Origin of the sequence: Terrabacter sp. GCM10028922 (assembly GCF_042666095.1) — a bacterium.
Taxonomy (GTDB): domain Bacteria; phylum Actinomycetota; class Actinomycetes; order Actinomycetales; family Dermatophilaceae; genus Terrabacter.
This window is the reverse complement of the sequence record NZ_JBHTFG010000016.1, coordinates 61637-118314: the sequence shown is the minus strand read 5'-3', so window position 1 is coordinate 118314 and position 56678 is coordinate 61637. Positions and strand designations below refer to the sequence as shown.

The following is a 56678-nucleotide window of genomic DNA, read 5'->3' as shown; positions in this document are numbered from 1 at the left end:
GCCGGCGCAGGGTCTCGTCCACGTAGCCGACGTGCGTACCCTCGGGGCCGTCGGCGTCGTCCAGCTCGACTCGCCCGTCGACGTGCAGGCGGTGACCCGCGCGGCCCTGCGCCGTGGCGTGTGGGTCCGCCCGTTCCGCGACCTCGTCTACACGATGCCACCGTACGTCTGCACGGACGACGAGGTACGCGTCGTGGCCGAGGCCGTCGTCGCAGCCGTCGCGGAGGTGCACGGATGAGCGGCGTCTGGGACGCGTGGCTGCAGGAGCGGTCGGCCCTGCGCTCGGAGCGCGGCACCGAGCGCTTCGACCCCGTGCTCCGTCTCGGGGGACGACTGCCGGGCCGCCACGACGCGCTCGACCTCGCCTCCAACGACTACCTCGGGCTCTCCCAGGACGAGCGCGTCGTCTCGGCCGCCCGCGAGGCGCTCGAGCGCTACGGCGCGTCGGCCACGGCGAGCCGGCTCGTCACCGGCACCCTCCCGATCCACCGGGACCTCGAGGCCTCGCTCTGCCGACTCACCGGGCAGCCCGCGGCCCTCGCCTTCTCCACCGGGTATGCCGCCAACCTCGGAGCGCTGACCGCGCTGAGCGGCCGCGGGGCCGAGATCCTCCTCGACGCCCACTCGCACGCCTCGCTCCACGACGCGGCACGCATGTCGCGCGTGCCCTACGCGACGTTCGCGCACAACGACCCAGCCGATCTCGACCGCGAGCTCGCTACCAGGGCAGGGCGTCGCGTCGTCGTGGCCGTCGAGTCGATCTACTCGGTGCTCGGCGACGCGGCGCCGCTTCAGGCGTTCGTCCACGTGTGCCGGCGACGCGGGGCCCTGCTCGTCGTGGACGAGGCGCACGGCATCGGTGTCGCCGGCCATGGTCGCGGCCTCGTCCACGAGCTCGGCCTCACCGGCGCCCCCGATCTCGTCGTCACGCTGACGCTGTCGAAGTCGCTCGGGTCGCAAGGCGGCGCGGTGCTCGGCTCGACGGCGGTCCGCGACCACCTCGTCAACACGGCGCGCAGCTTCATCTTCGACACCGGCCTGGCACCCGCGAGCGCCGGCGCGGCGACGGCAGCGGCGGTCCTCGTCGCCGACGACCCGACCCTCGCCGCAGCCGTACGCGCCAATGCGCGCACCATCGCGACCGTGTGCGGGATCGACCAGGCGGCCGGGGCGGTGCAGTCGCTACCCATGCCCTCACCCGCTGCGGCTGTGGCCGCGACCCTCCAGCTGCGCCAGCAGGGGGTCCTCGTGGGCTGTTTCAGGCCGCCGAGCGTTCCAGACGGCGTCTCCCGGTTGCGGGTCACCGCTCGCGCCGACCTGACCGGCGCGGACCTGCTCGCAGCCGCCTCTCTCGTCGCCCGCGCCGTCGAGAGGTCACGGGCGGACGACGCTCCCTCGTCCGTCCGTGGCCTCCCGACGGTCGCGGCCGGCCAGGGTGTCGACCCGGCCCGGGCCACCTCGCTCCACGCCGCGCCGCCGCGCGACCCCAATGGCTGAGGGGGTGCTGCCGAAGGTGCTCGTCGTCACGGGCACCGACACCGACGTGGGCAAGACCGTCGTCACGGCGGCGGTCGTGGCGACGCTCCGCGCGGCGGGTCGCGGCGTGGTGGCCTACAAGCCGACGCAGACGGGCGTCTCGCCCGACGAACCGGGCGACATGGCCGAGGTCGGCCGTCTCACCGGGGCGCCCACGTCGGAGGGCGTGCGCCTGCGAGCTGCGATGGCGCCGCGTCCAGCCGCCGCGCTCGAGGGCGCGACGCTCCCGACCCTCGACGACCACCTCGCGGCCGTCCATCGACTGGGCCGACACCACGACCACGTGGTCATCGAAGGTGCCGGTGGGTTGCTCGTCGAGCTCACCGAGGCGGGCGAGACCGTGGCCGACCTGGCGCGCGCCCTCGTCGACGCCGGCACCGTGCTCGTGGCCCGAAGCGCGCTCGGCACGCTCAACCACACGATGCTGACCCGAGAAGCCTTCTTGCACAGGCGGGTCCGGCAGCTCGGCGTCGTCATCGGCGGGTGGCCCGACGAGCCGAGCGTCGTCGAGACCACGAACCGCGACTACCTCGAGGGCCTGCCCGAGGGCCTGATCGGCGCCGTCCCCTGGGGGGCGCCGGCGCTCGCACCGGAGGCGTTCCGCGCCGCGGCACCCAGCTGGCTACCGGGACTGCACGACATGGTCACCGCGCCCTGAACGCCACCGGGCCGCACGGCATACCCGACCCGCGGCGCTGCGTGCCCACACGCCTCAGCGGCGCGGCACGCCCTGGCGCAGCAGGCCGTGGACGATGCCGTCGGTCAAGGCTCGCCACGACGCTGCGAGGATCGAGCCCGCGACGCCGATGGTGTCCCACGACGTCTCACCGTCGGAGGTCTCGATGAGCACACGTGTCACGGCGTCGGTGCCGTGCGAGGCATCGAGGATGCGCACCTTGAAGTCGATGAGCTCGATCTTCTCGATCTCGGGGTAGGCGCGGCTCAGCGCCTCGCGAAGGGCGTGGTCGAGGGCGTTGACCGGCCCGTTGCCCTCGCCCGTCGCGATGAGTCGTGAGCCGTCGGCGCGGAGCTTGACGGTCGCCTCGGACGTCGCGTCGCCCTCCCCCGACGAGTCGGTGATGACGCGCCACGACTCGACCTCGAAGTAGTGCGTGCAGCCCGGCTCGAGCGCCTCGCGCACCATCAGCTCGACCGTGGCGTCGGCGGCGTCGAAGGTCCAGCCGCGCAGCTCGAGGTCCTTGACCTCTGCGAGCACCTTCGCGACGACGTCGGGACGGTCGGAGAGGTCGAGCCCGGCCTCACGCGCCTTGAGCTCGATGCTCGCGCGACCCGCCATGTCGGAGACGAGCGTGCGCATGCCGTTGCCGACGAGAGCGGGGTCCATGTGCTGGTAGAGGTCGGGGTCGACCTTGAGGGCACTCGCGTGCAGGCCGGCCTTGTGCGCGAAGGCGCTCGCGCCGACGTAGGGCTGACGGCTGTAGGCGGGGACGTTGGTCACCTCGCTGATCGCGTGCGCGATGTGCATCGCCCGCCGGAACGCGTCGACCTCCATGGCCTCGAGCCCCAGCTTGAACTGGAGGTTGGCCGCGACCGTGAGGAGATCCGCGTTGCCGGTGCGCTCGCCATAGCCGTTGACGGTGCCCTGCACGTGCGTCGCCCCGGCGCGGACAGCGGCGACCGAGTTGGCGGCCGCACAGCCGGTGTCGTTGTGGCAGTGCGCACCGATGCGGGCGCCCGTCTCGGCGATGACGTCGGCGACCACCACCTCGACCTGGTGCGGGAGCATGCCGCCGTTCGTGTCGCACAGCACGACGACCTCGGCGCCGGCCTCGTGCGCGGTGCGCACCACCGACAGGGCGTAGTCGCGATCGAGGTGCCAGCCGTCGAAGAAGTGCTCGCAGTCGAGGAAGACCCGGCGCCCCTCCCGGACAAGGAAGCCCACCGTGTCGCGGACCATCGCGAGGTTCTCCTCGAGCGTGGTCTTGAGGGCGCGCTCGACGTGCCCGGTGTGCGACTTGGCGACGAGGCAGACGACGGACGCGCCCGAGTCGACGAGCGCGCGTACGAGGGGGTCCTCCGCGGCGACGCCGCCGGCCCGTCGGGTGGCCCCGAAGGCGGCGAGCGTCGCGCGGTGGAGGTGCAGCTCGCCCTTGGCGCGCTCGAAGAACTCGGTGTCCTTCGGGTTCGCGCCCGGCCAGCCGCCCTCGATGAAGTCGACCCCGAGATCGTCGAGCAGTCCGGCGATGGCCAGCTTGTCCGACACCGAGAGGTTGAGCCCCTCCTGCTGGGCGCCGTCGCGCAGAGTGGTGTCGTAGACGTGCAGCGCTTCCATGGCCTTCATTGTCCTCGATCTCGGGGATGCGGCCGACCGCGGCATGGCGGTCGGCACGGGGTGAGCTCGCGTCTCGTTCTCTTCTCGGGTGCGGTGGGGCCGGGGTGGTGGCCGCCGCGGGTCTCCCTCAGGGGTGGGTCGGGAAACAAAAAGACCCCCCAAGGGTTGGGAGGTCTGCGCAACGAGGGGTGCTCGTTGCGCTATTCGATAATGAGCGTGCCGGTGGGCACGAGGCGCTTCATCACACGCCAAAGGTAGGGCTCCCGAAACACGGGCGAAACACCACGTCCGCATGGTGGACCCGCTGTCCACGTGGCGGGCGGGGGCTCAGCCCTGCCGCACCGCCACCGCGGCCTCGACGAGCGCGTGGAAGAGGCGCGGGTCGCGCCCGACCTCCGGGTGCCACTGCACGGCAAGGCGGAAGGCCGCGTCGGGGTCCTCCATGGCCTCGAGCGTGCCGTCATCGGCCCACGCGGAGGGTTCGTACCCGGGGTGAGTCAGCACCGACTGGTGGTGGTAGCTCGGCACGTCGGTCTGCTCGCCGAGGATCTCGGCCACCCGCGTACCCGGCACCGTCCGTACGGGGTGGCTGCCGTATGTCGCGGGGCCGGGTGAGTGGTCGTCGTGCCCGACGCGGTCGGGCACGTGCTGCTCGAGCACTCCCCCGGCGGCCACGGCCATGACCTGCATGCCGCGGCAGATGCCGAGGATCGGCAGGTCGAGCGTGGCCGTCGCGCGGGCGATGGCGAGCTCGGTCGTGTCGCGGTCGGGTCGGGACGCCTGGACGGTCGCGTGCCGCTCATCGGCGTAGAGCTCCGGGGCGACGTCGACGCCGCCCGCCAGCACGACGCCGTCGAGGCGCCGGAGGATCTCGAGGGCGACGCCGTCGTCGGTGTCGGGGCGCGGGGGGATGACGACCGCGATGCCCCCGGCGTCCTCGACCATGCGCACGTAGCGGTGCGGGACCAGCGCACCGGGGACGTCGACCCAGTGGCCCCACGAGGCGCGTTCGACGTAGGCCGTGATCCCGATGACCGGCCGCCCGCTCACCTAACGCACCTCATCCCTTCCATGACACCACGCGTAGCTCAGAGAGGTGTGACATACGCGCCGGAGATCCCGCCGTCGACGAGGAAGGTCGAGGCCGTGATGAAGCTCGACTCGTCGGAGGCGAGGAAGAGCACGGCGTTGGCCATCTCCTCCGGCTCGCCGAACCGCCCCATGGGCACGTGGACGAGGCGCCGCGCGGCGCGCTCCTCGTCCTTGGCGAAGAGCTCCTGGAGCAGCGGCGTGTTGACCGGTCCGGGGCACAGGGCGTTGACCCGGACACCTTCCCGGGCGAACTGGACGCCGAGCTCGCGCGACATCGACAGGACGCCCCCCTTGCTCGCGCTGTAGGAGATCTGTGAGGTCGCGGCGCCCATGACGGCGACGAACGACGCGGTGTTGATGATGGAGCCCTTCTTCTGCTCGAGCATGTAGGGCAGGGCGGCCTTGCAGCACAGGTAGACCGAGGTGAGGTTCACCTCCTGGACCTTGCGCCACGCGTCGAGGTCGGTGTCGAGGATCGAGTCGTCCTCGGGCGGGCTGATGCCGGCGTTGTTGAACGCGATGTCGACGGAGCCGTACGTCTCCTTGGCCGTGCGGAACAGCGCGTCGACGTCCTCCTTGCTCACGACGTCGGTGCGCACGAACGTGCCCGCGACCTCGTCGGCCACGCGTGGCCCCTGGGTCTCGTCCAGGTCGCCGATGACGACCTTGGCGCCCTCCTCCGCGAACCGCCGCACGGTCGCGAGCCCGATGCCGGAGCATCCGCCCGTGATAACCGCGACCTTGCCGTCGAGCCTGCCTGCCATGTGGGTTCCTTCCAGCCAGTGGATCTGCGTGATGTGTCGGTCAGTCGGTGGAGATGAAGACGTTCTTAACCTCGGAGAAGGCGTCGAGCGCGTCGGGGCCGAGCTCACGGCCGATGCCGCTCTGCTTGAAGCCCCCGAAGGGCGTCGAGTAGCGCACGCTGCTGTGCGAGTTGACCGAGAGGTTGCCGGCCTCGACTCCGCGCGCGACGCGCAGCCCGCGACCGATGTCGCGTGTCCAGATCGAGCCGGACAGCCCGTATGCCGTGTCGTTGGCCTTCGCGACCGCGTCGGCCTCGTCGTCGAACGGCATGACCGCGACGACCGGTCCGAAGACCTCCTCCTGCCAGACCCGGTCGGTCGTGGACCGCGGGAGCACGACGGTCGCGGGGTACCAGTAGCCGGCACCTTCAGGCGCCTCGCCACGGAAGGCGACGTCGACGTCGTCGGCCGACTCCTCGACGAACGAGCGGACGCGCTCGTGCTGCCCGGCGCTGATGAGCGGGCCCATGTCGGCCGACTCGTTGCGCGGGTCCGTGACGACGACGCCGCGCACCGCCGTCTCGAAGTGCTCCATGAACGTGTCGAAGACGCTGCGCTCGACGAGGATGCGACTGCGCGCGCAGCAGTCCTGGCCCGCGTTGTCGAAGACGCCGTAGGGTGCCCGGGCCGCTGCCAGCTCGAGGTCCGAGTCGGCGAAGACGATGTTGGCGCTCTTGCCTCCGAGCTCCAGGGTGACCCGCTTGACCTGGTCGGCGGCCCCCCGCATGATGCCCTGGCCGACCGCGGTCGAGCCGGTGAAGCAGACCTTGCGGACGTCGGGGTGCGTGACGAACCGCTCCCCCACGACCGACCCCTTGCCCGGCACCACGGTGAGGACCCCCTCTGGCAGGCCCGCCTCGAGAGCGAGCTCGCCGAGCCGCATCGCCGTGAGCGGCGTGAGCTCGGCCGGCTTGAGCACGACGGTGTTGCCCGCCGCCAGGGCCGGCGCGAACCCCCAGCCCGCGATCGGCATGGGGAAGTTCCACGGCACGATGATGCCGACGACGCCGAGCGGTTCGCGGAAGGTGACGTCGATGCCGCCGGCGACCGGGATCTGCCGGCCGAAGTGTCGCTCCGGGGCACCCGCGTAGTAGGCGAGCACGTTACGGACGTTGCCTGCCTCCCAGCGCGCGTTGCCGATGGTGTGCCCGGCGTTCTCGACCTCGAGCAGGGCGAGCTCCTCCTGGTGCTCACCGACGAGGTCGGAGAATCGGCGCAGCATCAGGGCCCGGTCCGCGGGGCTCACGGCCCGCCAGGCCGGGCTCGCTGCCGAGGCCCGGGCGATCGCGGCGTCGGTCTCCTCCACCGAGGCGAGACCAACCGTGCGGACGACCTCCTCGGTGGCCGGGTTGATGACGTCGTGGGTCGTGCTCATGTCGTGCGCTTCACTTTCGTAGTTCTCGGTCCTGCCACCCGGTTCGATGTTTCTGCGTGGCCCAGAGGCCGCGGCAATACATCGAACGGGATGATGTCGGGGGTCAGAGGCGCTCGAAGCCGCGGCGGCGCTCCCAGTCGGTCACGGCGGCGTCGAACGCCGTGATCTCCACGTCGGCGGCGTTGACGTAGTGGTCGACGACCGCGTCGCCGAAGAGCCGTCGGGCGAGAGCGGAGCGGTCGAGCAGGTCACGCGCCTCGCGCAGGGTCGCGGGGACATGCTCCTTGTCGGACCGGTAGGCGTTGCCCTCGAAGGCGGGCTCGAGCTCGAGCTTCTCCTCGATACCGTGCAGCCCCCCGGCCATCATCGCCGCGACGGCGAGGTAGGGGTTGACGTCGCCGCCGGGGACCCGGTTCTCGACGCGCAACGCGGAGCCGTGGCCCACGACGCGCAGCGCGCACGTGCGGTTGTCGTGTCCCCAGGCGATCGCGGTCGGTGCGAAGGTGCCGGGCTGGAACCGCTTGTACGAGTTGATGTTCGGCGCGTAGAAGTAGGTGAGCTCGCGCATGGTGGCGAGGATGCCGGCGATGAAGTGGTCGAACACCTCGCTGTGCCCGTGCTCGCGGGAGTCGTCGGCGAAGGCGAGACCGCCGTCGGCGCGGCGCAGCGAGAGGTGGATGTGGCACGAGCTGCCCTCGCGCTGGTCGTACTTCGCCATGAAGGTGAGCGACTTGCCGTGCCGGGCGGCGATCTCCTTGGCCGCGTTGCGGTAGACGACGTGGTTGTCGCAGGTCTTCACGGCCTCGTCGTAGAGGAAGGAGATCTCGTGCTGGCCGAGGTTGCACTCTCCCTTGGCACCCTCGACGACGATGCCGCCTTTGTACATCTCGTTGCGGATCTCGCGCAGCAGCGGCTCGACGCGGTCGCCGCCGAGGATCGAGTAGTCGACGTTGTAGCGGTTCGCGGGCGTCATGCCGGTGTAGCCGCGGTCCCAGGCAGCGTCGAAGGAGTCCTCGAAGACGATGAACTCCAGCTCGGTCCCACAGAACGCGGTGAGCCCCATCGAGACGGCCTTGTCGACCTGCGCCTTGAGCACCGAGCGGGGCGCCTGTGCGACCATGCCGCTGCCGTCGAGCCAGGTGAGGTCGCACTGGATCGTCGCGGAGTGCGGCGCGCCGGGAGTGCGCCGCAGCGTCGAGAGGTCCATGTCGAAGAACATGTCGCCGTAGCCGCGCTCCCACGACGAGATGGCGTAGCCGTCGACGGTGTTCATGTCCACGTCGACGGCGAGCAGGTAGTTGCAGCCCTCGGTGCCCTGCTCGAGCACGTGGTCGAGGAAGTAGTGGCCGTGCAACCGCTTGCCCTGCAGGCGTCCCTGCATGTCGGTGAAGGCGACGATGACGGTGTCGACGGTCCCCGACCCGATGTCGGCGCGGAGCTGCTCCAGGGTGAGCGTGGGCGCTGGTGCCATGTCGTGCCGTCCTATCCGATGAGTCCGCGCAGCAGGGCGGAGGTGGCGTCGCAGTGCTCCTCCATGACGGCGCGGGCGCGGTCCGCGTCGCCGGCGAGGATCGCCCCGACGATGTGGTGGTGCTGGTCGTTCGAGTGCTCGATGTTGGGCCCGAGCACGGGGATGGCGACGAGCATCTCGTGCACGGCCGCCTGTGCGCGCGTCACGGCGTCGATGAGCATCGGGGAGCCGGAGAGCGTCGCGATGGCCAGGTGGAGGCGTGAGTCGGCCACCCGGTGGGCAGCCGGCCCCTCGGCGTCGTCGACGGCCGCGAGGCTGTCGGTGAGCCAGGCCCGCTGGTCGGCGGCGAGCGCCTGCGAGGCGGCGAGCCACGCCGCCCCCGGCTCCACGACCCGCCGGAACGTGAGCGCGTCGAGCATCGCGGCCCCGCTGCGCACGAACGTGCCGCTCGCCTCGGTTCGGAGCTGCTCGGCATGGGTCACCCACGTGCCTCCGCCCCGACCTCGGCGGGTCGTGACGAGACCCGACTCGCGCAGCGCGGCGATGGCGTCGCGCAGCGTGTTGCGGCTGACCCCGAGCCGCTCGGCCAGGTCGCGCTCGGGTGGCAGCTGCTCGCCGTCCGCGAGCACGCCGAGGCGGATGGCGCGGGCGAGCTGCTCGACCGTGTTCTCGAACGCGTTGCCGGGCGCCGGGCGCAGTACGGCATCCGGCAACGCGTTCCTCGCGAGGTCGCTCGCACCCCCGACTCCGGCCATGTCAGTCGAGCAGCTCCGCCGCCGGCTTCGTGTCGTGGCCCTCGGGCACGTCACGCATGAAGTGCTTGCGGCCGGCGACGAGCCACGACGCGAGCGCGAACAGGGCAACGACCGCGACCGTGATCGGCGCGAAGTTGAACGTGGCGTCGCCGAACGTGCCGGGCGAGTACTGCGGCAGCAGGAACAGCACGACGATGAACCCGACCCAGACCACGGCGACCCAGCCGATCGGGGCGCTCCAGCGGCCGAGGTTCCACCGGCCCTGGCGGAAGTCGGGGTTGAGCCGACGGAGCAGGATCGGCGTCGCGTACGCGATGTAGAGGCCGATGACCGCGACCGAGGTCACGGCGAAGAAGGCCGTGGTGTTCCAGACGGCCGGCACCGTGAGGACGAAGGACAGTGCAGCGCACAGCCAGATGGAGTTGGTCGGCGTGCCGGTGCGCGGGTTGATCCGCGCCCAGATGCGCGAGCCGGGGAGCGCGTTGTCGCGGGAGAACGCATACGACATCCGGGAGTTGGCGGTCACCGAGGCCATGCCGCAGAAGAACTGGGCCACGCCGCAGATGACCACCATGACGAGCCCGAGGCGCTCGCCGAGCGCGTCGAGGAAGATCTGCGCCGGGGGCAGCCCGTTCGCGTCCGCGGCCTCGCGGGCCTTGCCGTAGTCGGTGATGGCCGCCGTCACGGAGACGAGCAGCACCGAACCGGCGATGATCGACACCCAGACGCTGCGCACGATGCCCTTGGGTGCCTCGACGGCGGCGTTACGGGTCTCCTCGGCCACGTGGGCCGACGCGTCGTAGCCGGTCAGCGTGTACTGGGCCATGAGCAGCCCGACGAGGAAGGCGTAGATCGGCAGGCCGAAGATGCCGCCCGATCCGGCGAAGCCCGTCTCGTTGACGTAGTGGGTGAAGGTCCACGAGAGCGACTGGTGCTCGATCGGGGCAGCCCAGAGCGCGACGACGATGACCGCCACCCCACCCACGTGCCACCAGGCGCTCACCGACGACAGGAGCTTGACGAGGTCCACCCCGAACGTGTTGAGCAGGGCGTGCGCCACGAGCAGGACGACGAAGACGAGGAAGACCTGCGGCAGGCCGAGCGAGTTGCCGGTCGCCATCGTGTAGACCGCCGACCACGTCACGGCGGCGCCGTAGTCGATGGAGGCTGTGACGGCCACCTCGCCGAGGAAGTTGAACCAGCCGACGAACCACGCCCACTCGCGCTTGTTCGTGCGGGCGAGCCGGCCGGCCCACCAGTAGAGGCCGCCCGCCGTCGGGTAGACCGAGCAGATCTCGGCCATGGCGAGGGCGACGCAGAGCACGAAGGCGCCGCAGATGAGCCAGCCGATGTTGATGGCCAGCGGGCCGCCGGCGTCCATGGCCAGGTAGTACGTCGTGATGCACCCGGCGAGGATCGAGATGATGGAGAAGGAGACGGCGAAGTTGGCGAAGCCGCTCATGCCGCGGTGAAGCTCTTGCTTGTAACCGAGGTCGGCGAGCATCGACTCGTCGTCGGACACGGCAGCCGTGGCGACCGGGCTGAGGGTGTCGGGTGTGGAAGGAGGAACGCTCATGCACTACCTCGCAAACATCGTGCGGCGGACCTTTGTCCACCACTCCCAGAAGGTTGGTGGCATCCTTCACCCGCACCAGCAGTGCCGTCAATGGTTCTTGTTCAAACCTTTGATGTCGGAGCACTTGCGGCTCACGATGTGAGCAGCTCCTCGAGGGTGCGCGCCACACCGTCGTCGTCGTTCGAGGGGCAGACGCGGTCAGCCGCCGCGCGAGCCTCCGGATGGGCGTTCGCAACCGCCCAGGCGGTGCCGGCCCACTCGAGCATCGGGACGTCGTTGGGCATGTCACCGAAGGCCCACACCTCGGCTGCGTCGATGCCCAGTCGGTCGCACCATCGCACGAGGCCCGCGGCCTTCGTGACGCCCGGCGCCGAGATCTCGGCCAGACCCCCGGTGCCGGAGTGCTGCACGAGCGCTCGATCCCCGATGATCTCTGCGACGCGCGGGATGACGTCGTCGTCGGGCAGGTGCTCCGTGCGGGCCAGCAGCTTGCCCACGACCGCCTCGGCGGGCAGGTCGTCGATCGGCGCGGGGACGAGGCCGGCCGGCACCCACCTGGGGTGCAGCTCGGGGTAGTCCGGCTCCGTGTGGACGCCGTCCGTCAGCTCGGCGCTGAAGCCGATGCCGGGCAGGGCCGCTCGCAGGTCGGCGACGAGCTCGCGCACCAGCGCGCGGTCGAGTGGGTAGGCCGCGGTCACCCGGCGCGACCGTACGTCGTAGTCGAACGCGCCGTTGGCACTGATGACGGTGCCGTCACCGCCGACGGCGTCGGCGAGCGGGTCGAGCCAGCGAGGCGGCCGCGCCGTGACGAAGACGACGCCGACGCCCAGGGCCTCGACGGCACGCAGGACCTCGCCCGTGCGTCGCGAGATCGAGCCGTCGGAGCGCAGCAGCGTCCCGTCGAGGTCGGTCGCGACCAGGCGTGGGCGCCTCAGCCCCGAGACGTCCACGACCACCGGTCCCCCGCCGTTCGCCGGACGAGTCGTCACACGAGCCGCGTCAGCCAGCCGTGCGCATCCTCGATGCGGCCGTACTGGATGTCGAGAAGCCGGTTGCGGATGGCCTCGGCGTAGCGATCCTCGTGGCCGTCGCGGCGGTGGTCGACCGAGCCGCCGGCCCAGCGCAGCTCGCCGACCGGGGTGACGACCGCGGCGGTGCCGCAGGCGAAGATCTCGACGATGTCGCCGTTGGCGGCCCCTTCCTTCCACTCCTCGATCGGGATGCGCCGCTCCTCGGGCTCGAGGTCGAGCTCCTTTGCGATCTCGAGGATCGAGCTGCGGGTGACCCCCTCGAGGATCGTGCCGGTCAGCTCGGGCGTGATGATGCGCCCGTCCTTGGTCACGAGGAAGAGGTTCATGCCGCCGAGCTCCTCGATGTACGTGTGCGTCGAGGAGTCGAGGAAGACCGCCTGGTCGCAGCCGTGCTCGATGCCCTCGAGCTGGCCGGCGAGAGAGCTCGCGTAGTTGCCACCGCACTTGGCGGCACCGGTGCCGCCCTCGCCCGCGCGGGCGTAGTCGGTCGAGATCCACAGCGTGACGGGCTTGAGGCCGCCGGAGAAGTAGGCGCCGGCCGGCGAGGCGATGACGGAGTACGTGACGTGCTGGGCCGGGCGCACCCCGAGGAAGGCCTCGGAGGCGAACATGAACGGGCGCAGGTAGAGGCTCTTCTCCCCCGCGTCACCGGCCGGCACCCACGCCTGGTCGACGGTGACGAGCTGGCGCAGCGACTCGATGAAGTCGGCCTCGGGCAGCTCGGGCAGCGCGAGGCGTCGTGCGGAGCGGGCGAAGCGGGCGGCGTTGGCCTGGGGACGGAAGGTCCAGATCGAGCCGTCGGCGTGACGGTAGGCCTTCATGCCCTCGAAGATCTCCTGGGCGTAGTGGAGCACCGCGGCCGCGGGGTCGAGCTGGAAGGGCCCGTAGGGCTTGACCTGCGCGTCGTCCCAGCCGCCGTCGGCCGTCCACGTCGCGACGACCATGTGGTCGGTGAAGGTCTTGCCGAAGCCGGGGTTCTCGAGGATCTCGGCGATCCGCTCGGGCGGCGTCGCGTCGTCGCGGGGGGTGACCGCGAAGGACAGCCGGGTCGAAGAAGCCTGGGCGGCGTCCGTGGTCATGACAAACCTCCAAAGACAATCAGCAGTGATCGACGTCAGGCTATCGCCCACATCGTGAGATGAGACACCGGCCCTGCTCCGTGCGAGGGGGCCGCTGGGTGATTCGCGCGCGTCGCGTGCGAGCGCGCGAGACGAACGCCGGTCGCGCGCCAAGTGGCGCGCTCGGCATCAGGTCCGCGCGCTCCACGAACGAGCGCGCGAAACGGGTGCGGGTCGTCCGTATGCCGTGGGGTGCGCCCCCCAGGCATACGCGAGGCGGGCGGGGTGGCCCGCCGTGTGGCTCAGAGTCGGGATACGACCGCGTCGCCGACGGCGGTGGTGCTGCGTACGGCTGCGCCGCGCTCGGCCAGGTCGGCCGCGACGGCCGCCTCGACGCGCTCCGCCTCCGTGTCGAGACCGAGGTGCGCGAGCAGCATGCCGACCGAGAGGATCGCCGCGGTCGGGTCGGCCTTGGACTGGCCCGCGATGTCGGGGGCGGAGCCGTGGACGGGCTCGAACATGCTCGGGGTCGTGCGCGCCGGGTTGATGTTGCCCGACGCGGCGAGCCCGATGCCGCCGGCGATGGCGGCGGCGATGTCAGTGAGGATGTCGCCGAAGAGGTTGTCGGTGACGATGACGTCGAAGCGGCCGGGGTCGGTGGCCATGAAGATCGTCGCGGCGTCGACGTGCTGGTAGGCGGTCTCGACGTCGGGGAACTCAGCGCCGACCTCCTCGACCGTGCGGCGCCACAGGTGACCCGCGTGGGTGAGGACGTTGTGCTTGTGAACGAGGGTCAGGTGCCGGCGCGGGCGCGCCTGGGCGCGGGCGAAGGCGTCACGGACGACACGCTCGACTCCGTAGCGGGTGTTGACGCTGACCTCGGTCGCGATCTCGGCGGGCGTGCCGACGCGCAGCGCACCACCGTTGCCGGTGTACGGGCCCTCGGTGCCCTCGCGGACGACGACGAAGTCGATGCCGTCGGGCGCGACGCGGGCGACGTCGAGCGGGCTCGTGACGCCGGGGAAGAGCTTGGCCGGGCGCAGGTTGACGTAGTGGTCGAGGGCGAAGCGGAGCGGCAGCAGGACCCCGCGCTCGAGGACGCCGCTCGGGACGCTCGGGTCGCCGATGGCGCCGAGGAGGATCGCGTCGTGGCCTCGCAGCTCGTCGAGGACCGAGTCCGGCAGGGTCTCGCCGGTCGCGTGCCAGCGGCGGGCGCCGAGGTCGTAGTCGGTCGTCGCGAACTTCGGGCCGCCCGCCCCGGTGACCGCATCGAGGACCTTGAGCCCTTCGGCGACCACCTCGGGACCGATCCCGTCACCACCGATGACGGCAATGGAGTAGGCGTCCCTGACCTGCGTCTGTCCCATGGTCGTCAGCCTAGAACCCGTCTTGTGATGTGGAATGCGTGTCTCAGTTACTGAACGACGGCGAAGGCCCCCACCTGGCGGGTGGGGGCCTTCGCGACGTCATGCTGCTCGGAACCCGGTTCGACTGGGTCCGACTGCGTGCGACTCAGTTGTCGGTGTGGCCCTGGTCGCGCAGGTCCATCGAGTCCTGCAGAGCCTGACGGGCTGCTTTGGCGTCTTCGCTCATGGTGATCACGTCTTTCGATTGCACTGCCATTGGTGGTCTCAGGTGGCTCCAGCCCGGGTGGGCGAACCGGTCAGCAGAAGGGTGCGCGGGATCTCCGCGGCGAGGTGCTGACTACCTGGACTCGCCGCGGCGGGGAATAAGTACGACCTGCCGCGTCATGCAATTCACGGTACGCGCGGCTACCCACGGGTAAAGGGGGTTTCCACTAGATGAGACGTGCAGTCCGGCATTCGTCCACAACATCATGGGACGGGTGAGCGGCGTCACGACGACACGGGCGCTCCCAATGGCTCGGCCGCGCGACGCCGCCGCGTGACCTCCCGCGCATCCCCCGCTCGCGGGCACCCGGACCGTAGGCTCGCCGCGTGAGCGCCGACCAGCCCGACGCGCCAGTCGACCCAGCCGACCCAGCCGACCCGGCGTCCGGCGCCGCTCGTGACCCAGTCGACGGCGAGCGGGAGCACAGCCACGCCGTTCCGGGTGTGCCGTTCGACGACCAGGCCCGCTGGATCGCGATCACCCCCGGCAACGCGCGCCGGGTCACCGCCATCGTGCTCGGCTCCCTGGTGCTGCTCTCGATCGCATCGTGGGCCTTCAACGCCATGGGCAGCTTCCTCTTCCTCCTGCTCCTGGCCTGGCTGCTGTCCATCGCGATGGAGCCGGTCGTGCTCTGGCTCGCAGGGCGCGGCCTGAGGCGTGGCCTCGCCACGGGGCTGACGATGCTCGGCATGCTCCTGCTCTTCGCCGGGATCGCCGAGCTCTTCGGCCAGCTGTTCCTGTCGCAGCTCTCGGAGCTCGGTTCGCAGCTGCCCGGCGCCGTCACGGCGGCCATCGACTGGGTGAACTCCACCCTCGGCACCAGCTTCGACCTCGAGCAGATCCAGAAGGCCCTGAGCCTCACGCCCGACAAGCTCGGCGAGCTCGCGGGCAAGTACGGCGGCGGCATCGTCGGTGTCTTCGGCTCCGTCGTGACGTTTCTCTTCGACAGCCTGACGATCCTGGTCTTCGCCTACTACTTCTCGGCCGACAGCCCGCGGCTGCGCCAGACCATAGGCTCGTGGCTGCCACCGCGCTACCAGCGCGTCTTCGTCACGGTGTGGACGATCTCGGTCGAGAAGACCGGCGGCTACGTCGTCTCGAAGGTCGTCCTCGCCGCGCTCTCGGCGGTGTTCCACGCCGCGTTCTTCTGGTTCATCGATGTGCCGTTCTGGCTGCCGCTCGGGGTCTTCGCCGGCATCGTCGGCCAGTTCATCCCGACGATCGGCACCTACATCGGCGTCGTCCTGCCCGCACTCTTCGCGCTGCTCGACAAGCCGATCAACGCGGTCTGGATCGCGCTCTTCGCGACCGTCTACCAGCAGGTCGAGAACTACGTCTTCACTCCGAAGATCAGCCGTCGCACCATGGACGTCCACCCCGCCGTGGCACTCGGCTCGGTCATCGCGGGCGCTGCGCTCTTCGGGCCCATCGGCGCCCTCATCGGCATCCCGGTCGCGGCGGTTGCCCTCGCGATCGTCGACACGTTCAGGAAGCGCCACGAGCTGCTGCCCGAGCTCGCCGACCTCGAGACGTCGGTCGACGGCTCCGACAGGGACACCGCGAACGACGCCGGCACCGACGAGTCCCAGGACCGGGACGGCGCCGACCGCTCCTGACGGCCCCTGAGCATGCCGCTGGGCGGGCTCCTCCCGGATGGCTCCGTGGGGGACCCGCCCCGGGGCGTACGTCCGTGGCGCGTCGGGCGCCGATGGCTCAGTCCTGGAGGTCGACGGCGGTGAACGTCTTGGCCTCGACGGCCTCGGAGAGCTCGGAGGCGAGGGCGGGCGGCACGGCGGTGTCGACGTTGAGCACACCGATGGCGCGGTCCTCCTGGCGGGAGACCTGCATGCCGCCGATGTTGATGCCGGCGTCTCCGAGGATGCGGCCGACGGACCCGATGACGCCGGGACGGTCGGAGTACTCGAAGACGAGCATGTGCTCGGTGAGCGGCACCTCGAGGTCGTAGCCGTTGACCCCGACGAGCTTCTCGACCATCTTCGGCCCGGTCAGCGTGCCGGAGACCGACACGACCGTGCCGTCCACGAGGGTGCCGCGCAGCGTCGTGACGTTGCGGAAGTCGCCCGAGTCGGGGTCGGTGACGAGGCGCACGACGCAGCCGCGCTGCTCGGCCAGGACCGGCGCGTTGACGTAGGTGACGGCGTCCTCGACGACGTCGGTGAACAGCCCCTTCAGCGCGACGAGCTTCCACACGCTGACGTCGTGCTCGATGATCTCACCGCGGACGTCGACGTCGAGCTGCGCCGGGACGGAGCCGGCGACGGCGGTGAAGATGCGCCCGAGCTTCTCGACGAGCGGGATGCCCGGACGGACCTCCTCGGCGATGAAGCCGCTGCTGACGTTGACCGCGTCGGGGACGAGCTCGCCACCGAGCGCGAGGCGCACCGACCGGGCGACCGCGATGCCGGCCTTCTCCTGGGCCTCGTCCGTCGATGCGCCGAGGTGCGGCGTGACCACGACGGACTCGTGCTCGAAGAGCGGCGACTCGGTGGTGGGCTCGGTCGCGAAGACGTCGATGCCGGCCCCGGCGACGCGGCCGTCGGCGATGGCGCGCGCGAGGGCGGCCTCGTCGACGATCCCGCCGCGGGCCGCGTTGACGATCCGCACCGACGGCTTGACCTTCGAGAGGGCCTCCTCGCCGATGAGGCCGAGGGTCTCGGGCGTCTTGGGCAGGTGGATCGTGATGAAGTCGGACTGCGCGAGCAGCTCGTCGAGCCCGACGAGGTGGGCGCCGAGCTGGCCGGCCTTGGCGGGCGAGGCGTAGGGGTCGTAGGCGAGGATCTTCATGCCGAAGCCCTTGAGTCGCTCGGCGACGAGGGCGCCGATGCGGCCGAGGCCGACGACGCCGACGGTCTTGTCGAGCAGCTCCACGCCGGAGTACTTGCTCCGCTTCCACGCGCCGGCCTTGAGGGCCTGGTTGGCAGGGGCGATGTTGCGGGCGGTCGCGAGGAGCAGGCCGACGGCGAGCTCGGCGGCCGAGGTGATGTTGGAGGTCGGGGCGTTGACGACCATGACGCCCGCCTGGGTGGCCGCCTGCACGTCGACGTTGTCGAGGCCGACGCCCGCGCGGGCGATGACCTTCAGCTGCTTGGCGGCCGCGATCGCCTCGGCGTCCATCTTCGTGGCCGAGCGGATGAGGACGGCGTCGACGTCGGCGAGCGCCGGGAGCAGCTCGTCGCGGTTGGCTCCATCGGCCGAACGGACCTCGAAGTCGGGTCCCAGCGCCTCGATCGTGGCGGGCGACAGCTCTTCGGCGATGAGGACAACGGGCTTGCTCACAGGGGAATCCCTTTCCGAGACGGATGCGTGGCGGGTGCCGTGGAGGGCGCGTGGCCCTGGTCCATCCCGGACGCGGGCCGATGAGGCACCGCGATGTGCCGCAGCCACTCTAGGCGCTCGGCGAGCGGAGTTCACGGGTTGTAACCAACATGTGAACAGCAGTTTCGAGGCACCCGCGCGTCTTGGTCTGTGGACGCGTCGTCCCGTATGCCGGGACTGCCGGCCGGAGATCGGGCTGGCGTGGAGGGGCCCAGAAGGCAGACGGCCGGCCACCCCGCGTTCGGGTGGCCGGCCGTCAGGCGAGCGACGCGGTCAGCGCGCGGCCGAGCCCTCGGTGTAGTCGGAGTCGGTCTGCTTGACCCACGCCATGAGCTTGCGCAGCTCGCGGCCCGTGGCCTCGATCGGGTGCTGGGCACCCTTCTCGCGCAGCTGCTTGAACTCCGGCGCACCGGCGTCCTGGTCGTCGATGAAGCGCTTCGCGAAGGCGCCGTTCTGGATGTCCGTGAGGACGGCCTTCATGTTCTCCTTGACGTGCGGGTCGATGACGCGCGGCCCGGAGACGTAGTCGCCGTACTCCGCGGTGTCGGAGACCGACCAGCGCTGCTTGGCGATGCCACCCTCGATCATGAGGTCGACGATGAGCTTGAGCTCGTGGAGGCACTCGAAGTAGGCGACCTCGGGCTGGTAGCCGGCCTCGACGAGGGTCTCGAAGCCGTACATGACGAGCTGGCTCGCGCCACCGCAGAGGACGGACTGCTCACCGAAGAGGTCGGTCTCGGTCTCCTCGGTGAAGGTCGTCTTGATGCCGCCCGCGCGCAGGCCGCCGATCGCCTTGCCGTACGCCTTGGCGAGGTCCCACGCCGTGCCGGACGCGTCCTGCTCGACGGCGAGGAGCACGGGCACGCCTCGGCCGTCGGCGAACTCGCGTCGGACGATGTGGCCGGGGCCCTTGGGGGCGACCATGAGCACGTCGGCGTCGGCCTCGGGCTTGATGTAGCCGTAGCGGATGTTGAAGCCGTGGCCGAAGAGCAGCGCGGCGCCGTCCTTGAGGTTGGGCTGGATGTCGTTGGCGTAGACGGTCCGCTGCACCTGGTCCGGCGTCAGGATGACGACGAGGTCGGCCTCCCTGACGGCGTCGGCGACGGACGAGACCGCGAGGCCCTCCGCCTCGGCCTTCGGCCGGCTCTTGCTGCCCTCGGCGAGGCCGACGCGCACGTCGACTCCGGAGTCGCGCAGGTTGAGCGCGTGGGCGTGACCCTGGCTGCCGTAGCCGATGACGGCGACCTTCTTGCCCTGGATGACGGACAGGTCGGCGTCGTCGTCGTAGAACATCTCGGCCATGGTGGCCTTCTCCTTCGGTTGCGGTGTGCGGTTGGTCTTGGTGGTTCGGTTCGAGTGGAGGCGCCGGGTCAGGCGCTGCGCAGGCTGCGGTCGGTGATCGAGCGCGACCCACGCCCCACAGCGACCATGCCGGACTGGACGAGCTCCTTGATCCCGAACGGCTCGAGGACGTCGAGCAGGGCGCGGAGCTTGTCGGAGTTGCCGGTCGCCTCGATGACGACGGCATCGGTCGTCACGTCGACGACCTTGGCCTTGAAGAGCTGGATCGTGTCGATGACCTGGCTGCGGGTCGCGGCATCGGCGCGGACCTTGACGAGGAGGATCTCGCGCTGCACGGAGGCGTGCGGGTCGAGCTCGACGACCTTGAGCACCTCGATGAGCTTGTTGAGCTGCTTCGTCACCTGCTCGAGGGCGGCGCCCTCGACCTCGACCACGACCGTGATGCGCGAGATGTCGGGCAGCTCGGTGGGACCGACCGCCAGCGAGTTGATGTTGAAGCCCCGGCGCGAGAAGAGCGCAGCGACGCGGGTCAGGACGCCGGGCTTGTCCTCGACCAGCACTGACAGGGTGTGCTTGCTCATGGTCAGTCCTCCCGCTCCCAGACCGGCGCCTCGTGGCGCGCGGCCTGGATCATGTCGTTGCTGACGCCCGCCGGGACCATGGGCCACACCATGGCGTCGCGGTGCACGATGAAGTCGATGACGACGGGACGGTCGTTCGTCTCGAGCGCCTGCTTGATGACGGCGTCGACCTCCTCCGGCGTCTCTGCGCGCAGGCCGAGGCAGCCGTAGGCGTCGGCGAGCTTGACGAAGTCGGGCACCCGCTGGCTCATCGGCTGCAGGTCGGTGTTGGAGTAGCGCTCGTTGTAGAAGAGCGTCTGCCACTGGCGCACCATGCCGAGCGAGCTGTTGTTGATGATCGCGACCTTGATCGGGATGTTGTTGATGACACAGGTCGCGAGCTCCTGGTTGGTCATCTGGAAGCAGCCGTCACCGTCGATGGCCCAGACGGTGCGCTCGGGCTCGGCGACCTTGGCGCCCATGGCCGCCGGGACGGAGAAGCCCATCGTGCCGAGGCCACCGGAGTTGATCCAGGCGTTGGGGCGTTCGTACTGCACGAACTGCGCGGCCCACATCTGGTGCTGGCCGACGCCCGCGACATAGGTCGCCTCGGGACCCGAGAGGGCGCCGATGCGCTCGATGACGTACTGCGGGGAGAGCGTGCCGTCCTCGCTGTCGGTCCAGCCGAGCGGGAACGTCTGCTTCCAGTCGGCGACGCGAGCGCGCCAGGCTGTGTAGTCCCAGCCGTGCTCGGGCCCGTCGGCCGTGGCGCGATCGAGCGTCACCTGCTCGATCAGGTCTTTGATGACCTCGCCCACGTCACCGACGATCGGCACGTCGGCGACGCGGTTCTTCGAGATCTCGGCGGGGTCGATGTCGGCGTGGATCACCTTGGCGTGCGGTGCGAACGTCGACAGCTGACCGGTGACGCGGTCGTCGAAGCGAGCGCCGAGGGCGATGATGAGGTCCGACTTCTGCAGGCCCGTGACGGCGGCGACGGTGCCGTGCATGCCGGGCATGCCGAGGTTGAGCGGCTCGCTGTCGGGCACGGTGCCGCGAGCCATGAGGGTCGTGACGACCGGGATCTGGGTCAGCTCGACGAGGCGGCGCAGCTGCTCGCTGGCGCGCGCCCGCACGACGCCACCACCGACGTACAGGATCGGCCGTTTCGCCGCTGCCATGAGGCGTGCGGCCTCGCGAATCTGCTTGCCGTGCGGGCGAAGCACGGGTCGGTAGCCGGGCAGGTCGATGGGCGGCGGCCAGGAGAACGTCGTCTTCGCCTGGAGCGCGTCCTTGCTGATGTCGACGAGGACGGGGCCCGGGCGGCCGGTGCTGGCGACGTGGAAGGCCTCGGCGATGGCCTGCGGGATCTTCGCCGCGTCGGTCACGAGGTAGTTGTGCTTCGTGATCGGCATGGTGATGCCGCGGATGTCGGCCTCCTGGAAGGCGTCGGTGCCGATCGCGGCGCTGGCGACCTGGCCCGTGATCGCCACCACCGGCAGCGAGTCCATGTGGGCGTCGGCGATCGGCGTCACGAGGTTCGTCGCGCCCGGACCCGAGGTCGCCATGCAGACCCCGACCTTGCCCGTGGCCGCTGCGTAGCCCTCGGCCGCGTGACCGGCCCCCTGCTCGTGGCGCACGAGGATGTGGCGGACCTTCTTGGAGTCGAGCATCGGGTCGTACGCCGGCAGGATCGCGCCGCCCGGGATGCCGAAGACGGTGTCGCAGCCGATGGCCTCGAGGGAGAGTACGAGCGCCTGCGCCCCGGTGACCTCGCGGGCCGGTGTGACGGCCTCGGCGGGCTTCGCCTCCGCCGTGGGTCGGGGACGGGCCAGGGAGGCCACGTCAGCGGGCGATGGCGCCTGCTTCGTCGTGTCGCTCACGATCATTTCCTTGTCTCGAGCACGTCATGTGTCCTGCCGTGTCTGGCTGACTCCACCCACAAAAAAACCCTTCGGTCCCATGGCGGGACGGAAGGGAGCGCGCTGACCGGTCGGGCTGGTCGGCGCGCTATGGAAGTACGAGGAGTCGGGCCACGGGTCAACCGTCCTACGCGGCCACACCGGTGTCAATCGGCCGTCACTGGCGTCTCAGGATGTGACCTCGTGATCTCACCCACTGACGGCTGACCAACCCTCGCGACGGGCGGGCGAAAGTGGGTTGTCGGCACACCGGCCGCTCGCGACACTGGCGGCAGTGACCGGGCACCGTGGCCGACGGGTGCCGACGAGCATACGAGGAGATCTCATGACCGCCGCCTCCGTCGAGCCCGTAGACCTGCACCTGCCCCACAGCGCCGCAGACCTCACCGAGCGCCCGCTGACGCGCGACGACGCGGCCCCCGTCGCAGAGCTCATGGCGGCGTGCGAGCTGCACGACGTCGGCGAGGTCCTCATCGAGGAGGCCGACATCGTCCGAGACTGGCAGCGACCGGCCTTCGACCTCGCCACGCAGTCCGTGGGCGTCCTCGACGGCGACCGGCTGGTCGCGTACGCCGAGGTCTACAAGGGCCGCTGGGCAGACGCGGCCGTCGACCCGGCATACCGCGGACGGGGGCTGGGGACCGCGCTCTCGCGCTGGACCCGCGCCGTGGGAGCTCGGGACGGCGGGACGATCGTCGGGCAGCCGGTGCCCGGCAGCTCGGCCGGCGAGCGGCTGCTCTCCTCGCTCGGCTACCGCAACCTGTGGACCTCATGGGTCCTCGAGATGCCCGCGGGACGCACGATCACGCCGCAGCCGATCCCGGACGGGTACGCGATCGTGGAGCCACGCGACGACGCCGACCTGCGCGCGGCGTGGACCGTCAACGAGGACGCCTTCCTCGAGTGGTCCGTACGCGAGCGGACGACGTACGACGAGTGGGCGGCCACCATCACGCGGCGGCCCGGCTACGAGCCGTGGCAGCTGCGCCTCATGGTCGACCCCGCGAGTGAGGTCGTCGGCATGGCCTTCGTCATCGTCTCCGGCGGATGCGCGTACGTCGACAAGCTGGCCGTGCGGCGTGACGAGCGGGGCCGCGGGCTCGCCAGGGCGCTGCTCGTCGACGCGTTCGAGGTGGGCCGGTCGCACGGCGGCGACCGCTCGGAGCTGTCGACCGACTCGCGCACCGGTGCCCTCGGTCTCTATGAGAAGGTCGGCATGCAGGTGACCTCGATGTGGCGCCACTGGGCGGCCGACGTCGAGCCCGCACCGGTCGCCGCGCACGGCTGAGGAGGCACCGTGGAGCAGAGCATCACCGTCGACATCGACGCACCCGCCTCCCGAGTGTGGGCCATCCTCAGCGACGCCGAGCGCTGGCCCGAGTGGACCGAGACGGTGCGCAGCGTGACGCTGCACGACGGTGTGCTGCGCCTGGGTGCCACGGCGACGATCGACCAACCACGCCTCCCGACCGTGCGATGGACCGTCACCCGCTTCACCGAAGGACACGAGTTCACGTGGGAGTCGGGTGGGCCGGGAGCCAGGACCGTCGCGCACCACCGTGTCGAGGGCACAGGTCCTGGCCGGTGCCGGCTCCGCCTGTCGGTGAGCCAGTCGGGCGTGGTCGGGTCCCTGGTCGGACGGCTGTACCGCGGCCTGACCGACCGTTACCTCGCGATCGAGGCCGCCGGACTCAAGGCTCGCGCCGAGTCCGCCGGCTAGGTGTAGTCGCAGCACCCTCGCCTGCCCCACCGAGCCGGGCTCTCCCGCAACACACCGAGAAACCGCGAACGCACCGGGAACGGATCCCGGTGCGTTGCGAACTGCTCGGTGTGTTGCGGGTCGGTGTTGCGGATCGGATGGCTCAGTCGCAGACGGCCCCGCGGCTCGCGCTGCCGACGAGCTTGCGGTACTTGGCGAGCACGCCGCGCGTGTACTTGGGCTCAGGATGCGTGACCCCCTCGGCACGGCGCCGGTCGAGCTCCGCGTCGTCGACGAGCAGGTCGAGAGTGCCGCCCGCGACATCGAGCCGGATGCCGTCACCGTCGCGGACGAAGGCGATCGGGCCCTCGTCGACGGCCTCGGGCGCGACGTGCCCGACGCAGAGGCCCGTCGTGCCGCCGGAGAAGCGCCCGTCGGTGAGCAGCAGGACGTCCTTGCCCAGGCCGGCGCCCTTGATGGCGCCGGTGACGGCCAGCATCTCGCGCATGCCGGGGCCGCCCTTGGGGCCCTCGTAGCGGATGACGACGACGTCGTTCTTCTGCAGCGAACCCTGCTCGACGGCGTCCATCGCGGCGCGCTCGCCGTCGAACACGCGGGCCGTGCCCTCGAAGACCGACTCGTCGAAGCCGGCCGACTTCACGACCGCGCCCTCCGGGGCGAGCGATCCCTTGAGGATCGTGAGGCCACCGGTGCTGTGGATCGGCTCGGACAGGGCCCGCAGGACCTTGCCGTCGACGTCCGGCGGGTTGATGTGGGCGAGGTTCTCGGCCATGGTCTTGCCGGTCACGGTGAGGCAGTCACCGTGCAGCAGACCAGCGTCGAGCAGTGCACGCATGACGACGGGGACGCCGCCGACGCGGTCGATGTCGGTCATGACGTACTGCCCGAACGGCTTGACGTCGGCGAGGTGCGGCACCTTCGAACCGATCCGAGCGAAGTCGTCGATGGTCAGGTCGACGTCGGCCTCGTGGGCGATGGCGAGCAGGTGCAGCACGGCGTTCGTCGACCCGCCGAACGCCATGACGACGGCGATGGCGTTCTCGAACGCCTCCTTCGTCATGATGTCTCGGGCGCGAATGCCCTTGCGCAGCAGCTCGACCACGGCCTCACCCGACTTGCGGGCGAAGCCGTCGCGGCGACGGTCGGTGGCAGGCGGGGCGGCGGAGCCCGGCAGCGACATGCCGATGGCCTCGGCGACCGAGGCCATCGTGTTGGCGGTGTACATGCCGCCGCACGCGCCCTCTCCGGGACAGATGGCTCGCTCGATGGCGTCGACGTCCGCGCGGGACATCCGGCCGGCGGCGCAGGCCCCGACGGCCTCGAAGGCGTCGATGATCGTCACCGTCTTCTCGGTGCCGTCGGAGAGCTTGGCGATGCCGGGAAGGATCGAGCCGGCATACAGGAAGACCGACGAGAGGTTGAGGCGCGCGGCCGCCATCAGCATGCCCGGCAGGGACTTGTCGCAGCCGGCGAGCAGCACAGAGCCGTCGAGCCGCTCGGCGTTCATGACCGTCTCGACGGAGTCGGCGATGATCTCGCGCGACACGAGGCTGAAGTGCATGCCCTCATGGCCCATCGAGATGCCGTCGGACACGGAGATGGTGCCGAACTCGAGCGGGTAGCCACCGCCTGCGTGGACCCCGTCCTTGACGGCCTTGGCGAGCCGGTCGAGGGAGAGGTTGCAGGGAGTGATCTCGTTCCACGAGCTCGCGACGCCGATCTGCGGCTTGGCGAAGTCGTCGTCGCCGAGGCCTACCGCCCGGAGCATCCCCCGCGCGGCGGTCTTCTCGAGACCGTCGGTGACGTCGCGGCTGCGGGGCTTGATGTCAGGCGTCTGCGTCATGCTCAGCAGCATAGAACCGTGTCCGCTGGGTGGACACCGCATCTCACGGCCTGATCGGCGCGCGCGCCGCCTCAGTCGTGGTGCCCGCGGCTGACGTGGAAGCGGGTCAGGGCGCACGATCCGGCGTCGATGTCGGCCCACTCCCCCTTGTAGGTGAGCACCGCCAGCCCGCTCGTCACGAAGCCCTCGGCGAGCGCCTCGTGCGCCTCGCGCGACCCCTCGCCGTCGGTGAGCAGGCTCGTCAGCTGCGCGACGGTGGGGTTGTGGCCGACGACCAGGACGGTGGAGGTGTCGCCGGCGTCCTCGCGGAGCGTCTCCAGCGTCTGCTCCGAGCCGCCGAGGTAGACGCTGCGGCGGTACTCGACGAACTCCGCCTTGGCCCCACCGTGGCACGCCTCCTCCCACGTCTGGCGGGTGCGGTGCGCGGTCGAGCAGATGACGAGGTCGGGCACGAGCCCCTGGTCGCGCAGCCACCTCCCGGCCGCCTTGGCGTCACGACGGCCGCGGGGGGCGAGCTCACGGTCGTGGTCGGCCTTGCCGCGGCCCTCCTCGGCCTTGGCGTGGCGCATGAGGATCAGGGTCTTCTCTCTTGCGGCACTGCTCATACGTCAAGAGCATGCTCGGGGGTCGCCGCTTTGTCAGCCCCGGACACGCCCGCTTCGGTGTCACAGGCTCAGCTGGGGCCTGATCCGGGCCGGGGTCCACACCCGCGAGCGTCGCGCGGCCACCGTCGAGACCGTGAGCGCCCCGACGAGGTATGCCGTGAGGACCCCGAGGTCGCCGGCCACCGGCGCGAGGTCGGCCCCGTACATCAGCCGCCGGAGGCCGTCGATGGCGTACGTCATCGGGACGACGTGGTGGATCGCCTGGAGCGGACCCGGCAGCGTCTGCCACGGGAACGTGCCGCCCGCGCTGACCAGCTGCACGACCATGAAGACGAGCCCGAGGAACTTTCCGACCGCGCCGAGGCGGGCCGCGAGGGCGTGCAGGATCGCGACGAACGTCATCGAGACGGCGCCGAGGAACAGCAGCGCGAGCAGGGGGTGCGCGACCCGGATGTCGAGGGCGAGCGACACGACGAGGTAGAGCGCCACGGTCTGGGCGATGCCGACCGTCACCGGCGCGAGCCAGCCACCGAGCGCCGTGCGTAGCGAACGCTGGCTCGTCGCGAGGGCCCGGGTCGATAGCGGGCGCACGAGCACGAACAAGGTGTAGGCGCCGATCCACAGCGCGAGGCTGAGGAAGAGCGGGGCGAGACCGGCGCCGTAGGTCCCCGCCGCGGCCATGCTCGTCGACGTGACGTCGACGGGGTCTCCGATCGTCTCGGCGGTTGCCTTGCGTTGCGCATCGCTGGGGTTGGGCACGGCATCGCGACCCTTGGCGAGCTCGGAGTGCAGCCGGGCAGCTCCCGAGGCGAGACGGTGCACGCCGTCCTCGAGCCCCGCGACACCGGTCGCGAGCGCGTCCCCGCCGGATGCCGCCTTCGTCGCACCCGCTTGGAGCCGAGCCGACCCGGCGACGAGCCGGCCGAGGCCGCTCTCGAGAGCGGCCGAGCCGTCGCGCAGCCGGCGCGCCCCGGAGGCAGCCTTGCCGATGCCGTCCGTCAGGACGGGGGTGGCTTCGGCGAGGGAACGGGCGCCCGTCGCGACCTGGGCTGCGCCGGCCGCGAGACGATCGAGGTCGGCGGACGCCTCCTTGGCTCGGCCGTCGGCGGTGTCGACGAGGCTGTCGACGCGGTCGAGGCGCTGGTCGACGAGGGCGAGCTGTGCGTCGTCGAGACCGGCGGCTCGCAGCTGCGCCAGCAGGGCCTGACGTTGGTCGCCGAGACCGACCTTGAGGTCGCTCGTGACTCCCGCCACCTTCCGCCCGATGCCGGCGATCTCCTCGTTGCCCGCGGCGACCCTGGCCGCGCCGTCGGCGAGCCTGTCGGTCTGGGCCGGGAGCGCCGCGGTGCGCTGCTCGAGGGTGCCGAGGCCGGAGGCGAGCGTCGTCGCGCCGGACTGGAGGCGCTCGGCACCGGACAGGACGGCGGTCGCGCCGTCGTGGAGCCGAGCAGCCCCGCTCGCGAGGTCGTGCAGTCCCGAGGCGAGCGACCGCGCCCCCGACGAGGCCCTCGCCGCGCCGTCCTCGGCCGTGCCGATGCCGTCGCCGAGCCTCCCCGCACCGTCGACGGCCTTGCCGAGGTCGTCGTGGATGTGGTTGAACCCGAGCAGGAGCCGGTCGGCCGCCGTCTGGCTGACCTGCGAGGCGACCGAGGCACTCACCTGCTTGATGACGGTGTTGCCCATGATCGTCGTCATGTAGTTGTTGGCGTCGTTCGTCTCGAGCAGGACCGTGGCCGGGCGCGGCGTGAAGTCGGCGGTCGCCGCGAGGTCGGCCGAGAACGTCGAGGGCAGCAGGACGGCGAAGGAGTACCGGCCGTCGTGGACCCCTTGGAGCGCCTCGGTCCGCGAGACCCTGTGCCAGTCGAAGGACCGTGACTCGACGAGGTGGTCGGCGACCTCGTCACCGACCTCGAGCGTCTCGCCCGTGGGCAGCGTCGCGCCGGTGTCGTCGCTGGCCACGGCCGCGGGGACCTGCGGCAGGGCCGCATACGGGTCGTGGTTGGCGCAGAGGTACAGCCCGCCGTAGAGGGTCGGGATGACGGTGAGCGCGACGACGCCGAGCCGCGCGAGGCGCGAGGAGGTCAGGCGCCGCAGCTCGGCGACGGCCAGTCGGACGGGGTTCATGCGCTCACCCGGTCGGAGGCCAGGGGACGCAGCGTCGTGGCGATGGCCGGCGAGCAGAGGACGATGACCGTCAACCCACCCTCTGCGACGGCACGGGCGGCCTCGAACCACTCGTACGGGTCGCCGCCGTGGCGATCGGGGCCGGCGAGGACGAGGACGCGAACCTGCGGGTGCCATGAACCGAGCTCGAGCAGCAGCCGCGTGCGCAGGCCGGGCGGCAGGCTCTCCCAGCGGCGAGCGGCGAGGGCGGTCAGGTCACGGTCGGCGAGGAAGATGGCTACGTCCTTTCGCGACGACGGCCGCTCGGCGAGCGCGAGCTCCTCGGCGACGACGGCGCGGAGTGGGAGCGAGTCCTCGGGCGCCGTCACGTCGGGCACGTCGACGAGGCGGGTTCGCAGCTGCAGGTGCGACCGGTGGCTCGAGTCGCCGATGCTGATCGACCCGCCGAGCAGGTCGACGCGGCCGCCGATGGCGAGGGCGAGGGCGACCTGCGAGACCCCCGGGTCGACGCCGACGACGGTGACATCCCCCGGAGGGGCTACGAAACCCACTCGGGACACGAACGGCTCGTGGGTGCCCTCGACCGACACGTCGCGCGCGATGACCTGGCGCTCGTTCACGCTTGCACATCCTTCCGGCGAGGCGATCCCGCCTTTCGATACGAGTATGCATCCACTACACCCATGTATCCAATGCGAAGGCGTATCCTGCGCGTATGCCATCCGTCACGTCCCCCAAGCCGACCTCGACCCGCATCACCGCCCGACGCCAAGCCACCCGCGACCGGGTGCTCGACGCCGCGAGCGAGGTCTTCGCCGAGCGCGGGTTCCACGGGGCGACCGTCGAGGACATCTGCGAGCGCGCCGGCTTCACGCGTGGCGCGTTCTACTCGAACTTCTCCTCGAAGGACGACCTCGTGCTCGAGCTGTCCCGACGGCATTCGGAGGCCCTCGTCGACCGGATCCGGAGGGCGAGCAAGCGTGAGAGCGGCAGCGCCGAACAGGTGCTCCGTGATGTCTTCGCGGCGCTAGCGGACGAGACGCGTGGCAAGGAGCAGTGGCTGGTACTCACGACCGAGTTCACCCTCCACGCCATCCGCGATGCCGCAGCCCGCCGTGCGTGGGCCGCGCAGCAGCGGCGCGTGCGTGACGAGCTCGTCGCCGTCGTCGACGAGGCCGTCGCCCGGCAGGGGCTCACGCTGCCCATGTCGACCGAGCTGTTCGTGCGTGCGGCCATCTCCCTCGCCCAGGGCACGATGACGCAGCGTCTGGTCGAGCCGCGGTCGCTCGCGGTCGGCGAGCTCGAGCGGACCGTCCTGCCGATCCTCCTCGGCGTCGACACCTGACCCGTCGTGGCCCGGTGCGGCGCGTCAGCCGCCTGAGACGGCGTTGATGATGTGGACCCTCGCACCCGCCGGGACCGGCGCCCCGATGCCCTCGCCCCGCGTCGCGTCCTCGCCGTTGACGAAGACCTTGACATGGCGGCGGATCTGACCCCGCTCGTCGCGCACCTTGCCGTCGAGGATGCGGTGCTCCGAGAACGCGCGGTCGAGGAGCTCGGCCACCGTCTGGCTCTCGGCCGGCGACTCCACCTCGATCTCCGCCAAACCACCGACGAGGTCGCGCAGCATGCCCGGCAGGATGATGCGGACGGGAGCGGACGGCATACGGGACCCCTTGGTACTCAGGCGAGCTGGGCGGCGCGGACGACGAGCACGTCGGGCAGCTGGGTGGCGATGCGCTGGAACGACTCCCCCTCGTCGGCCGACGCGAACACGTCACCGTTGCGTGTGCCGAGGTAGACGCCGACCGGGTCTGCCGAGTCGAGCGACGCGGCATCGCGCAGCACGCACGTGTAGCTGTGGTCGGGAAGGCCCGTGGCCAGCTGACGCCAGGTCGCGCCCGCGTCGTCGGACCGCTGGACCTGCAGCTGTGCGTCCGGCGGGATGCGCTCGCCACCGTCGGCGACGGGAACGACCCACACGACCCCGGGCTTGCGCGGGTGGGCCAGGATCGTGAAGCCGAAGTCGGTGGGGAGCCCGTCGGCGATGGAGTCCCAGCTCGCGCCGTTGTCGTGGGAGCGATAGACGCCGTTGTGGTTCTGCGCGAAGAACTCTCCCTCACCCTGCCCGCGCGCCACCTTGTGCACGCACTGGCCGTACTCGGGGAACTCGTTGTCGGGCATGAACCCCGCACGGATGCCGGGGTTGCTCGGCGCCCAGGTGTCGCCGCCGTCACCGGATCGGTAGACGCCGCCGGTGCTCATCGCGACGAGCAGCGACTCGGGGTTGCCCGGCTCGGGCAGGATCGTGTGCACCGCTCCCCCGCCGAAGCCGGGCTCCCACGTGGGTCGGTGCGGGTGGTCCCACAGGCCGCGCACGAGCTCGTAGTGCTCACCGCGGTCGGTGCTCTTGAAGAGGGCGTGCGGCTCGACACCGGCCCAGACGACGTCGGAGTCGTTGGGATCGGGCGTGAGCTGCCAGACGCGCTCGAGCGCGGTGTCGGTGTCGGTCGGGAAGGCGAGAGCGCGATCGGCGCTCTCGGTCCACGTGCGACCGCCGTCGGTCGACGCCTGGACCGTCGGTCCCCAGTGCCATGACTTCACGCCGGCGAGGACGGTCGAGCGTCCCTCGCGGGTGTCGACGGCGACCGACGCGACCTCGCTCATGAGGAAGTGCGGGCCTTCGATGCTCCAGTCCTGCCGATCGGTGCTGCGGGCGATCCAGAGCCCCTTGCGCGTGCCGATGGCAACGATGGTCTCGGTCATGTTGACAGTGTCCACTATGCCCGAGAGCGGGACAAGGGTTCGGGCCGTGGCCCAGCGTCCGAACGGCTCGGTCGCGGTGTGGGCGGGCGCTCAGCCTGCCCGGTTGACCGCGTTGACGGGCGGTCGACCTGCGAGCATCGCCTGCACCTGTCGACGCACGAGCGCCTTCGCCCGCGGACGCATGGCCTGGGTCGCTCCGCCGATGTGCGGCGTGACGAGCACACCCGGAGTCGTCCAGAGCGGGTGGTCCGCAGGCAGGGGCTCGGGGGCGGTGACGTCGAGCGCGGCGCGTAGCCGCCCGGACGCGCACTCGGCAACGAGGGCGTCGGTGTCGACGACGGGCCCGCGGGCGACGTTGACGAGGAGGGCGCCGTCCGGCATACGACCGAGGGTCGCGGCGCAGAAGAGCCCGCGCGTCGCGTCGGAGAGCGGCACGATGACCACGACGACGTCGTGATCGGGCAGCAGGTCGGGCAGCTCGTCGATGCCGTGGACGTGCGGCACCACGTCGTCGCCGGCGCGGGCCTGTGACGCGACGGCGGTGAGCGACACCTCGAACGGCGCGAAGCGACGTGCGATCGCCCGCCCGATCTGGCCGTAGCCGACCACGAGCACGCGGCTGTCGGCCAGAGCCGAGCGCAGCACGAGTGGTTCCCACGTCGAACGCGCCTGCGACTCAACGAACTTCGGGATGTCGCGGATCGAGGCAAGCGTCAGAGTCAGGGCCAGCTCGGCCGTGGACGCGTCGTGCACCCCGGCCGCATTGCACAGCGTGACGCCCTTCGGCACATCAGGCAGGAACTCCTCGTATCCCGCGCTCTGGAGCTGGACGACCTCGAGTGCATCGAGCCCGCGCGCGATGTCGGCCAGTCGGAGCCGGGTCATGTACGGCATGACGGCGAGCCGGATGTCGGCACCCCGCTCGTGCGGCTGCGCCATGTCCCAGACGACGACGTCGACCCCGTCCAGGTCGGCGAGCGCCTCGGCGTACTCGCGATCGGGCACGGACACGACGAGCGGGGTGGCAGCCATGCGGCCACGCTAGATGACGACCGCGAGGACCACGGCGGGAGTCCACTGCCACGTGACTAGGCTCGCGCAGGTGATCACCCGCCCGCACGTCCTGTCGCTCAGCTCGGGTCGGCGCACCCCGACCCCCGGCGGTGGCCGACCGACGGCCATCGACAAGAAACCCGTCGACTCCTTCGAGGTGCGCGACCCCGGGCCGAAGCACGGCGGCCTCGGCAGCGGAGTCGTCGGCGACGAGATCGGCAACCCGAAGCACCACGGCGGCGCACTCCAGGCGGTCTACGCGTATCCCCGGGAGGATCAGGAGTACTGGGAGCGACAGATCGGGCGACCCATCGTCCCAGGCGGATTCGGCGAGAACGTCACGACGCTCGGCGTCGACACGACGCATGCGCGTGTCGGCGAGCTGTGGCGGGTCGGCGACGTCGTGCTGCGCGTCGAGGTGCCGCGCATCCCGTGCGCGACGTTCGCCGCGCACATGGGTGAGCCTCGCTGGGTGCGGCGGTTCACGGAGGCCGGCCGGACCGGCGCGTACCTGTCGGTCGTCGCCCCCGGGACCGTGCGGACCGGGGCGGACATCGAGATCGAACGACCCGACCACGACGTCGACCTGCTCGTGCTCTTCCGTGCCCTCACGGGCGACGTCGCCGCGGCTCACCGGGTCGTCGAGGCGGGCGTCGGACACCCAGACGTACGGGCCGAGCTCGTCGAGAGCCTCGAGCGGCGCGGCGCCTAGAGCAAACCGCGACGCACAGGATGTCTGGGACACAATGAGGTATGCCGCATCCTTCCCGATCGATCGGCCGTGCCCTTGCCGTCGTCGTCGCCGTCGCCCTCGTCTCGACCGCGTGCTCGACGGCTAGGCCGACGGACTCGTCCACGAGCCCTGGGGTCAGCGACACGAGCGCGACGGCGTCGACCACGACGACCGGGTCGAGCACGACGACGTCGACGACGTCGGGCACGACGACGAGCGCTCCGGCACGCCAACCCGCCGGCCCGGTCACGTTGCTCGGCGGGATCGACATCGCCTGGTCGGTCGCGGTGCTGCCCGACGGCAGCTCCCTCGTCAGCGAGCGCAACACGGGGGACGTCTACCACCTGCCCAGGCCGGGTTCAGGTGGCAAGGCCGGCGTGGCCGGGCGGCTGCCGATCACGCGCACTGAGGGCGAGGGCGGCCTGCTCGGCCTCGCCGTTAGGGACGACTTCGAGGCCGACCCCGTCGTCTACGCGTACTACTCCACGGAGAGCGACAACCGCATCGCGTCGGTGCCCTGGCGCGACGGCCGGCTCGGTGAGCCCGACGTCATCTTCTCCGGCATCCCACGGGGGCGGAACCACAACGGGGGCCGCATCGCCTTCGGGCCCGACGGCTATCTCTACGTCGGCACCGGAGAGGCCGGTGACACTGCTCTGTCGCAGAACCTCGACTCGCTCGGCGGCAAGATCCTGCGCATCACCTCTGACGGTGAACCGGCACCCGGCAACCCGTTCGGCGGCTCCCCCATCTGGTCCTACGGTCACCGCAACGTCCAGGGTCTCGCCTGGGACCGCCGAAACCGCCTGTGGGCCAGCGAGTTCGGGCAGAACACCTTCGACGAGCTCAACCTCATCGAGCCCGGCAAGAACTATGGCTGGCCCGAGGTCGAGGGCCGCGGCGGCGACCCTGACTTCGTCGACCCGGTCGCGCAGTGGGCGACGTCCGACATGTCGCCCAGCGGCATCGCGGTCGGGCCCGACGGCGCGGTGTACATGGCCGCGCTCCGCGGAGAGTCGGTGTGGCGTGTGCCGGTCAACGCCGACGGCACCGTGGGGCAGTCGACGCGGCTGCTACAGGGCACCTATGGCCGCATCCGCGACATCGCGTTCGTGGCCGGTCGGGCCTGGATCACGACGAGCAACAACGACGGAGCCGACCGGCTCATCTCCCTGCCGCTCGCCGACGTCGGGGCACGCTGACCGGCCTGGGCGGCCACGACCGGACCGGCGCGGGCCACCCGTGACCACTGCCGCGTGACTAGCCTGTCGAACAGGAGGCGGCAGCGGCGCCGCCCGTGACGAGGAGGGCACGATGGCTTCGTACGACGAGATCCTGGACCAGGTACCGATCGACGAGCTGGCGAGCCAGCTCGGGGTCGAGCGCGACGAGGTGCGGCAGGCGGCCGAGAGCGCCCTCCCCGCCCTGCTCGGTGGACTACAGGCCAACGCCTCCGACCCGGCCGGCGCGGACTCCCTGCTCGCCGCACTGTCCGACCACCAGGGCACGATCGGCGGCCTCGACGACGTCGACGAGAGGGACGGCCGGGCCATCGTCGGCAACATCTTCGGCGAGAACACCGACCAGGTCGTGAACCAGCTCGGCGGGCTCGGCGGCTCCTCCGGTGGCCTCGTCCAGAAGCTGCTGCCGATCCTCGCCCCCATCGTCCTGTCGTGGCTCGCCAACCGGATGGGCCAAGGCGGTCTCGGCGGCATGCTCGGCGGCGCCCAGGGCGCGGGCGGCGCATCGGGATCCTCGGGGGCGACCGACGGCGGTGCGCTGTTCCCCGGCGGTGCCGGAGCCGGGAGCGGTCCGGTGCAGGCGCCCGGCAGCGCGACCTCGACAGGGACCGCCTCGAGCGGCTCGAACCCCCTGCAGGACATCCTCGGCCAGGTCCTCGGCGGTGGCGGCGGCGGTTCGTCGTCCGGCGGCGCCGGCGACATCCTCGGCGGTCTTCTCGGGGGACTCCTCGGCGGCGGGAAGCGCTGACCCCGGACCGTCGAGAGGCCAGTTCCTGCCCCCGTCAGGGGGCGTGAACTGGCCTCTCGCCCGACGTGAGGCCACGAGACGTGGCCTCTCGACGGTTACTGGAGCTTGGCGAGGATGAGCTCGCGGGCCCTGCCGGCATCGGCCTGGCCCTTCATCTCCTTCATGACCTGCCCGATGAGGGCGCCGGCCGCCTGCACCTTGCCGTCGCGGATCTTCGCGGCGACGTCGGGGTTGGTCTCGATGACCTTGTCGACGGCGGCCTCGAGGGCGCCGTCGTCCTGGACGAGCTCGAGGCCGCGGGCATCGGCCACGGCCGTCGGCGTGCCCTCCCCCGCGAGCACGCCGTCGAGCACCTGTCGCGCCATGGAGTCGTTGAGCCGACCCGACGTGACGAGTCCGTCGAGCTCTGCGACGTGCGCGGGCGTGAGACCGAGCTCGGCGGCATACGTGACGATGTCCTGGCCCTCGGCGTTCGCGCGGCGCGACGGCTCACCGAGCCACCACTTCTTGGCCGCGCCCGCGCTCGCGCCCGCAGCGACGGTCTCCTCGATGAGCTCGACCGCCCCTGCGTTCATGACGTCGCGCATCTCGAGGTCGCTGTAGCCCCAGTCGGACTGGAGGCGCTTCCGGCGCTGTCCGGGGGGTTCGGGCAGGGTGGCGCGCAGCGCCTCGACGGTCTCGCGGGTCGGCGCGACGGGCACGAGGTCGGGCTCGGGGAAGTAGCGGTAGTCCTCGGCGTCGGACTTGACGCGACCGGACGTCGTGACTCCGGTGTCCTCGTGCCAGTGGCGCGTCTCCTGCAGGATCGAGCCGCCGGTGTCGAGGATCACGGCGTGGCGGGAGATCTCGTAGCGCACGGCCCGCTCGACGGATCGCAGGGAGTTGACGTTCTTCGTCTCGGTGCGCGTGCCGAACGGGACGGCGAGCTGCTCGCTGCTCAGCGGGTCACCGACCTTCGGGCGGAGCGAGACGTTGGCGTCGCAGCGCATCGAGCCCTGCTCCATCTTCACGTCGCTGACGTCGAGCGCCCGCAGCAGGTCACGCAGGGCGGAGACGTACGCCTTGGCCACCTCGGGTGCGCGCTCCCCCGCCCCGACCATCGGCTTCGTGACGATCTCGATGAGCGGGATGCCGGCACGGTTGTAGTCGACGAGCGAGTGGTCGGCGCCGTGGATGCGGCCGGTGGCACCGCCGATGTGCAGCGACTTGCCGGTGTCCTCCTCCATGTGGGCGCGCTCGATCTCGACGCGGTAGATGCTGCCGTCCTCGAGCTCGACGTCGAGGTGACCGCCGTACGCGATGGGCTCGTCGTACTGCGAGGTCTGGAAGTTCTTCGGCATGTCCGGGTAGAAGTAGTTCTTCCGGGCGAAGCGACACCACTCGGCGATCTCGCAGTTGAGCGCGAGACCGATCCGGATGGCCGACTCGACCGCCTTCTCGTTGACGACGGGGAGAGCTCCCGGCAGGCCGAGGCAGACCGGGCACACCTGCGAGTTCGGCTCTGCCCCGAAGCCGGTGGGGCAGCCGCAGAACATCTTGGTCGCCGTGTGCAGCTCGACGTGGACCTCGAGGCCCATGACGGGGTCGAACTTCGTCATGGCCTCGTCGTAGTCCATGACGGCGTCGGTCGCGATGGCGGTCATGTCAGGCTCCCTTCGCAGCAGCGACGCCACCCAGCTCGGGCGCGCGGTCGAGAATCGGTCCGCCCCAGCGGTCGAGCAGCGCGGCCTCGAGGGCGGCGCCCACCGAGTAGAGCCGCTCGTCCTTCGTGGCCGGCGCGAGGATCTGGATGCCGGCGGGCAGGCCGTCCTCGTCGGCGAGACCCGACGGGATCGACATGCCGGGCACGCCGGCAAGGTTGGCCGGGATGGTGGCGATGTCGTTGAGGTACATGGCCATCGGGTCCTCGAGCTTGTCACCGAGCTTGAACGCTGTGGTCGGCGCGGTCGGGCTGACGAGCACGTCGACCTTCTCGTACGCGTTGGCGAAGTCCTCCGCGATGAGCGCGCGGACCTTCTGCGCCGAGCCGTAGTACGCGTCGTAGTAGCCGGAGCTCAGGGCGTAGGTGCCGAGGATGATCCGGCGCTTGACCTCGGGGCCGAAGCCCGCGTCGCGTGTGGCGGCCATGACCTGCTCGGCGCTCGGGTCGTCGACGCCGTCGGGCAGCACGCGCAGGCCGTAGCGCATCGCGTCGAACTTCGCGAGGTTGCTCGAGGCCTCGCTCGGCAGGATGAGGTAGTAGGCCGCCAGGGCGTAGTCGAAGTTGGGGCAGCTGACCTCGACGACCTCGGCCCCGAGCTCCTCCAGAAGCGCCACGGACTCGTCGAAGCGGGCGCGGACGCCGGGCTGGTAGCCCGTGCCACCGAGCTCCTTGACGACGCCGACGCGCATGCCGCGCACGTCGGCGGCGCGCGCTGCCTCGACGACCGGGGGCACGGGTGCGTCGATCGACGTGGAGTCCATCGGGTCGTGGCCGCCCATGACGGCGTGGAGCAGCGCCGTGTCGAGGACGGTGCGACCGCACGGGCCGGCCTGGTCGAGCGAGCTCGCGAGGGCGACGAGGCCGTAGCGCGAGACGCCGCCGTAGGTCGGCTTCGTGCCGACCGTCGCCGTCACGGCTGCGGGCTGGCGGATCGAGCCACCCGTGTCGGTGCCGGTGGCGAGCGGCGCCTGGAACGAGGCGAGCACCGAGCTCGAGCCACCGCCCGAGCCACCCGGGATGCGCTCGAGGTCCCACGGGTTGCGCGATGGCCCGTACGCGGAGTGCTCGGTCGAGGAGCCCATCGCGAACTCGTCCATGTTCGTCTTGCCGAGGATCGGTAGGCCCGCCTCACGCAGCTTCGTGACGACGGTCGCGTCGTACGGCGGGATCCAGCCCTCGAGGATCTTGCTGCCGCACGTCGTGGGCAGGCCCTTCGTCGTCATGACGTCCTTGACGGCGATGGGCACTCCGGCGAGGGTGCTGAGGCTCTCACCGGCGCCGCGGCGCTCGTCGATGGCGCGCGCCTGCGCGAGGGCGCCCTCGGAGTCGACGTGGAGGTACGCGTGCACCTGGCCGTCGACGGCGGCGATGCGGTCGAGGTGCGCCTGGGTCACCTCGACGGACGAGATCGTCTTGGTCGCGAGCGCGTCGGCCAAGGCGGCGGCGGTGGCCCGGGTCAGGTCGGTTGGCAGGTCGGTCACGTCGTTGCCTTCGGTTCGGTTCTGCTGCAGGAGGGTTCGTGCTGCCCGTGAGGGCGGCGTATGCCGGGTGCTCGGCCCGACGGCATACGCAGGCAGCCGCGGTGGCTCAGTCCTCGTCGAGGATGCGCGGCACGGAGAAGCGCTGCTGCTCGGCCTCGGGGGCGCCGGCGAGCGCGGCCTCGGCGCCGAGGCTCGGACGCACCACGTCGGGGCGGGTCACGTTGGTCAGCGGCATCGGGTGCGACATCGGGGCCACGCCGTCGGTCGGGGCCTGCTGGACCTTGGCCACGGACTCGAGGATGACCGCGAGCTCACCCACCATGCGGTCGAGCTCGGCGTCGGAGAGCTCGATGCGGGCGAGGCCGGCCAAGTGGGCTACGTCTTCGCGGGACAGGGAGGACATGCGGGCCAGTCTATGGGGCCGACGGAACCGAACCGACCACGCGCTCGAGTGGCCGATGCGGTCGAACCCGGGCGGACCGGGGCGTGTCTTGGGACCGGGTTCGCTCGTTGGGCACGGCAGAGCCACGACCGGTACGGGACAGCCAAGGAGACCCTCGATGACGAGCCCCGCCAGCACGACGAAGACCACGCCCCCCGATGGGGCCGCCACCGCGGAACAGCCCACGGCGGGTGAGCCCACGGGCAAGCCCGCGAGTGAGCCCACAAGCCGGGCGACGAGTGAGCCGACGGACCGGGCCGCGGCCAAGGCCGAGACCGGCCGCCGTTCACCCGACCTGCGCGCCGGCGCGCGCCGGGCTGCGTCCCTGACAGTGGCGGGCATCGCCCGCGTGCGCACCGTGCTCGGTGAGCTCGTGTGGTTCGCCTGCCTGCTCGCGGCGACGGCGCTGCTGCTGGGTGCGGTGCTCGTCGTGCTCGAGGCGAACACCCGAAACGCGCTCGTCGAAGCGGTCCTGCGGGCCGCCGACTGGGCCGACCTGGGGGTCTTCAGCCGCAATGCCGGGGTCAAGCAGTTCACCGGTGACGGCGCCGTCGTCAAGAACGCTGTCGTCAACTGGGGTCTCGGAGCAGTCGCCTGGCTCGTCGTCGGCCGCGTCGCCCGCCGCCTCCTCACCCCCTGACGTCGCCCCTGCCCCGAGGCAGCCCCTGCCGGGTCGATGTATTCGCGTTCGCTGGAACAGCACGCGAATACATCGACCCGCCCGGGGGCAGTCAGCTGCGCGGCCTGCGGCGCCGGTCGAGCACGCGGCGGCGCAGCACGTTGCGGCCCGTACCCCAGATGCCGTGGCGGAACAGCAGGACGATGACCACGAAGATCGTCCCGGTGATGAGGCCGATGCCCTCGAAGCCCGAACTCGCGAGGTAGTCCTCCAGGGTCACCACGACGCCGGCGCCGGCCAAGCCGCCCCACAGGGTGCCGATGCCGCCGAGCACCGTGACGAGCACGACCTTGCCCGACGTCGTCCACATCAGCTCCTGGAGCGAGGCGAACTGGTGGCTGATGGCGAAGACGCCACCCGCGAGGCCCGCGAGGCCGGCCGAGATGACGAACGCCTTGATCTTGTACCTCTCAACGTCGTAGCCGAGCGCGCGGGCGCGGGCCGGGTTGTCGCGCACGGCCGTCAGCACACGCCCGAAGGGCGAGTTGACGACCCGCCAGGCGACGAGCACGCCGAGGAGGACCAGAGCGGCGCCGACGTAGTAGAAGTAGAACGGGTCCGTCTCGACGGGCTCGATGCCGAAGAAGCTCCTGGGGATGCCCTGCAGGCCGTTCTCGCCACCGGTCAGCTCACGGGCCTGGTTGGCGATGAAGTAGAGCATCTGCGCGAACGCGAGGGTGACCATCGCGAAGTAGATGCCGGTGCGCCGCACCGACAGGTAGCCGATGGGCCACGCGATGACCATCGAGAAGACGGCGCCACCCAGGACGGCGACGGGGAACGGCACTCCCCAGTGGGTCGCGATGAGGCCGGTGCAGTACGCCGAGCCACCCCAGAACGCCGCGTGCCCGAAGCTGAGCAGGCCGGTGAAGCCGAGAAGCAGGTCGACGCTGATGGCGAAGAGCCCCCAGCAGAGGATGTCCATCGCGACCGGCGGGTAGATCCAGTACGGCAGCAGCACCGCGACGACGAGACCGCCGAGCAGCATGACGTAGCGCAGGGGGCTCCGCCGCGACAGGATCGAGGGCTGGGCCAGGTCGACGTCCACCTTGGCGGTCAGCTGCTCGCTCATGCGACCTCCTCCCGTCCGAAGAGCCCCGAGGGCCGGACGAGGACGACGAGCGCCATGAGCACGAAGATGACGATCTGGGCGTACGTGGGTGCGTAGGCGATGCCATAGGCCTCGACGAGCCCGACGAGGAATCCCGCGACCACCGCCCCGAGGATGCTGCCGAGGCCGCCGATGACGACGACCGCGAACAGGATGATGATGAAGTTGCTGCCCATCTCCGCCGTGATCGCGCGCGTCGGCGCCGCGAGGACACCCGCCAGGCCCGCCAGCGCGATGCCGAAGCCGAAGACCGGCGTCACCCAGCGGCCGACGTCGATGCCCAGGGCTCGCGTGCGCTCGGGCGCCTCTGTCGCCGCCCGCACGATCATCCCGATCCGCGTCCTCGTCAGGGCCAGGCCCACGCCCACGCACACGACGACCGAGAACAGGCACGCGAAGATCGCGTAGACCGACAGGTTGACACTGCCGATGCCGACCTGGCCGCCGAGCCCGGCCGGCACCTCGTAGGGGAGGCCGGAGACGCCGTAGCGCTGCTTGACCGCCTCGACGAGGATCAGGGTCAGGCCGAAGGTCAGCAGGAAGTTGTAGAGCGGGTCGAGCGCGAGGAGCCAGCGCACGAGCAGCCGCTCCATGAGGACACCGAAGCCGAACATGAGGATCGGCACGACGAGCAGCGCGACCCAGAACCCGACGTGCAGCTCGGCGAGGAGCACCGCGGAGATGACGGCACCGAGCATGTAGCAGGCGCCGTGGGAGAAGTTGACGACACCGAGGACGCCGAAGATGACGGCGAGGCCGAGCGCCGACAGGGCGTAGAAGCCTCCGGCGGCGAGCCCCTGGAGGGTGTACTGGATGAATTCGCTCATGTCTCTCGCTCGGTTCGCGGTCGATCAGGCAGGCACGCCCCGGCGCCGTATGCCGTCCGGCGCGGCCTGGTGGGGGCGGCCGGACGGCGTTCGGGCTGGGAGGTCAGCTCATCGAGCAGGCGGGGTTGGCATCGCCGTACGCCTCGGCGGCCGGGATGGTCTTGACGATGTCCTCGTAGTCCCACTCCTCGGGCGCGGAGCTCTTGACCTTCGCGAGGTAGACGTCGTGGGTCACGGCGTGGTCGGCCTTGCGGACCTCGCCGTTGCGCAGGAACACGTCGTTGATCTTCTTGCCCTCGAGCGTGCCGACGACCTTGTCCGCGTCGTCGGTGCCGGCCGTCTGGACGGCCTCGAGGTAGTTCAGCGCGGCCGAGTAGTTGGCGGCGTGCGCGAAGGACGGACGCGTGTTCGTCTTCTGCTTGAACCGGTCGGCCCACTTCTTGTTCTGCTCGTCGAAGTTCCAGTACCACGCGTCGGTGAACTGCGTGCCGGCGAACTGGTCGACGCCCAGGGAGTGGATGTCGGTGATGAACATCAGGCCGACGGCGAGCTGGACCTTGCCCTTGAGCGGGCTCTGGTTGAACTGCTTGACGAAGTTGATGAGGTCGCCGCCGGCGTGCATCGAGCCGACGACCTTCGGGCTGCCCACACCGGCCTTCGTGATGAAGGTCGCGAAGTTGTCGCTCGGGAACGGCGAGGCGATCGACTGCCCGACGGAGCCGCCGGCACCGGTGACCTCCTTGGTGAACGACTTATTCATGTCCTGCCCGAACGCGTAGTCGGGGTAGACGATGTTCCAGGAGGTGCCGCCCTCCTTCGTGATCGTGCCGGCGGTGCCGCGCGCGAGGACGGCGGTGTTGTACGCCCAGTGGAAGGTGTACCTGTTGCACTTCTCGCCGGTGAGGGCCGTCGTGCCGGCACCGATGTTGATGTACAGCTTCTTCTTGTTCGCCGCCTGGGTCGCCACGGCGAGCGCAGCGGCGGAGTTCGGCACGTCGAGGATGATGTCGGCCTTCTGCCGGTCGTACATCTCCTGCGCCTTGGAGTTGGCGATGTCGGCCTTGTTCTGGTGGTCGGCCGTGACCACCTCGACGGTCTTCGCGACGGCCTTGTCGCCGTACTTGGCCTTGTAGTCCTCGATGGCGAGCTCGATGGCCGTCTTCGAGTTGGGGCCGGAGAGGTCCTTGTAGACGCCGGACTGGTCGTTGATCAGGCCGATGACGACCTTGTCGTCGGTGAGCTTGCTCGAGCCGCCTGACTGCGGGCCGCCGGCGCCGCCGCACGCGGCGAGCGCGAGAGAGGCGGTCGCGGCGATCGCGACCGAGCCCTGGACTGTCCTGCTTCGCATGTCCCCTCCTGGGGTTGTGACGGGGTGTGACGAGATGTGACGGGTGTGCGGGTGTGACGAGAGGTCGGGTGCGTTGGGCCGACGCGTGCTGGCGTGTGCTGCGGCGGCCACGGGTCGGCCGGACGGCGGGGGCTCACATCCCGAGATACGTGAGCAGCTCGCCCTCGCGAGCCCTGAAGTCGTCGTTGCCGAGGTGCTCGACGACCTGTCCCTGTGCGAGCAGGTAGTGCCGGTCGGCGACGGTAGAGGCGAACTTCACGTTCTGCTCGACGAGGAGCACGCCGACCCCCTGGCCCTTGATCTCGCGGATGATCTCGCCGATGCGCTGGACGATGACGGGCGCGAGGCCCTCGCTCGGCTCGTCGAGCAGCAGCAGGCGCGAGCCCATCCGCAGGACCCGGGCCATCGCGAGCATCTGCTGCTCGCCGCCCGAGAGCCTCGTGCCGGGAAAGTCGCGGCGTTCGTGAAGGACCGGGAAGAACTCGTAGACCCGCTCGAGGGGCCACGCGTCCGGGTGGACGACCGGTGGCAGCAGGAGGTTCTCGCCGACCGTGAGGCTCGCATAGATGCCGCGGTCGTCGGGCACCCAGCCGATGCCGGCCCGGGCCCGGGCATCGGCGGACCGCTTGCCGAGGTCGGCGCCGTCGAGCGTGACGGCGCCCTCGGTCTGGCGGTGCAGGCCCATGACGGAGCGCAGCAGCGTCGTCTTGCCGGCGCCGTTGCGGCCGACGAGGGTGACCACCTCGCCCGGACCGACGTCGATGGTGACGTCCGACAGGACGCGGGCCTCGCCGTACCAGGCGGACAGGCCGGCCACCTCGAGCATCGGCGAGCGGCGCTCCGGCGCAGGGGCGTTCGCCGTCGCGGTCGTGGCGCCGGCGGCGCGACCCGTGCTCCGGGCGCTGGCCGTGTCGTCAGTCATGGGTTGCTCCGAGGTATGCCGTGATGACCCGCTCGTCGGCGCGCACCTGCTCGTAGGGCCCCTCCGCGAGCACCTGTCCGGACTGGAGCACGGTGACCTGGTCGGCGAGGGAGCCGACGACGTGCATGTTGTGGTCGACGAACACGACCGTGCGTCCGACGGAGAGCTGCTTGACGAGCGCGATGGTGCGGTCGACGTCCTCGATGCCCATGCCGGCGGTGGGCTCGTCGAGCAGGAGCAGCTTCGGGTCGAGCGCCATCGCGATGGCCAGCTCGAGCGCGCGCTTCTGGCCGTAGGCGAGCGAGGACGCGGGCGCTCCGGCGCGGTCGGCGAGCCCGACCTGCTCGAGCAGGTCCATCGCCCGGTTCCGGAACACCGACAGGCGGGTGACCGAGCGCCACCACTGCTTCCCCATGCCGGTCGGGCTGGCGAGTGCGAGCTCGAGGTGCTCGGCCAGGCTCATGGCCTCGAAGAGGCTCGTGATCTGGAAGGAGCGGGCGATGCCGAGCGGGGCGATCTGCTCGGGCGCGCGACCGGTGATGTCCTGACCGTCGAAGAGCACGGTGCCCGAGGTCGGTGACAGGAACCCGGTGAGGAGGTTGAACAGCGTGGTCTTGCCTGCGCCGTTGGGCCCGACCAGGGCATGGACCGTGCCCCGCGCGACCGACAGGTCGACGTCCGAGACGGCCCGGAAACCTCGGAACTCCTTGGTCAGGGCTCGGGTCTCGAGCAACGGGGTACCCGTCAAGACCTGCACCTCCTCGTGCGTCGCGCTGAGTCAGCGATTCGCCGACCTGGCGGGCGGCGTCGTCTCCGTCGGTGGTTCCGTCGGTGGAACCGGAAACTTCGGGCAAGCCTAGGAGGGCGGCACGGCGAAAGGACGGTGGGGACCCACACACCTGCCGCGGTTCTGTGGGGTGGGCACACATGAGCGCGTGCACGGCGCGGTCGGTCGGGTCCGGTCGGGGTCAGTCGGGCGAGCCCGTCTCGAGGAGCCGGCGGAAGCCGTCCTCGTCGAGGACCGTCAGCCCGAGCTCCTCGGCCTTCGCCGCCTTGGAGCCGGCGTTGGCACCGACGACGACGAAGTCGGTGCTCTTCGAGACGGACCCGGCGGCCTTGCCGCCGCGGCTGATGATCGCCTCCTTCGTCTCGTCGCGCGAGAAGCCATCGAGCGAGCCGGTGACGACCACCGTCTTGCCCTCGAGCGTGCGCGGCGCCGACGCGTCGACCTCGTCGACCATCCGCACCCCGGCGGCCGCCCAGCGCTCGACGATCTCGACGTGCCAGTCGACCTTGAACCACTCGATGACGGCGTCGGCGATGACGCCTCCGACGCCCTCGACATGCGCCAGCTCCTCGCGACTCGCGGCGCGGATGGCGTCCATCGAGCCGAAGTGGCTGGCGAGCGCGCGGGCCGCGGTGGGGCCGACGTGGCGGATCGAGAGGGCGACGAGCACGCGCCAGAGTGGCTGTGACTTCGCCTTCTCGAGCTCGGCGAGGAGCACCTCGGTGTTGGCGCGCGGCTTCGACGGCGTCTTCGCGGTGGGCTTGGTGAAGAAGTAGAGCTCCTGCTGCCACGGACCCGGCACGCCCTTGACCTTGCGCCGCCGCCACACCCGCACGTCACGCAGGTCGTCGGGCGTCAGGTCGAACAGGCCTGCCTCGCCAGGCAGCACCGGGGTGGCGGGCGGCTCCGTCGCGTCGTCGGGCCTGTCGAGCTCGGGGTCGGTGAGCGCGATCGCCGCCTCCCAGCCGAGGGCCTCGATGTCGAGGGCGCCCCGCGAGGCAAGGGCGAAGACGCGCTCTCGCAGCTGACTCGGGCACGTGCGGGAGTTCGGGCAGCGGATGTCCTTGTCACCCTCCTTCTCCGGCGCGAGAGGCGTGCCGCAGGCCGGGCACTCCGTCGGCATGACGAACGCCCTCTCTGTGCCGTCGCGCAGGTCGACGACGGGCCCGACGATCTCGGGGATGACGTCGCCGGCCTTGCGCAGCACCACGGTGTCGCCGATGAGCACACCCTTGCGCTCCACCTCGTACGGGTTGTGCAGCGTGGCCTGCTCGACGGTGGAGCCCGCGACGACGACCGGCTCCATGACGCCGTAGGGGGTGACCCGGCCGGTGCGGCCCACGTTGACCCGGATGTCGAGGAGCCTGGTGTTGACCTCCTCGGGCGGGTACTTGAACGCGATGGCCCACCGCGGCGCACGCGACGTCGAGCCGAGCTGGCGCTGGAGCGGCACCTCGTCGACCTTGACGACGATGCCGTCGATCTCGTGCAGGCGGTCGTGCCGGTGCTCACCGTGGTGGGTGACGAACGCCTCGACGTCGGCGACGTCGTCGAGCACGCGGAACTCGGCGGAGGTCGGCAGACCCCAAGCCTGAAGGGCCGCGTACGCACCGCTCTGCCGCTCGACCTCGAAGCCCCTTCTGGCGCCGACGCCGTGCACGAGCATCTGCAGCGGGCGCGAGGCGGTGATCTTCGGGTCCTTCTGGCGCAGTGAGCCGGCGGCCGCGTTGCGGGGGTTCGCGAACGGCGCCTTGCCGGCCTCGACGAGGCTCGCGTTGAGGTCGGCGAAGGCTGCCGTCGGGAAGAACACCTCACCGCGGATCTCGACGAGGTCGGGCACACCGTCGCCGGTCAGGCGCTCGGGGATGCCGCGGATGGTGCGCACGTTGTTCGTGACGTCCTCCCCCGTGCGGCCGTCGCCCCGGGTGAGCGCGCGGACCAGCCGGCCGCCCTCGTAGAGCAGGTTGACGGCGAGCCCGTCGATCTTCAGCTCGCACAGGTAGTGCGCGCCCGCACCGACCTCGCGCTCCACCCGCTCGGCCCAGGCACGCAGCTCCTCGAACGAGAACGCGTTGTCGAGGCTCAGCATGCGCTCGAGGTGGTCGACGGTCGCGAAACCGGTCGCGAACGCGGCGCCACCGACGTTCTGGGTCGGGCTCTCGGGCGTGCGCAGCGACGGGTACTGCTCCTCGAGCCTGTTGAGCCGACGGATGAGCTGGTCGTACTCGCCGTCGCTGATCGTGGGGGCGTCCTTGACGTGGTAGGCGAACTGGGCCGTGCCGGCCTGCTCGGCGAGGTCGGCCCACTCCTGGTGGGCCTCGCTCGGGACGTCGTCGGTGACGGGCGTGGGGCTGCTGCTCTCGCTCACGCGCTCATCCTGCCAGCCACCCCCGACCCTCACGGATCGATGACGCTCGTCACGTCGTGGCAGGTCTGTTCAGCGGCCGGACCAGCGGTGACAATGGGCCCGAGCCCGCCCGCTGCAAAGGAGCAGAGATGACCAACCTCGCCGCCAACCTGGTCGTGACCGCGGCACGCGTTCCCGACAAGGTCGGCATCAAGCTCGACCAGCTCGAGGTGACGTGGTCGGCACTGCACCGCGCCGCGGCCGCCGTGGCGGGGCAGCTGCGCGCCGCCGGTCTCGAGCCCGGTGACCGGGTCTCGCTCATCCTGCCCAACGTGCCGGCGTACCCGATCGCCTTCTACGGCACCCTGCTCGCGGGTGGCATCGTCGTGCCGATGAACCCGCTGCTGAAGTCCGGGGAGATCCAGTACTTCTACGAGGACAGCGGTGCGCGCTTCAGCTTCGTGTGGCCCGACTTCGCCGACGAGGCGGGCAAGGCGGCGGCGGAGACCGGCACGCGACTGGTCGTGTGCGGTCCGATGGGCCCAGCCGACGGCCAGTTCGACGCCTCCGAGACCGGGGGCGCCCCCGTGACCGAGCCGGTCGAGCGCGCCGACGACGACACCGCGGTGATCCTCTACACGAGCGGCACGACGGGCAAGCCCAAGGGCGCCGAGCTGACCCACTTCAACCTGCACCGCAACGCCGAGCGCTCCGCCGCGGACATCATGCAGATCACGCAGGACGACGTGATCATGGGCTGCCTGCCCCTCTTCCACGTCTTCGGCCTGACCTGCGGGCTCAACACGTCGGTGCAGCAGGGCTGCACCCTGACGCTCATCCCCCGCTTCGACCCCGCGAAGGCGATCGAGGTGCTCGGCCGCGACCGCGTGACGATCTTCCAGGGCGTCCCGACGATGTACGCCGCGATCCTCAACCACCCGAACGCCGACCAGGCCGACACGAGCACCCTGCGCACCTGCGCGTCGGGCGGGTCCGCGATGCCCGAGGCCGTCATGAAGGCGTTCGAGGAGAAGTTCCACTGCCAGATCCTCGAGGGGTACGGGCTGTCCGAGACCTCGCCGGTCGCCTCGTTCAACATGCCGGACAAGCCGACGAAGCCAGGCACGATCGGGCGGGCCATCCCCGGCTGCGAGATGAAGCTCGTCGACCTCGAGGGCAACGACACTCCCGCCGGCGAGATCGGCGAGATCGCGATCCGCGGCGAGAACATCATGAAGGGCTACTGGAACCGCCCCGAGGCGACCCAGGAGGCCATCCCGGACGGCTGGTTCCGCTCCGGAGACCTCGCGACCGTCGACGACGAGGGCTACTACACGATCGTGGACCGCAAGAAGGACATGATCATCCGCGGCGGCCTCAACGTGTACCCGCGCGAGGTCGAGGAGGTGCTCTACACGCACCCCGACGTGCTCGAGGCCGCCGTCGTCGGCGTCCCCGACGAGCTCATGGGCGAGGAGGTCGGCGCCGCCGTCGTCTTCCGTCCCGGGTCGACCGCGACCCTCGACGACGTCCAGACGTTCGTCAAGGAGCGGCTGGCGGCCTACAAGTACCCCCGCCGCATGTGGACGCTCGATGAGCTCCCTAAGGGCCCGACCGGCAAGATCCTCCGGCGGGAGGTGCGTCCGAGGAACGCATCCTGAACCCCCGCTGAGGACGACGCGGAGGAGTCCTCGGGCACGCTCGAGCACGCGGCGACACGCTGACGGTTTGGACTCGCCGTCCGTTTTGGAGTATCGACCCCCTTTCGGCGACACTTGGGCGGGGTCACTATCGACGCGCCGCACCCCGACCCGCCCTGGGTCGCCCGGCGTCGCGTCTGCGAAGGGTATTCACGCGTGAAGTTGAGCATCCGTTCCGCCGCAGTCTCGGGGATGGCCGTCCTGGCCATGCTCGGCGCCACGGCCTGCAACGCCACGGCCACGGCCGACAACGGCGCGCAGACCGCTTCGTCCGCCGGCTCCGGCGAGACCACGACGCAGGCTCCCACGCCGACGACCGACCCGGTCGTCTTCACGACGACGCCCGACGACGACGCCGAGGACGTGGCGGTCGACACCCGCGTCACGGCGTCCGCCGAGAAGGGCACGCTCACCAAGGCCTCGCTCTCCTACAAGAGCAAGAGGGGCAACAAGATCAAGGTCGACGGCACGCTCAAGGGCGGCACGTGGACCGCGGACGACCTGCTAGAGCCGGGGGTCAAGTACACCCTCGTCATGGAGGCGACCGACTCCGACGGCAAGACGGCCGAGTCGAAGAAGACGTTCCGCACGGCCGACCTCACGCTCGACGAACAGGTCTACGTGGCGGTGTCGCCGCGCGACGGCGGCACGGTCGGCATCGGCATGCCCGTCGTCATCCGCTTCGACCTGCCCGTCGTCGACAAGGCGAGCTTCGAGAAGCACATGAAGGTCACCTCGACGCCCGCGCAGGCCGGCTCCTGGTACTGGCTGTCGTCACGCGAGGCGCACTGGCGCCCCAAGACGTACTGGAAGGCCGGCACGAAGGTGCACGTCGAGGCCGACCTCAACGGCGTCCCTGCAGGCGGCGGCCGCTGGGGCGAGCAGTCCCGCACGTCCGACTTCACGATCGGCCGCGCGCTCGTCGCCAAGGTCAACCTCAAGACGCACCAGATGGACGTCTTCATCAACGGCAGGTGGACGAAGCGCATCCCCGTCACCGGCGGCCAGCCCGGGTTCATCACGCGCTCCGGCGTCAAGGTCATCATGGACAAGCAGACCAACATCACGATGCGTGCGGAGACGATCGGCCTCAAGGAGGGCGACGACGGGTACTACGAGGACACCCCGGTCAAGTACGCCATGCGCGTGACGAACTCCGGCGAGTTCCTCCACACCGCCCCGTGGTCGGTCAAGGACCAGGGCCACCGCAACGTGAGCCACGGCTGCACGGGCATGAGCGACGCCAACGGCAAGTGGCTCTACGAGCAGACGCGCATCGGTGACGTCGTCGAGACCACCGGCACGAACCGCCCGATGACGATGGGCAACGGCTACGCAGACTGGAACCTCGGCTGGACGACGTGGAAGGCGGGCTCCGCGCTCTGACGCGGTCCGCACACGACGTGAGGCCGGTCACCCTGCACGGGTGGCCGGCCTTGTCCGTCGGTTCAGTCGGCGCTTCGTTCGTCGAGCTCGCGGCCGGTGTCGACGGCGGCGCCCTGGATGATGCGGGCCAGCTCGGGTGATGCGCCCGCGAGTCCGCAGGCCGGTGTGACGACGAGGTCGGCGAGGGATGCGAACGGCATCCCGATCCGGCGCCAGGCGTCGACGAGCCGGTCGGCGACGGCCTGCGGCCGTGTGAGGGATCCATCCGTCGGCACCGCTCCCGCATGCAGCCGTATGCCGTCCTCGACCGCCACGGCCAGGCCCTCCCACCCGCGTGGGCGCAGCAGGGACGTGTCGACCGACAGGGCGGACGGTCCGGCCGCGCGCAGGAGCGGCAACGGCGGGTCGGCGGCGCAGCAGTGCAGCACGGTCTCGCCGTCGTGGGCGGCGAGGACGGTCTTGAGCCCGGCCGCCGCCAGCTGCGGGTCGAGGCTCGGCAGCCGGCCGAAACCGGACGAGGTCGGCAGCCGCCCCGCCAGGACCGTGGGCAGCGACGGCTCGTCGACCTGCAGCACGATCTCGGCGCCGGGGACGAGCCGGCGCACGGAGGCGATGTGCACGCGTATGCCTTCGGCGAGCGACTCGACGAGGTCACGGCGGGCGCCTGCGTCAACCACGACACGCTCCCCGCGGGAGAGCCACACGTTCGCGCTGAGGGTCCAAGGGCCGACGACCTGCACCTTCAGCCTTCCGGCGTACCCGTCGAAGGCCTCGGCGAGCTCGTCGAGGTCCTCCCGCATGAACGCACCGGTGCGGTTGGCGTCGAGGCCGGGGCGGTCGACGAGCCGCCAACCGACGGGCTGGAGGTCGACGGGCATCTCGACGAGCAGACCCGCCGTGCGCCCGATCATGTCGGCGCCCGGGCCTCGTGCGGGCAGCTCCGGCAGGTAGGGCAGGTGGCCGTCGAGCAGCTCGCGGACCTGGGCGAGCGCCTCGCGGATGGAGGTGCCGGGCCAGGAGCCGATGCCGGTCGCGAGAGTCACCGGCCCAGCCTAGGCGGGTGCCGGAGGGCCCGTGGCACCGAGCCGCCAAGAGACGCAGCGGTCGCAGAGGTACGGCGAACGGAGGGTCGTCAGCGCGCCGGCCCCGGATCGCACCGCACCAGCGCGATGGAGACCCCGGCTGGTGTCACGGCTAGGAGCCGGCGAGCCCGTCGGCGGTGCCGGCCTCGCGCACCTGGAAGTACAGCGGCAGGTCCGGTCCCACGGCCGCGACGATCCGCGCCCGCACCGCGGCCACGTCGGCTCCGCTCTGGGCGCGGATCTCGTCCGCGCTGCTGTCGAGGGGAGCGATCCGTACGTGCAGCCCACCGGTGCGAGCGTCCGGGCCGTACCCCGCGATCATCGGGGAGCCCTCGGGAAGCCGCCGGATCGTGTCCATGGCGGCGAGCTGGTCGGCCAGCGAGTGTGGCACCTCCGTGATGCGGACGAGAGCCGGATGCGCTCGAGCCAGCTCGACCGCCCTCGCCCTCGTCGGGCCGTTTGCTGGTGACAGGTAGATCCCGACGCTCGACACGTCGCTGCAGAACGCCACTCCACTCGACTCGTCGGGATGCTCGTTGGCGACCTGCTGCAGCTCTTCTCCGAGCTGCGAGACCTGCGCGGAGATCGTGCCGCCCTGCCACCGTGGGGAGCCGTTCACGTCCACGTGCAGGCACTCACCGGGCACGCTCGTCGAGTCTGCGCCGGGCGTCCGGTCAGGGCTGCCGCACGCCCCCGTCGCTGCCACCGCGATCCCCGTCACCAACGCGACCAGCGCCGTCCTCGTCCCCTGTCCCATCGCCACAGTCTGCCGAGGGGTGACCCTGAGCGGGGCCGGAATCACGTGCATCGACCGGTCACGACTCGGACACGCGGGGCGGCTAGCGTGTCGCGGGTGACACGTCGAGACTTCGCCGGGCCCGATGACCTGCGCGCGATGCAGGACCTCGCCTCGCGCCTGTGGTCACCCACGAGCAGGTTCCACCCGGGGCAGCTCGCGTGGAGCCGGTACTACCGCCCGGTCGACCCGGCGGCCCTCGACGACGGTGAGGCCATCGCGATCTGGTCCGACGGCGACGAGACCGTGGGCTTCGGGTGGGCCGAGGCCCCCGACTGGCTGGAGCTGCAGGTCGACCCCGGACGTCCCGACGTCGCCGCCGAGCTGGTCGACTGGTTCGAGGAGGTGAGCGACGCAGAGAGCCAGTCCACCCTCGTCATGGAGGGCGATGTCGCCGAGAAGGCCCTCGCTGCAGCGGGATTCGTGCCGGACCCTGCGGCGCCGTGGTTCACCCACCACACCGTCGACCTCGCGGACCTGCTGCCGGTCCCCGACCTCGAGCGCTACCGCTTCCGCCACGTCGAACGCCACGAGGCCCGTGAACGCGCGGCGGTCCACGCCGCGTCGTGGTCGGACTTCGGACCGTCGAAGGTCGACGAGCGGGCCTACCGGCAGCTCATGGACGCGTGGCCCTACCGGCCCGATCTCGACTGGGTCGCGGTCGACGCGGAGGGCCGAATGGTGGCGTCCGTGCTCGTGTGGCTCGACGAGTCGCACGGCGCCGGTCTCGTCGAGCCCGTCGGCTGCGTGCCGGAGCACCGCGGGCGTGGCCTTGCCGGCGCCGTGACGCTGGCGGCGTTGCACCACCTGGCGACACTGGGTGGGACCGTGGCGCAGGTGAGCCCGCGCGGCGACGACGGCTACCCGGGACCGCAGCGCCTCTACCGCTCGCTGGGATTCAGGCCCCGCGCCCGCACCATCACCTGGACCAGATCCCTCACCTGACCGAGCCCAGCGCGGGTCGAGGTGGCTCCTGGCGGCCGGCCGCGACGGCATACCTCGACCCGCAGGCGCCAGGCAAAGACGGGCTCAGGGGACAGGGGTGCGCTCGAGGCGGGCCGCCGCGATCGTGGCAGACCCGACGACACGTGTGCCCTCGTAGAGCACGACGGACTGCCCGGGCGCCACGCCCCGGACGCGGCCCTCGAGGCGCACCTCGACACGGTCGCCGTCGGCCCAGGCCGAGGCGGCATGCTCCTCGCCGTGCGCGCGCACCTGCGCGCCGACGCGGACGACCCCCTCGGGCGCAGGCCCGCACCAGCGGGCGTGGTCGCCCGTGATGGCGTTGACGCCGAGCAGGTCGGCCGGGCCGACGACGACCTGGTTGCTCTCGGGTCGGACCTCGACGACGTAGCGCGGCCGGCCGTCGGCGCCGGGCCGCGAGAGGCCGAGCCCACGCCGCTGCCCCACGGTGTAGGCGAAGGCGCCCTCGTGGTGCCCCACGACCTCACCGCTCGGGTCGACGATCTCGCCCGGCGCCTCGCCGAGCTCGCGCGTCAGCCAGCCGCGGGTGTCACCGTCGGCGATGAAGCAGATGTCGTGGCTGTCGGGCTTCCTCGCGACGTAGAAGCCGCGCTCGGCGGCCTCCTCGCGGATGTGCGGCTTCGTCGTGTCGCCGAGCGGGAAGAACGACCGGGCGAGCTGCTCGGCGTCGAGCACACCGAGGACGTAGCTCTGGTCCTTCGCCGAGTCGACGGCGCGGTGCAGCTCCCGGCGCACTCCCCGATGCCCGTCGGACGTCTCGACGACCTGCGCGTAGTGCCCGGTGGCCACGGCGTCGAAGCCGAGGGCGAGGGCCTTGTCGAGCAGGGCCGCGAACTTGATCTTCTCGTTGCAGCGCAGGCACGGGTTGGGCGTGCGCCCGGCGGCGTACTCGGCGCGGAAGTCGTCGACGACGTCGCGCTTGAACCGGGCGGCCATGTCCCACACGTAGAACGGGATGCCCAGGACGTCGGCGACCCGACGGGCGTCGCCGGCGTCCTCGATGGTGCAGCAGCCGCGGGCCGACTCGCGCAGCGTCGCTGCGCTCTGGCTCAGCGCCAGGTGGACACCGACGACCTCGTGGCCGGCGTCGAGCATGCGGGCCGCGGCGACCGCCGAGTCGACGCCGCCGCTCATGGCTGCGACGATCCTCACGATGCGGTCGCCTCCCGCGCGCGGCGCGCCCGCTCGATGGCCGCGGGCAGCGCCTCGATGAAGGTGTCGACGTCGGCCTGTGTCGACGTGTGCCCCAGGGTCAGTCGCAGCGCGCCGCGCGCGTCGCTCTCGGGTACGCCCATGGCGAGCAGGACGTGGCTCGGCTGCGGCACGCCGGCCTGGCACGCGGAGCCCGTCGAGCACGAGACGCCGGCCGCATCGAGCAGGTAGAGCAGGGAGTCGCCATCGCAACCCGGCACGAGCAGGTGGGCGTTGCCCGGGAGACGACTCTGGCCGTCACCGCGTCGCCACCTGCCGCCGGGACGGATGTCGGGCGATATCGCCATGGCACGCTCGATGAGGTCGTCGCGCAGTCCCACGAGCCGGGCAGCCTCAAGCTCGACCGCCGCAGTGGCCTCGACGAGGGCCGCGGCGAAGCCGACGATCGCCGGGGTGTCGAGGGTGCCGGAGCGCACCTGGCGCTCCTGCCCTCCGCCGTGGCTCAACGGGACGAGCCTGGCCTCGCGGCGCACGACGAGCGCGCCGACGCCGATGGGGCCACCGAGCTTGTGCGCCGTCACCGACATGAGGTCCGCGCTGCTCGCGGCGAAGTCGACGGGCAGGTGGCCGACGGCCTGGACGGCGTCCGTGTGGAAGGGGACGTCGAACTCGTGCGCCACCTCGGCGATGGCCCGGACGTCCTGGACCGCGCCGACCTCGTTGTTGGCCCACATGACCGAGACGAGCGCGACCGACGCCGGGTCGGCCTCGATGGCGGCACGCACGCTGGCGGGCTCGACGACCCCCTCGGGCGTGCAGTCGAGCCAGGTCACCTTCGCGCCCTCGTGGGCGACGAGGAACTCGACACAGTCGAGGACGGCGTGGTGCTCGGTTGCGCCGACGAGCAGACGGACGCGCGTGGGGTCCCGGTCGCGGCGGGCCCAGTAGGTGCCCTTGACGGCGAGGTTGTCGGACTCGGTGCCCCCCGATGTGAAGACGACCTCCGAGGGCCGGGCGCCCAGGCAGCGGGCGATCTTCTCGCGGGACTCCTCGACCGCTCGACGCGCCGCCCGGCCGGTGCGGTGCAGTGACGACGCGTTGCCGACGACCGCGAGCTGCTCCGTCATCGCCGCGAGCGCGGCAGGGAGTATCGGCGTCGTCGCCGCGTGGTCGAGATAGGCAGTCACCCACCGATTCTAGGGCGCGTGGACAGGGGTGCCCGACCGTCGTGCACGCGGTCTTGGGGTGCGGCCCCGGGTGCGTCCGGCTACCGACCCGTAACCTCCGAGCGCCGCGCCTCGTTGGACGGGCACGTCGCCGCCCTCCACTGCAGTGGGGCGGCCCTGCAGAGAGGGAGCTCATGCGCTTGACCACGTCCCGCCGCCTCCGCCTCGGAGCGGTCACCCTGGCAGCCGCGACCGCGCTGACCACGGCCACCGTCGCAGCCGCCTCGCCGGCAGCGCCCGGACCCCAGTCGGATGGCCTGACCGGCACCGTCGGGGGCCTGCTCGGATCGTCCCAGGCCAAGGCCCCGCTGTCCGCGTGGCTCTCCGCGAGCTGGTCGAAGCTCTCCGCCGTCACCCCGACCACCGTCATGGTCCACGCGGCCGACGTCGCCACCGCCAAGCGGGCCGCCACGGCATCCGGGCTCGTCGTGCGCGACTCCTTCGACAAGATCGGCGTCGTCGTCGCCGCGGGTCTGCCCGTCCAGATCGACGCCGTGCGCTCGGCCTCCGGCGTCACCTACGTCGAGGGCAACGAGCCGATCGACCTGTTCCTCTCGACGTCCAACACCGCCACCCGCGGCTCAGAGGCGCGGGCGACGCTGACGGGGGCGAACGGCAAGGCCCTCGACGGCTCCGGTGTCAGCGTCGCGGTGATCGACTCCGGCGTCGACCCGACGCATCCTTTCCTGCGCAACGCCAACGGCAGCTCCGCCGTCGTCAAGAACCTCAAGATGGTCTGCGACCCGCTCGAGGTGCTCCCGTGCCAGCCCGTCGACGCCGGCAGCCTCGACACCGACCTGCTCGCCGCGGGCGGGCATGGCATGCACGTGTCGGGTATCGTCGCCGGACGCGACGTGACGCTCTCCGACGGCACGAAGATGCACGGCGCCGCCCCCGGCGCGAGCATCGTGAGCCTCGGCACCGGCGCGGTCCTGCTCATCGTCGGCGCCGACTCCGCCCTGAACTGGGTCCTGGAGAACCACGCCGCCCCCTGTGGCGCCGGCGTCCCGGCGAGCACCTGCCCGCCGATCAAGGTCACGAGCAACTCCTACGGCCCCTCTGGCGGCGGCGGGTTCGACCAGAACTCCGCCACGGTCAAGCTCCAGCGTGCACTCGTCAAGGAGGGCGTGGTCACGGTCTGGGCCAACGGCAACGACGGTGGCGACGGCTCCGAGAACCTCTCCAACCCGCCCGGCCAGGACCCGACCGGGGGCATCATCTCCGTCGCGTCGTACTTCGACCAGAACACCGGCACGCGGGGCGGCACCGTGAGCGATTTCAGCTCGCGGGGCAAGGCCGGCCAGTTCTCGACCTACCCCGACATCTCCGCTCCGGGTGAGGACATCACCTCCTCCTGCCGGGCCTACCTACCGATCTGCTCGACGGGCGGCGACCCCAGGGAGGCCGGCGACTACAACACGATCAGCGGCACGTCGATGGCGACGCCGCACATCTCCGGCATCGTCGCGCAGCTCTTCCAGGCGAACCCGAACGCCACCCCGGCCCAGGTCGAGTCCGCGATCAAGGCCACGGCGTACAAGTACGCCAACGGCGCCGCCTACGTGACCGACCCGGCCGGCAACGGGACGACGTCGTTCGACAAGGGCCACGGGCTCGTCGACGTCGTGGCAGCCGCGGCGGCGATCCGCCCCTGACGGCCGGCCCCGCCCGACCACACGCACGGGGCCGATCGACCTATGATCGGCCCCATGCGTGGCACGCACGAGGGCACCGGCCGGAGCCGCCTGCGTGCGCCCGCCGGCCACCGGGCCGTCTCGGCGCTCGCCTGCCCCGTCATCGGCTACTTCGTCGCACGCCTGGTCGTCCGCCTGGCGCCCTCCACGCCGACCGCCGTCACGTATGCCGTGTGCCTGGCCCTCGCGGTCGGGCTGGGCTGGCGTGCGTGGTCCGCCCGCGTGGACCTCGGGACGTCGAGCCTGCGCGTGCACAACACCCTCGCGACGACGCAGCTCGACCGGCGCGACGTCCGCCGTGTGTCGGCCTCGGGCCGCATCGAGTGGCGCCGTGACGACGGGCGCCCGGTGCGCCTGCCGTCGGAAGCCCTCCGCGGCGCATGGTGGACGTTCGGCACGGGCCGCGCCGCGTACGCCTTCAACCGCGAGCGGCTCGA

51 protein-coding genes (1 of these 51 cut by a window edge) are annotated in these 56678 nt (G+C 71.1%); 16 read left to right on the top strand and 35 right to left on the bottom strand.

The window, feature by feature from the left end; all coding sequences use genetic code 11:
• The 3 genes in view from bioA to bioD are tightly spaced (each overlapping or abutting the next) and all read left to right on the top strand, a layout consistent with a single transcriptional unit that may run on beyond the window.
• A protein-coding gene (gene bioA / locus ACFQU3_RS15985) for an adenosylmethionine--8-amino-7-oxononanoate transaminase (RefSeq protein ID WP_385911499.1) crosses the window boundary here: on the top strand, window positions 1–238 show its end. The gene continues 1103 nt to the left of window position 1, outside the view; the window shows 238 of its 1341 coding nt (coding positions 1104–1341); its start codon lies off the left edge, out of view; the stop codon is at window positions 236–238.
• On the top strand, window positions 235–1497 hold the full coding sequence (locus tag ACFQU3_RS15980) for an 8-amino-7-oxononanoate synthase (protein WP_385911497.1): 1263 nt from the start codon (window positions 235–237) through the stop codon (window positions 1495–1497). Before bioA ends, ACFQU3_RS15980 begins: the two co-directional genes overlap by 4 nt.
• Window positions 1490–2194, top strand: coding sequence for a dethiobiotin synthase (gene bioD / locus ACFQU3_RS15975; protein ID WP_385911495.1), 705 nt, complete (start codon window positions 1490–1492; stop codon window positions 2192–2194). Before ACFQU3_RS15980 ends, bioD begins: the two co-directional genes overlap by 8 nt.
• A gap of 54 nt (window positions 2195–2248) precedes the next feature.
• Here bioD and cimA read toward each other — a convergent pair whose 3' ends face one another.
• The 11 genes from cimA to ACFQU3_RS15920 all read right to left on the bottom strand — a co-directional run bounded on the left by cimA (window position 2249) and on the right by ACFQU3_RS15920 (window position 14583).
• Window positions 2249–3829, bottom strand: a complete 1581-nt coding sequence (gene cimA, locus ACFQU3_RS15970) for a citramalate synthase (protein WP_385911493.1) — start codon at window positions 3827–3829, stop codon at window positions 2249–2251.
• A 327-nt stretch (window positions 3830–4156) separates the two neighbouring features.
• On the bottom strand, window positions 4157–4879 hold the full coding sequence (locus ACFQU3_RS15965) for a gamma-glutamyl-gamma-aminobutyrate hydrolase family protein (RefSeq protein WP_385911491.1): 723 nt from the start codon (window positions 4877–4879) through the stop codon (window positions 4157–4159).
• Window positions 4880–4917: 38 nt separating this feature from the next.
• Window positions 4918–5685 carry a 3-oxoacyl-ACP reductase gene (locus ACFQU3_RS15960; RefSeq protein ID WP_385911489.1) on the bottom strand — a complete coding sequence of 256 codons (768 nt, stop codon included), beginning with the start codon at window positions 5683–5685 and terminating at the stop codon, window positions 4918–4920.
• A gap of 40 nt (window positions 5686–5725) precedes the next feature.
• Window positions 5726–7099, bottom strand: coding sequence for an aldehyde dehydrogenase family protein (locus ACFQU3_RS15955; RefSeq protein WP_385911487.1), 1374 nt, complete (start codon window positions 7097–7099; stop codon window positions 5726–5728).
• Window positions 7100–7202: 103 nt separating this feature from the next.
• A complete protein-coding gene (locus ACFQU3_RS15950; protein ID WP_385911485.1) occupies window positions 7203–8570 on the bottom strand; it encodes a glutamine synthetase family protein in 1368 nt (455 codons plus the stop codon).
• An 11-nt stretch (window positions 8571–8581) separates the two neighbouring features.
• The gene (locus ACFQU3_RS15945) at window positions 8582–9325 is read right to left on the bottom strand and encodes a FadR/GntR family transcriptional regulator (protein ID WP_385911483.1); all 744 of its coding nucleotides are present in this window, start codon (window positions 9323–9325) and stop codon (window positions 8582–8584) included.
• A 1-nt stretch (window position 9326) separates the two neighbouring features.
• Window positions 9327–10901 (bottom strand): amino acid permease, encoded by a 1575-nt coding sequence (locus ACFQU3_RS15940; protein ID WP_385911481.1) that lies wholly within the window; start codon window positions 10899–10901, stop codon window positions 9327–9329.
• Window positions 10902–11032: 131 nt separating this feature from the next.
• Window positions 11033–11836 carry an HAD family hydrolase gene (locus ACFQU3_RS15935; protein ID WP_385911715.1) on the bottom strand — a complete coding sequence of 268 codons (804 nt, stop codon included), beginning with the start codon at window positions 11834–11836 and terminating at the stop codon, window positions 11033–11035.
• A gap of 50 nt (window positions 11837–11886) precedes the next feature.
• The gene (locus ACFQU3_RS15930) at window positions 11887–13011 is read right to left on the bottom strand and encodes a branched-chain amino acid aminotransferase (RefSeq protein WP_385911479.1); all 1125 of its coding nucleotides are present in this window, start codon (window positions 13009–13011) and stop codon (window positions 11887–11889) included.
• 281 nt (window positions 13012–13292) lie between these two features.
• A complete protein-coding gene (locus ACFQU3_RS15925; RefSeq protein ID WP_385911477.1) occupies window positions 13293–14357 on the bottom strand; it encodes a 3-isopropylmalate dehydrogenase in 1065 nt (354 codons plus the stop codon).
• 145 nt (window positions 14358–14502) lie between these two features.
• Window positions 14503–14583 (bottom strand): 3-isopropylmalate dehydrogenase, encoded by an 81-nt coding sequence (locus ACFQU3_RS15920; RefSeq protein ID WP_385911713.1) that lies wholly within the window; start codon window positions 14581–14583, stop codon window positions 14503–14505.
• Between the two features lie 365 nt (window positions 14584–14948).
• On the opposite strand from ACFQU3_RS15920, the gene ACFQU3_RS15915 reads away from it, so the two are divergent.
• The gene (locus ACFQU3_RS15915) at window positions 14949–16238 is read left to right on the top strand and encodes an AI-2E family transporter (protein ID WP_385911475.1); all 1290 of its coding nucleotides are present in this window, start codon (window positions 14949–14951) and stop codon (window positions 16236–16238) included.
• Window positions 16239–16335: 97 nt separating this feature from the next.
• Here ACFQU3_RS15915 and serA read toward each other — a convergent pair whose 3' ends face one another.
• The 4 genes from serA to ACFQU3_RS15895 all read right to left on the bottom strand — a co-directional run bounded on the left by serA (window position 16336) and on the right by ACFQU3_RS15895 (window position 21709).
• Window positions 16336–17919: a phosphoglycerate dehydrogenase gene (gene serA, locus ACFQU3_RS15910; protein ID WP_385911473.1), complete on the bottom strand. Its 1584-nt coding sequence runs from the start codon at window positions 17917–17919 to the stop codon at window positions 16336–16338.
• Window positions 17920–18231: 312 nt separating this feature from the next.
• A complete protein-coding gene (gene ilvC / locus ACFQU3_RS15905; protein WP_385911471.1) occupies window positions 18232–19260 on the bottom strand; it encodes a ketol-acid reductoisomerase in 1029 nt (342 codons plus the stop codon).
• 68 nt (window positions 19261–19328) lie between these two features.
• On the bottom strand, window positions 19329–19841 hold the full coding sequence (gene ilvN, locus ACFQU3_RS15900; RefSeq protein WP_385911469.1) for an acetolactate synthase small subunit: 513 nt from the start codon (window positions 19839–19841) through the stop codon (window positions 19329–19331).
• A gap of 2 nt (window positions 19842–19843) precedes the next feature.
• Window positions 19844–21709 (bottom strand): acetolactate synthase large subunit, encoded by a 1866-nt coding sequence (locus ACFQU3_RS15895; RefSeq protein WP_385911467.1) that lies wholly within the window; start codon window positions 21707–21709, stop codon window positions 19844–19846.
• A gap of 358 nt (window positions 21710–22067) precedes the next feature.
• On the opposite strand from ACFQU3_RS15895, the gene ACFQU3_RS15890 reads away from it, so the two are divergent.
• Together ACFQU3_RS15890 and ACFQU3_RS15885 are read left to right on the top strand one after the other, a co-directional pair.
• Entirely contained in the window at window positions 22068–23030 is a 963-nt protein-coding gene (locus ACFQU3_RS15890; RefSeq protein WP_385911465.1) for a GNAT family N-acetyltransferase, read from the top strand.
• Window positions 23031–23039: 9 nt separating this feature from the next.
• Window positions 23040–23462, top strand: coding sequence for an SRPBCC family protein (locus ACFQU3_RS15885; protein ID WP_385911464.1), 423 nt, complete (start codon window positions 23040–23042; stop codon window positions 23460–23462).
• A 142-nt stretch (window positions 23463–23604) separates the two neighbouring features.
• Here the strand turns inward: ACFQU3_RS15885 and ilvD are convergent, their stop codons facing one another.
• The 4 genes from ilvD to ACFQU3_RS15865 form a co-directional block, all read right to left on the bottom strand.
• Window positions 23605–25305, bottom strand: a complete 1701-nt coding sequence (ilvD, locus tag ACFQU3_RS15880; RefSeq protein ID WP_385911462.1) for a dihydroxy-acid dehydratase — start codon at window positions 25303–25305, stop codon at window positions 23605–23607.
• Window positions 25306–25376: 71 nt separating this feature from the next.
• A complete protein-coding gene (locus ACFQU3_RS15875; RefSeq protein WP_385911460.1) occupies window positions 25377–25910 on the bottom strand; it encodes a SixA phosphatase family protein in 534 nt (177 codons plus the stop codon).
• A gap of 60 nt (window positions 25911–25970) precedes the next feature.
• Window positions 25971–28034: a YhgE/Pip family protein gene (locus ACFQU3_RS15870; RefSeq protein WP_385911458.1), complete on the bottom strand. Its 2064-nt coding sequence runs from the start codon at window positions 28032–28034 to the stop codon at window positions 25971–25973.
• Window positions 28031–28654 (bottom strand): hypothetical protein, encoded by a 624-nt coding sequence (locus tag ACFQU3_RS15865; RefSeq protein WP_385911456.1) that lies wholly within the window; start codon window positions 28652–28654, stop codon window positions 28031–28033. Before ACFQU3_RS15865 ends, ACFQU3_RS15870 begins: the two co-directional genes overlap by 4 nt.
• 95 nt (window positions 28655–28749) lie before the next feature.
• Between ACFQU3_RS15865 and ACFQU3_RS15860 the strand changes: the two genes are divergently transcribed.
• Entirely contained in the window at window positions 28750–29379 is a 630-nt protein-coding gene (locus ACFQU3_RS15860; RefSeq protein ID WP_385911454.1) for a TetR/AcrR family transcriptional regulator, read from the top strand.
• Between the two features lie 24 nt (window positions 29380–29403).
• Here the strand turns inward: ACFQU3_RS15860 and ACFQU3_RS15855 are convergent, their stop codons facing one another.
• From ACFQU3_RS15855 to ACFQU3_RS15845, 3 genes are all read right to left on the bottom strand, one after another.
• Window positions 29404–29700, bottom strand: coding sequence for a MoaD/ThiS family protein (locus ACFQU3_RS15855; RefSeq protein WP_385911452.1), 297 nt, complete (start codon window positions 29698–29700; stop codon window positions 29404–29406).
• A gap of 17 nt (window positions 29701–29717) precedes the next feature.
• Window positions 29718–30800: a WD40/YVTN/BNR-like repeat-containing protein gene (locus tag ACFQU3_RS15850; protein WP_385911450.1), complete on the bottom strand. Its 1083-nt coding sequence runs from the start codon at window positions 30798–30800 to the stop codon at window positions 29718–29720.
• A gap of 90 nt (window positions 30801–30890) precedes the next feature.
• Window positions 30891–31832 carry a 2-hydroxyacid dehydrogenase gene (locus tag ACFQU3_RS15845; protein WP_385911448.1) on the bottom strand — a complete coding sequence of 314 codons (942 nt, stop codon included), beginning with the start codon at window positions 31830–31832 and terminating at the stop codon, window positions 30891–30893.
• A gap of 70 nt (window positions 31833–31902) precedes the next feature.
• Between ACFQU3_RS15845 and ACFQU3_RS15840 the strand changes: the two genes are divergently transcribed.
• The 3 genes from ACFQU3_RS15840 (at window position 31903) to ACFQU3_RS15830 (ending at window position 34575) form a co-directional block, all read left to right on the top strand.
• Window positions 31903–32565, top strand: a complete 663-nt coding sequence (locus tag ACFQU3_RS15840; RefSeq protein WP_385911446.1) for an MOSC domain-containing protein — start codon at window positions 31903–31905, stop codon at window positions 32563–32565.
• 41 nt (window positions 32566–32606) lie between these two features.
• Window positions 32607–33788: a PQQ-dependent sugar dehydrogenase gene (locus ACFQU3_RS15835; protein ID WP_385911444.1), complete on the top strand. Its 1182-nt coding sequence runs from the start codon at window positions 32607–32609 to the stop codon at window positions 33786–33788.
• 112 nt (window positions 33789–33900) lie between these two features.
• The gene (locus ACFQU3_RS15830; protein WP_385911442.1) at window positions 33901–34575 is read left to right on the top strand and encodes a DUF937 domain-containing protein; all 675 of its coding nucleotides are present in this window, start codon (window positions 33901–33903) and stop codon (window positions 34573–34575) included.
• A gap of 95 nt (window positions 34576–34670) precedes the next feature.
• On the opposite strand, the gene gatB is transcribed toward ACFQU3_RS15830, so the two are convergent.
• The 3 genes from gatB to gatC form a co-directional block, all read right to left on the bottom strand.
• Entirely contained in the window at window positions 34671–36218 is a 1548-nt protein-coding gene (gatB, locus tag ACFQU3_RS15825) for an Asp-tRNA(Asn)/Glu-tRNA(Gln) amidotransferase subunit GatB (RefSeq protein ID WP_385911440.1), read from the bottom strand.
• A gap of 1 nt (window position 36219) precedes the next feature.
• Window positions 36220–37749: an Asp-tRNA(Asn)/Glu-tRNA(Gln) amidotransferase subunit GatA gene (gatA, locus tag ACFQU3_RS15820; protein WP_385911711.1), complete on the bottom strand. Its 1530-nt coding sequence runs from the start codon at window positions 37747–37749 to the stop codon at window positions 36220–36222.
• 115 nt (window positions 37750–37864) lie between these two features.
• Window positions 37865–38161 carry an Asp-tRNA(Asn)/Glu-tRNA(Gln) amidotransferase subunit GatC gene (gene gatC / locus ACFQU3_RS15815; protein WP_385911438.1) on the bottom strand — a complete coding sequence of 99 codons (297 nt, stop codon included), beginning with the start codon at window positions 38159–38161 and terminating at the stop codon, window positions 37865–37867.
• Between the two features lie 157 nt (window positions 38162–38318).
• On the opposite strand from gatC, the gene ACFQU3_RS15810 reads away from it, so the two are divergent.
• A complete protein-coding gene (locus ACFQU3_RS15810; protein WP_385911436.1) occupies window positions 38319–38840 on the top strand; it encodes a hypothetical protein in 522 nt (173 codons plus the stop codon).
• Window positions 38841–38931: 91 nt separating this feature from the next.
• On the opposite strand, the gene ACFQU3_RS15805 is transcribed toward ACFQU3_RS15810, so the two are convergent.
• The 6 genes from ACFQU3_RS15805 to ligA form a co-directional block, all read right to left on the bottom strand.
• The gene (locus ACFQU3_RS15805; protein ID WP_385911434.1) at window positions 38932–39951 is read right to left on the bottom strand and encodes a branched-chain amino acid ABC transporter permease; all 1020 of its coding nucleotides are present in this window, start codon (window positions 39949–39951) and stop codon (window positions 38932–38934) included.
• On the bottom strand, window positions 39948–40817 hold the full coding sequence (locus ACFQU3_RS15800; protein WP_385911432.1) for a branched-chain amino acid ABC transporter permease: 870 nt from the start codon (window positions 40815–40817) through the stop codon (window positions 39948–39950). The genes ACFQU3_RS15805 and ACFQU3_RS15800 overlap by 4 nt, the downstream gene beginning before the upstream one ends.
• Window positions 40818–40920: 103 nt before the next feature.
• The gene (locus tag ACFQU3_RS15795; protein WP_385911430.1) at window positions 40921–42165 is read right to left on the bottom strand and encodes an ABC transporter substrate-binding protein; all 1245 of its coding nucleotides are present in this window, start codon (window positions 42163–42165) and stop codon (window positions 40921–40923) included.
• A gap of 133 nt (window positions 42166–42298) precedes the next feature.
• Window positions 42299–43087: an ABC transporter ATP-binding protein gene (locus ACFQU3_RS15790; RefSeq protein ID WP_385911428.1), complete on the bottom strand. Its 789-nt coding sequence runs from the start codon at window positions 43085–43087 to the stop codon at window positions 42299–42301.
• Entirely contained in the window at window positions 43080–43844 is a 765-nt protein-coding gene (locus ACFQU3_RS15785; RefSeq protein WP_385911426.1) for an ABC transporter ATP-binding protein, read from the bottom strand. The genes ACFQU3_RS15790 and ACFQU3_RS15785 overlap by 8 nt, the downstream gene beginning before the upstream one ends.
• 211 nt (window positions 43845–44055) lie before the next feature.
• Window positions 44056–46242, bottom strand: a complete 2187-nt coding sequence (gene ligA / locus ACFQU3_RS15780) for an NAD-dependent DNA ligase LigA (RefSeq protein WP_385911424.1) — start codon at window positions 46240–46242, stop codon at window positions 44056–44058.
• 128 nt (window positions 46243–46370) lie between these two features.
• Between ligA and ACFQU3_RS15775 the strand changes: the two genes are divergently transcribed.
• Window positions 46371–47882 (top strand): long-chain fatty acid--CoA ligase, encoded by a 1512-nt coding sequence (locus ACFQU3_RS15775; protein WP_385911422.1) that lies wholly within the window; start codon window positions 46371–46373, stop codon window positions 47880–47882.
• Window positions 47883–48077: 195 nt separating this feature from the next.
• The gene (locus tag ACFQU3_RS15770; RefSeq protein WP_385911420.1) at window positions 48078–49307 is read left to right on the top strand and encodes an Ig-like domain-containing protein; all 1230 of its coding nucleotides are present in this window, start codon (window positions 48078–48080) and stop codon (window positions 49305–49307) included.
• A 62-nt stretch (window positions 49308–49369) separates the two neighbouring features.
• Here the strand turns inward: ACFQU3_RS15770 and ACFQU3_RS15765 are convergent, their stop codons facing one another.
• Both ACFQU3_RS15765 and ACFQU3_RS15760 read right to left on the bottom strand, forming a co-directional pair.
• Complete coding sequence (locus ACFQU3_RS15765; RefSeq protein WP_385911418.1) at window positions 49370–50350, bottom strand: methionine synthase; 981 nt, start codon at window positions 50348–50350, stop codon at window positions 49370–49372.
• A gap of 151 nt (window positions 50351–50501) precedes the next feature.
• Window positions 50502–51146, bottom strand: a complete 645-nt coding sequence (locus ACFQU3_RS15760; RefSeq protein ID WP_385911416.1) for a hypothetical protein — start codon at window positions 51144–51146, stop codon at window positions 50502–50504.
• A gap of 96 nt (window positions 51147–51242) precedes the next feature.
• On the opposite strand from ACFQU3_RS15760, the gene ACFQU3_RS15755 reads away from it, so the two are divergent.
• Window positions 51243–52130, top strand: a complete 888-nt coding sequence (locus ACFQU3_RS15755) for a GNAT family N-acetyltransferase (RefSeq protein WP_385911414.1) — start codon at window positions 51243–51245, stop codon at window positions 52128–52130.
• Window positions 52131–52214: 84 nt separating this feature from the next.
• Here the strand turns inward: ACFQU3_RS15755 and mnmA are convergent, their stop codons facing one another.
• Together mnmA and ACFQU3_RS15745 are read right to left on the bottom strand one after the other, a co-directional pair.
• A complete protein-coding gene (mnmA, locus tag ACFQU3_RS15750; RefSeq protein ID WP_385911413.1) occupies window positions 52215–53321 on the bottom strand; it encodes a tRNA 2-thiouridine(34) synthase MnmA in 1107 nt (368 codons plus the stop codon).
• Window positions 53318–54508, bottom strand: a complete 1191-nt coding sequence (locus ACFQU3_RS15745; RefSeq protein WP_385911411.1) for a cysteine desulfurase family protein — start codon at window positions 54506–54508, stop codon at window positions 53318–53320. The genes mnmA and ACFQU3_RS15745 overlap by 4 nt, the downstream gene beginning before the upstream one ends.
• Window positions 54509–54681: 173 nt before the next feature.
• Between ACFQU3_RS15745 and ACFQU3_RS15740 the strand changes: the two genes are divergently transcribed.
• Window positions 54682–56202, top strand: a complete 1521-nt coding sequence (locus tag ACFQU3_RS15740) for a S8 family serine peptidase (RefSeq protein WP_385911409.1) — start codon at window positions 54682–54684, stop codon at window positions 56200–56202.
• A 54-nt stretch (window positions 56203–56256) separates the two neighbouring features.
• Window positions 56257–56678: hypothetical protein (locus ACFQU3_RS15735; protein ID WP_385911407.1), on the top strand; the 422-nt coding region annotated here is incomplete at its 3' end.

Bases quoted from the DNA above. Each gene is read 5' to 3' on its own strand.
- ACFQU3_RS15980 (WP_385911497.1), top strand. From the start codon at position 235: ATGAGCGGCGTCTGGGACGCGTGGCTGCAGGAGCGGTCGGCCCTGCGC.
- ACFQU3_RS15875 (WP_385911460.1), bottom strand. From the start codon at position 25,910: ATGAGCAGTGCCGCAAGAGAGAAGACCCTGATCCTCATGCGCCACGCC.
- ACFQU3_RS15740 (WP_385911409.1), top strand. From the start codon at position 54,682: ATGCGCTTGACCACGTCCCGCCGCCTCCGCCTCGGAGCGGTCACCCTG.
- ACFQU3_RS15960 (WP_385911489.1), bottom strand. From the start codon at position 5,685: ATGGCAGGCAGGCTCGACGGCAAGGTCGCGGTTATCACGGGCGGATGC.
- cimA (WP_385911493.1), bottom strand. From the start codon at position 3,829: ATGGAAGCGCTGCACGTCTACGACACCACTCTGCGCGACGGCGCCCAG.
- ACFQU3_RS15955 (WP_385911487.1), bottom strand. From the start codon at position 7,099: ATGAGCACGACCCACGACGTCATCAACCCGGCCACCGAGGAGGTCGTC.
- ACFQU3_RS15950 (WP_385911485.1), bottom strand. From the start codon at position 8,570: ATGGCACCAGCGCCCACGCTCACCCTGGAGCAGCTCCGCGCCGACATC.
- ACFQU3_RS15775 (WP_385911422.1), top strand. From the start codon at position 46,371: ATGACCAACCTCGCCGCCAACCTGGTCGTGACCGCGGCACGCGTTCCC.
- bioD (WP_385911495.1), top strand. From the start codon at position 1,490: ATGGCTGAGGGGGTGCTGCCGAAGGTGCTCGTCGTCACGGGCACCGAC.
- gatC (WP_385911438.1), bottom strand. From the start codon at position 38,161: ATGTCCTCCCTGTCCCGCGAAGACGTAGCCCACTTGGCCGGCCTCGCC.
- ACFQU3_RS15800 (WP_385911432.1), bottom strand. From the start codon at position 40,817: ATGAGCGAATTCATCCAGTACACCCTCCAGGGGCTCGCCGCCGGAGGC.
- ACFQU3_RS15810 (WP_385911436.1), top strand. From the start codon at position 38,319: ATGACGAGCCCCGCCAGCACGACGAAGACCACGCCCCCCGATGGGGCC.
- ACFQU3_RS15920 (WP_385911713.1), bottom strand. From the start codon at position 14,583: ATGAGCGAAGACGCCAAAGCAGCCCGTCAGGCTCTGCAGGACTCGATG.
- ACFQU3_RS15925 (WP_385911477.1), bottom strand. From the start codon at position 14,357: ATGGGACAGACGCAGGTCAGGGACGCCTACTCCATTGCCGTCATCGGT.
- ACFQU3_RS15795 (WP_385911430.1), bottom strand. From the start codon at position 42,165: ATGCGAAGCAGGACAGTCCAGGGCTCGGTCGCGATCGCCGCGACCGCC.
- ilvC (WP_385911471.1), bottom strand. From the start codon at position 19,260: ATGGCCGAGATGTTCTACGACGACGACGCCGACCTGTCCGTCATCCAG.
- ACFQU3_RS15930 (WP_385911479.1), bottom strand. From the start codon at position 13,011: ATGACCACGGACGCCGCCCAGGCTTCTTCGACCCGGCTGTCCTTCGCG.
- ACFQU3_RS15850 (WP_385911450.1), bottom strand. From the start codon at position 30,800: ATGACCGAGACCATCGTTGCCATCGGCACGCGCAAGGGGCTCTGGATC.
- ACFQU3_RS15845 (WP_385911448.1), bottom strand. From the start codon at position 31,832: ATGGCTGCCACCCCGCTCGTCGTGTCCGTGCCCGATCGCGAGTACGCC.
- ACFQU3_RS15760 (WP_385911416.1), bottom strand. From the start codon at position 51,146: ATGGGACAGGGGACGAGGACGGCGCTGGTCGCGTTGGTGACGGGGATC.
- ilvD (WP_385911462.1), bottom strand. From the start codon at position 25,305: ATGACGCAGACGCCTGACATCAAGCCCCGCAGCCGCGACGTCACCGAC.
- ACFQU3_RS15790 (WP_385911428.1), bottom strand. From the start codon at position 43,087: ATGACTGACGACACGGCCAGCGCCCGGAGCACGGGTCGCGCCGCCGGC.
- ACFQU3_RS15805 (WP_385911434.1), bottom strand. From the start codon at position 39,951: ATGAGCGAGCAGCTGACCGCCAAGGTGGACGTCGACCTGGCCCAGCCC.
- ACFQU3_RS15860 (WP_385911454.1), top strand. From the start codon at position 28,750: ATGCCATCCGTCACGTCCCCCAAGCCGACCTCGACCCGCATCACCGCC.
- ACFQU3_RS15855 (WP_385911452.1), bottom strand. From the start codon at position 29,700: ATGCCGTCCGCTCCCGTCCGCATCATCCTGCCGGGCATGCTGCGCGAC.
- ACFQU3_RS15830 (WP_385911442.1), top strand. From the start codon at position 33,901: ATGGCTTCGTACGACGAGATCCTGGACCAGGTACCGATCGACGAGCTG.
- ACFQU3_RS15890 (WP_385911465.1), top strand. From the start codon at position 22,068: ATGACCGCCGCCTCCGTCGAGCCCGTAGACCTGCACCTGCCCCACAGC.
- ACFQU3_RS15895 (WP_385911467.1), bottom strand. From the start codon at position 21,709: ATGATCGTGAGCGACACGACGAAGCAGGCGCCATCGCCCGCTGACGTG.
- ACFQU3_RS15835 (WP_385911444.1), top strand. From the start codon at position 32,607: ATGCCGCATCCTTCCCGATCGATCGGCCGTGCCCTTGCCGTCGTCGTC.
- gatB (WP_385911440.1), bottom strand. From the start codon at position 36,218: ATGACCGCCATCGCGACCGACGCCGTCATGGACTACGACGAGGCCATG.
- ACFQU3_RS15945 (WP_385911483.1), bottom strand. From the start codon at position 9,325: ATGGCCGGAGTCGGGGGTGCGAGCGACCTCGCGAGGAACGCGTTGCCG.
- ACFQU3_RS15940 (WP_385911481.1), bottom strand. From the start codon at position 10,901: ATGAGCGTTCCTCCTTCCACACCCGACACCCTCAGCCCGGTCGCCACG.
- ilvN (WP_385911469.1), bottom strand. From the start codon at position 19,841: ATGAGCAAGCACACCCTGTCAGTGCTGGTCGAGGACAAGCCCGGCGTC.
- ACFQU3_RS15870 (WP_385911458.1), bottom strand. From the start codon at position 28,034: ATGAACCCCGTCCGACTGGCCGTCGCCGAGCTGCGGCGCCTGACCTCC.